Source organism: Micromonospora sp. CPCC 205558, assembly GCF_036902955.1.
GTDB lineage: Bacteria > Actinomycetota > Actinomycetes > Mycobacteriales > Micromonosporaceae > Micromonospora.
Genome location: NZ_JBAKHR010000001.1, coordinates 230687 through 288357, shown reverse-complemented (window position 1 = coordinate 288357; position 57671 = coordinate 230687). Strand labels below are relative to the sequence as shown.

Annotated in this window: 49 protein-coding genes (1 of these 49 cut by a window edge); 20 read left to right on the top strand and 29 right to left on the bottom strand. The window is 70.8% G+C overall.

The features are described 5' to 3' along the window. Both V6U86_RS01205 and V6U86_RS01200 read left to right on the top strand, forming a co-directional pair. Nucleotides 1-730: the 3' portion of a hypothetical protein gene (locus V6U86_RS01205; RefSeq protein ID WP_334497403.1), read on the top strand. The gene continues 335 nt to the left of window position 1, outside the view; only the last 730 of its 1065 coding nucleotides appear in the window; its start codon lies off the left edge, out of view; the stop codon is at nt 728-730. A 134-nt stretch (nt 731-864) separates the two neighbouring features. Then, nucleotides 865-1053, top strand: a complete 189-nt coding sequence (locus tag V6U86_RS01200; protein ID WP_030487016.1) for a thiazolylpeptide-type bacteriocin — start codon at nt 865-867, stop codon at nt 1051-1053. A 154-nt stretch (nt 1054-1207) separates the two neighbouring features. Here V6U86_RS01200 and V6U86_RS01195 read toward each other — a convergent pair whose 3' ends face one another. The 11 genes from V6U86_RS01195 to V6U86_RS01145 all read right to left on the bottom strand — a co-directional run bounded on the left by V6U86_RS01195 (nt 1208) and on the right by V6U86_RS01145 (nt 19080). Then, on the bottom strand, nt 1208-3181 hold the full coding sequence (locus V6U86_RS01195; protein ID WP_334497402.1) for a TOMM precursor leader peptide-binding protein: 1974 nt from the start codon (nt 3179-3181) through the stop codon (nt 1208-1210). Beyond that, nucleotides 3178-3933, bottom strand: coding sequence for an ABC transporter permease (locus V6U86_RS01190; RefSeq protein WP_334497399.1), 756 nt, complete (start codon nt 3931-3933; stop codon nt 3178-3180). The genes V6U86_RS01195 and V6U86_RS01190 overlap by 4 nt, the downstream gene beginning before the upstream one ends. After that, nucleotides 3930-4898, bottom strand: coding sequence for an ABC transporter ATP-binding protein (locus V6U86_RS01185; RefSeq protein ID WP_334497397.1), 969 nt, complete (start codon nt 4896-4898; stop codon nt 3930-3932). The genes V6U86_RS01190 and V6U86_RS01185 overlap by 4 nt, the downstream gene beginning before the upstream one ends. Then, on the bottom strand, nt 4895-6130 hold the full coding sequence (locus tag V6U86_RS01180; protein ID WP_334497395.1) for a hypothetical protein: 1236 nt from the start codon (nt 6128-6130) through the stop codon (nt 4895-4897). Before V6U86_RS01180 ends, V6U86_RS01185 begins: the two co-directional genes overlap by 4 nt. Beyond that, on the bottom strand, nt 6127-7185 hold the full coding sequence (locus V6U86_RS01175; protein ID WP_334497393.1) for a thiopeptide-type bacteriocin biosynthesis protein: 1059 nt from the start codon (nt 7183-7185) through the stop codon (nt 6127-6129). The genes V6U86_RS01180 and V6U86_RS01175 overlap by 4 nt, the downstream gene beginning before the upstream one ends. Further along, nucleotides 7182-9962 (bottom strand): lantibiotic dehydratase, encoded by a 2781-nt coding sequence (locus tag V6U86_RS01170; RefSeq protein ID WP_334497391.1) that lies wholly within the window; start codon nt 9960-9962, stop codon nt 7182-7184. Before V6U86_RS01170 ends, V6U86_RS01175 begins: the two co-directional genes overlap by 4 nt. A 25-nt stretch (nt 9963-9987) precedes the next feature. Then, complete coding sequence (locus V6U86_RS01165; protein ID WP_334497389.1) at nt 9988-11568, bottom strand: SagB family peptide dehydrogenase; 1581 nt, start codon at nt 11566-11568, stop codon at nt 9988-9990. A gap of 36 nt (nt 11569-11604) precedes the next feature. After that, entirely contained in the window at nt 11605-13521 is a 1917-nt protein-coding gene (locus tag V6U86_RS01160; protein WP_334497387.1) for a TOMM precursor leader peptide-binding protein, read from the bottom strand. Beyond that, nucleotides 13511-15691 (bottom strand): TOMM precursor leader peptide-binding protein, encoded by a 2181-nt coding sequence (locus V6U86_RS01155; protein WP_334497385.1) that lies wholly within the window; start codon nt 15689-15691, stop codon nt 13511-13513. The genes V6U86_RS01160 and V6U86_RS01155 overlap by 11 nt, the downstream gene beginning before the upstream one ends. A 64-nt stretch (nt 15692-15755) precedes the next feature. Further along, the gene (locus V6U86_RS01150) at nt 15756-17507 is read right to left on the bottom strand and encodes a BTAD domain-containing putative transcriptional regulator (RefSeq protein WP_334497383.1); all 1752 of its coding nucleotides are present in this window, start codon (nt 17505-17507) and stop codon (nt 15756-15758) included. Between the two features lie 310 nt (nt 17508-17817). After that, nucleotides 17818-19080 (bottom strand): amidohydrolase, encoded by a 1263-nt coding sequence (locus V6U86_RS01145; RefSeq protein WP_334497382.1) that lies wholly within the window; start codon nt 19078-19080, stop codon nt 17818-17820. Between the two features lie 215 nt (nt 19081-19295). Here V6U86_RS01145 and V6U86_RS01140 point away from each other — a divergent pair, with 215 nt between their 5' ends. Further along, nucleotides 19296-20336: a helix-turn-helix transcriptional regulator gene (locus V6U86_RS01140; RefSeq protein WP_334497381.1), complete on the top strand. Its 1041-nt coding sequence runs from the start codon at nt 19296-19298 to the stop codon at nt 20334-20336. Nucleotides 20337-20530: 194 nt separating this feature from the next. On the opposite strand, the gene V6U86_RS01135 is transcribed toward V6U86_RS01140, so the two are convergent. From V6U86_RS01135 to V6U86_RS01115, 5 genes are all read right to left on the bottom strand, one after another. Then, nucleotides 20531-21202, bottom strand: coding sequence for a hypothetical protein (locus tag V6U86_RS01135; protein ID WP_334497379.1), 672 nt, complete (start codon nt 21200-21202; stop codon nt 20531-20533). Nucleotides 21203-21345: 143 nt separating this feature from the next. Next, complete coding sequence (locus V6U86_RS01130) at nt 21346-22818, bottom strand: RICIN domain-containing protein (protein WP_334497377.1); 1473 nt, start codon at nt 22816-22818, stop codon at nt 21346-21348. Nucleotides 22819-22851: 33 nt separating this feature from the next. After that, nucleotides 22852-24291, bottom strand: a complete 1440-nt coding sequence (locus V6U86_RS01125; protein ID WP_334497375.1) for a glycoside hydrolase family 43 protein — start codon at nt 24289-24291, stop codon at nt 22852-22854. A 34-nt stretch (nt 24292-24325) separates the two neighbouring features. Next, nucleotides 24326-25756, bottom strand: coding sequence for a family 43 glycosylhydrolase (locus V6U86_RS01120; RefSeq protein WP_334497373.1), 1431 nt, complete (start codon nt 25754-25756; stop codon nt 24326-24328). A 204-nt stretch (nt 25757-25960) separates the two neighbouring features. Next, complete coding sequence (locus tag V6U86_RS01115; RefSeq protein WP_334497371.1) at nt 25961-26545, bottom strand: NADAR family protein; 585 nt, start codon at nt 26543-26545, stop codon at nt 25961-25963. 95 nt (nt 26546-26640) lie between these two features. On the opposite strand from V6U86_RS01115, the gene V6U86_RS01110 reads away from it, so the two are divergent. Next, nucleotides 26641-27231 (top strand): GNAT family N-acetyltransferase, encoded by a 591-nt coding sequence (locus V6U86_RS01110; protein WP_334497370.1) that lies wholly within the window; start codon nt 26641-26643, stop codon nt 27229-27231. Nucleotides 27232-27248: 17 nt separating this feature from the next. On the opposite strand, the gene V6U86_RS01105 is transcribed toward V6U86_RS01110, so the two are convergent. After that, entirely contained in the window at nt 27249-27860 is a 612-nt protein-coding gene (locus V6U86_RS01105) for a mycothiol-dependent nitroreductase Rv2466c family protein (protein WP_334497854.1), read from the bottom strand. A 54-nt stretch (nt 27861-27914) separates the two neighbouring features. Between V6U86_RS01105 and V6U86_RS01100 the strand changes: the two genes are divergently transcribed. After that, on the top strand, nt 27915-28439 hold the full coding sequence (locus V6U86_RS01100; protein WP_334497368.1) for a MarR family winged helix-turn-helix transcriptional regulator: 525 nt from the start codon (nt 27915-27917) through the stop codon (nt 28437-28439). Between the two features lie 44 nt (nt 28440-28483). Then, nucleotides 28484-29014 carry a GNAT family N-acetyltransferase gene (locus V6U86_RS01095; protein ID WP_334497366.1) on the top strand — a complete coding sequence of 177 codons (531 nt, stop codon included), beginning with the start codon at nt 28484-28486 and terminating at the stop codon, nt 29012-29014. A 147-nt stretch (nt 29015-29161) separates the two neighbouring features. Here V6U86_RS01095 and V6U86_RS01090 read toward each other — a convergent pair whose 3' ends face one another. Further along, nucleotides 29162-30178: a sensor histidine kinase gene (locus tag V6U86_RS01090; RefSeq protein WP_334497364.1), complete on the bottom strand. Its 1017-nt coding sequence runs from the start codon at nt 30176-30178 to the stop codon at nt 29162-29164. Further along, complete coding sequence (locus V6U86_RS01085) at nt 30171-30866, bottom strand: response regulator transcription factor (protein WP_334497362.1); 696 nt, start codon at nt 30864-30866, stop codon at nt 30171-30173. Before V6U86_RS01085 ends, V6U86_RS01090 begins: the two co-directional genes overlap by 8 nt. A gap of 160 nt (nt 30867-31026) precedes the next feature. Between V6U86_RS01085 and V6U86_RS01080 the strand changes: the two genes are divergently transcribed. Continuing rightward, nucleotides 31027-32106 (top strand): NAD-dependent epimerase/dehydratase family protein, encoded by a 1080-nt coding sequence (locus V6U86_RS01080; RefSeq protein WP_334497360.1) that lies wholly within the window; start codon nt 31027-31029, stop codon nt 32104-32106. Here the strand turns inward: V6U86_RS01080 and V6U86_RS01075 are convergent. Continuing rightward, complete coding sequence (locus V6U86_RS01075) at nt 32078-33442, bottom strand: hypothetical protein (protein ID WP_334497358.1); 1365 nt, start codon at nt 33440-33442, stop codon at nt 32078-32080. The genes V6U86_RS01080 and V6U86_RS01075 overlap by 29 nt on opposite strands. Nucleotides 33443-33589: 147 nt before the next feature. Here V6U86_RS01075 and V6U86_RS01070 point away from each other — a divergent pair, with 147 nt between their 5' ends. The 9 genes from V6U86_RS01070 (at nt 33590) to V6U86_RS01030 (ending at nt 41661) form a co-directional block, all read left to right on the top strand. Next, the gene (locus tag V6U86_RS01070; protein WP_334497356.1) at nt 33590-34267 is read left to right on the top strand and encodes a glycosyltransferase family 2 protein; all 678 of its coding nucleotides are present in this window, start codon (nt 33590-33592) and stop codon (nt 34265-34267) included. After that, nucleotides 34264-34944: a TIGR04282 family arsenosugar biosynthesis glycosyltransferase gene (locus V6U86_RS01065; RefSeq protein WP_334497354.1), complete on the top strand. Its 681-nt coding sequence runs from the start codon at nt 34264-34266 to the stop codon at nt 34942-34944. The genes V6U86_RS01070 and V6U86_RS01065 overlap by 4 nt, the downstream gene beginning before the upstream one ends. Next, nucleotides 34941-35651, top strand: a complete 711-nt coding sequence (locus tag V6U86_RS01060) for a class I SAM-dependent methyltransferase (RefSeq protein ID WP_442934861.1) — start codon at nt 34941-34943, stop codon at nt 35649-35651. Before V6U86_RS01065 ends, V6U86_RS01060 begins: the two co-directional genes overlap by 4 nt. Further along, nucleotides 35648-36799 (top strand): molybdopterin-dependent oxidoreductase, encoded by a 1152-nt coding sequence (locus V6U86_RS01055; RefSeq protein WP_334497352.1) that lies wholly within the window; start codon nt 35648-35650, stop codon nt 36797-36799. Before V6U86_RS01060 ends, V6U86_RS01055 begins: the two co-directional genes overlap by 4 nt. Continuing rightward, nucleotides 36796-37221 carry a hypothetical protein gene (locus V6U86_RS01050; protein ID WP_334497350.1) on the top strand — a complete coding sequence of 142 codons (426 nt, stop codon included), beginning with the start codon at nt 36796-36798 and terminating at the stop codon, nt 37219-37221. The genes V6U86_RS01055 and V6U86_RS01050 overlap by 4 nt, the downstream gene beginning before the upstream one ends. Nucleotides 37222-37279: 58 nt before the next feature. Beyond that, nucleotides 37280-38104, top strand: a complete 825-nt coding sequence (locus V6U86_RS01045) for an S-methyl-5'-thioadenosine phosphorylase (RefSeq protein ID WP_334497851.1) — start codon at nt 37280-37282, stop codon at nt 38102-38104. A gap of 57 nt (nt 38105-38161) precedes the next feature. Then, nucleotides 38162-38731: a DM13 domain-containing protein gene (locus V6U86_RS01040; RefSeq protein WP_334497348.1), complete on the top strand. Its 570-nt coding sequence runs from the start codon at nt 38162-38164 to the stop codon at nt 38729-38731. A 204-nt stretch (nt 38732-38935) separates the two neighbouring features. Beyond that, nucleotides 38936-40285, top strand: coding sequence for a ricin-type beta-trefoil lectin domain protein (locus tag V6U86_RS01035; RefSeq protein ID WP_334497346.1), 1350 nt, complete (start codon nt 38936-38938; stop codon nt 40283-40285). A gap of 38 nt (nt 40286-40323) precedes the next feature. Continuing rightward, complete coding sequence (locus V6U86_RS01030; protein WP_334497344.1) at nt 40324-41661, top strand: ricin-type beta-trefoil lectin domain protein; 1338 nt, start codon at nt 40324-40326, stop codon at nt 41659-41661. A gap of 440 nt (nt 41662-42101) precedes the next feature. Here the strand turns inward: V6U86_RS01030 and V6U86_RS01025 are convergent, their stop codons facing one another. The 5 genes from V6U86_RS01025 to V6U86_RS01005 all read right to left on the bottom strand — a co-directional run bounded on the left by V6U86_RS01025 (nt 42102) and on the right by V6U86_RS01005 (nt 46943). Beyond that, nucleotides 42102-43751 (bottom strand): thiamine pyrophosphate-binding protein, encoded by a 1650-nt coding sequence (locus V6U86_RS01025; protein WP_334497342.1) that lies wholly within the window; start codon nt 43749-43751, stop codon nt 42102-42104. 12 nt (nt 43752-43763) lie between these two features. Next, nucleotides 43764-44525 carry a cyclase family protein gene (locus V6U86_RS01020; protein ID WP_334497340.1) on the bottom strand — a complete coding sequence of 254 codons (762 nt, stop codon included), beginning with the start codon at nt 44523-44525 and terminating at the stop codon, nt 43764-43766. Nucleotides 44526-44662: 137 nt separating this feature from the next. Beyond that, nucleotides 44663-45679 carry an ABC transporter permease subunit gene (locus V6U86_RS01015; RefSeq protein ID WP_334497338.1) on the bottom strand — a complete coding sequence of 339 codons (1017 nt, stop codon included), beginning with the start codon at nt 45677-45679 and terminating at the stop codon, nt 44663-44665. Next, on the bottom strand, nt 45676-46557 hold the full coding sequence (locus V6U86_RS01010) for an ABC transporter ATP-binding protein (protein WP_334497336.1): 882 nt from the start codon (nt 46555-46557) through the stop codon (nt 45676-45678). The genes V6U86_RS01015 and V6U86_RS01010 overlap by 4 nt, the downstream gene beginning before the upstream one ends. Next, nucleotides 46554-46943: a GntR family transcriptional regulator gene (locus tag V6U86_RS01005; RefSeq protein ID WP_334497334.1), complete on the bottom strand. Its 390-nt coding sequence runs from the start codon at nt 46941-46943 to the stop codon at nt 46554-46556. The genes V6U86_RS01010 and V6U86_RS01005 overlap by 4 nt, the downstream gene beginning before the upstream one ends. Before the next feature lie 264 nt (nt 46944-47207). Here V6U86_RS01005 and V6U86_RS01000 point away from each other — a divergent pair, with 264 nt between their 5' ends. From V6U86_RS01000 to V6U86_RS00990, 3 genes are all read left to right on the top strand, one after another. Next, nucleotides 47208-48242, top strand: a complete 1035-nt coding sequence (locus V6U86_RS01000; RefSeq protein ID WP_334497332.1) for a hypothetical protein — start codon at nt 47208-47210, stop codon at nt 48240-48242. 202 nt (nt 48243-48444) lie between these two features. Then, nucleotides 48445-49050: a response regulator transcription factor gene (locus V6U86_RS00995; RefSeq protein WP_334497330.1), complete on the top strand. Its 606-nt coding sequence runs from the start codon at nt 48445-48447 to the stop codon at nt 49048-49050. Nucleotides 49051-49171: 121 nt separating this feature from the next. Beyond that, complete coding sequence (locus V6U86_RS00990) at nt 49172-49756, top strand: response regulator transcription factor (protein WP_334497328.1); 585 nt, start codon at nt 49172-49174, stop codon at nt 49754-49756. A 30-nt stretch (nt 49757-49786) separates the two neighbouring features. Here the strand turns inward: V6U86_RS00990 and V6U86_RS00985 are convergent, their stop codons facing one another. The 4 genes from V6U86_RS00985 to lanKC form a co-directional block, all read right to left on the bottom strand. Further along, nucleotides 49787-51550, bottom strand: a complete 1764-nt coding sequence (locus tag V6U86_RS00985; RefSeq protein ID WP_334497326.1) for an ATP-binding cassette domain-containing protein — start codon at nt 51548-51550, stop codon at nt 49787-49789. After that, nucleotides 51547-53274 (bottom strand): ABC transporter ATP-binding protein, encoded by a 1728-nt coding sequence (locus V6U86_RS00980; RefSeq protein ID WP_334497324.1) that lies wholly within the window; start codon nt 53272-53274, stop codon nt 51547-51549. The genes V6U86_RS00985 and V6U86_RS00980 overlap by 4 nt, the downstream gene beginning before the upstream one ends. A 72-nt stretch (nt 53275-53346) precedes the next feature. After that, on the bottom strand, nt 53347-53466 hold the full coding sequence (locus V6U86_RS00975) for a SapB/AmfS family lanthipeptide (RefSeq protein ID WP_013734295.1): 120 nt from the start codon (nt 53464-53466) through the stop codon (nt 53347-53349). Nucleotides 53467-53471: 5 nt separating this feature from the next. Next, nucleotides 53472-56063: a class III lanthionine synthetase LanKC gene (lanKC, locus tag V6U86_RS00970; protein WP_334497305.1), complete on the bottom strand. Its 2592-nt coding sequence runs from the start codon at nt 56061-56063 to the stop codon at nt 53472-53474. A 259-nt stretch (nt 56064-56322) separates the two neighbouring features. On the opposite strand from lanKC, the gene V6U86_RS00965 reads away from it, so the two are divergent. After that, complete coding sequence (locus V6U86_RS00965) at nt 56323-57543, top strand: PP2C family protein-serine/threonine phosphatase (RefSeq protein WP_334497303.1); 1221 nt, start codon at nt 56323-56325, stop codon at nt 57541-57543. Nucleotides 57544-57671 lie beyond the last annotated feature (128 nt).

The window sequence follows — 57671 nt, the reverse complement described above, 5'->3', positions numbered from 1 at the left end:
AGCCACTCACGTACCGGGTGACGCCCTCGCGATACTGGCGCCGTGGGCCGGACTGCTCGCTCCCGAACCGCTCACGGCACCCGATTCGACGCGAGTCTCCGCAGCTGCGGTGCGGACGTCCGACGCCGCGCAGCCACACTGGGGGCTGGGCTGGGCGACCCGTACGGACCTGGCGCTGCGGCACGCGGTTCTGGACAGCCTGCGGTCGATGTCGTCGGAGGCGGTCCCGACATCCGACCGCGCGGTGGTCGGGGCCTCGGGCTCGACGGAGTGGACGTGGCTCCTCGACGGCTCGCTCAATCTCCTGAGCGCGTACAGCCGCGATGCCCAACGGCACTCCCTGCCGGACACCGGCTTCGACGTCATCACCCGCCATGTTCCGCGATTCAGCGGGCCGCTGCGGCTCGCCGCGGTCGTCCGCCGGTCGTCCAGTGCCGCCGTGGCGGCAGCCTGGGGTCGCCAGACCGAGGAGGCGATCGACTACGCCCTCACTGCGGCTCGTACCCGGGACCTCCTGCTTCCGGCTACCGCCCGAGCGGCCGTCACGAGCCCGCCGGAGACCGCCTCCCTGATCAGCGCCCTGTCCCCGGCCGATGTCCGTCGACTGCTACACGACATCCACGTCGCCGTCTTCGGTCGGTCCGGCCGGCGGGTGCTGGGCATCCGGGTCGCCGCCGACGCGTTGCTCGGCCCGCAGAACCTGGCCTGGGGGCCGGTGTGGCTCGGTTGAGTTGGTGACGTGTGATGTCAGTGGAGTGACAGTGAGACGTGGGTCGATCGGCTACCAGCGGGCGATGGAATGGTCTCAGTCACCACGGCGGGCCGGACCGAGAGGGACAGCCCAGACAACGCTGAGGAGTAGCAATGAACATCGACGACAAGACCAACCTGGCCGACCTGGCGAACGAGATCCTCGAACTCGAGTCGGAAACCTTCGAGATCTCGGACTACGCGGACGCGAGCGGCGTCCTGCTCGCCGTGGCCGCCTCGTGCAGCACGAGCTCCACCAGTACCTGCTCCAGCACCACCAGCACCACCTCCTGCTCGGCCTGATCCTCCCCCGAAGACCTGCTCTCTCCCGAACGGCCCGCTTGGACGAAGACGTCCATGCGGGCCGTTCGGCATGTCGCCCCGGCGAAGGGCGGCACGAACAACGTGGCGCCCCGCCGGAGATGGACCGGCGGGGCGCCACGCGTCGTCACCAGGTTCAGGGGAACGGGTGCGGGACCGTTCGAAGGTCGTGGTCGGTCAGGTCGCTGTCGCGCAGGCCGGCCCGTCGGGGCGCCCAGCGCAGCCGAGGCATCTGCAGGGCCCGTTGCCTGGTCCAGCCGAAGTCGATCGGCAGCAGGCCGGGGACGATCGTCGACACCGTGTGCAGGCCCATGCGGCGTTGTTCCGGTGTGGTCTGGTCGACCACGATCACGTCGAAGCCGGCATGTTCCAGTTCGCGTTGGCAGGTACGGAGGTCGAGCAGGAGGTCTCGGGAGTCCGGGTCGCCTGGCGGCCGGATGTCCTGGATCGAGCAGTGGCTGACCGGTTCGAGGTAGCTGCGGGCGTGCTCCGTCATCCGTGGCAGGCCGAAGAGTTGGGGGTGGTCGCCGAGGTTGGCGCAGAGGCTGTAGTCGTCCGCCATGGCGTCGAGCGCGTCCCAGCGGTCGTCGACCTGGCGGGACAGGTGGGGTATGTAGGTGAGCACCTCCGACAACGCAGCCTCGACGGCTGTCTCCGGGTTGAGGCTGGCGCCGGCGGCGAAGGAGAGGGCGCCAGCGCCGCCGTCCCGACGGACCGCGAGGCCGGTGACGACGGGTACGGCCAGGTCGACGCGGCTGTCGAAGGCGTGGACGTCGTAGCCGCGGAAGGCCGCCCGGTCCACCATGGCGCGGACGGCGGGGCTGCGGCACGAGTCGAGGTCGATCTCGGTGACCCCGAGGTTGCCGTACCAGTTGAGCAGGAACGCGTCGCGCTCGATGAGTTCGAGCAGGCCGAAGAGGATGGCCTCCTCCAGGCAACTACCGATCGCGCAGCCGTTGGATGATTCGTAGACGAAATTGTCGGCGGCCTGCCCGGAGGCGTAGTACGTGAGCCGCGCCGGCACGAGCACGGGCCGGTTGTCGCGGAGCGAGTAACCCCACACCCACGGTATCGGTCGGTCCGGGTCGAACGGCTCGACCATCGGATCGGTCCGGTACGTCTGCGCCGAGTACTGCCCGCAGCTGCGCGGGTCGAGCGCGGTGTCCCCGAGGTCGGTGTACGCGGCGACGACCGGCTCGGCCCGGCGTCGCTGGTGGGTGCCGGCGTACCGTTCGAGCCCCTCCAGATACGCGAGGTCCTTGCTGGTGCGGAAGGAGTTGGCCTGCCCGCTCCAGCTGAAGTTGACGAGCCCGGCGTACCCGCGGATGAAGACGCTGCCGGTGACCGCGGAGGTGGTGGGTGAGGTGACGTCGAGCCAGGTGCCGGCACCGAGGCTGCCGCAGACCGGGTTGGCCATCGCCCCGGTCGTGAGCGGGTACGACGTTGTCGAGGTGAGCCGGTAGCTGCCCGGGTCCGGCTTGGGGCGGGACACCAGGTCGAGGGTGGCCAGTTGCGGGGTGGCTTCTTCGATCGGCGCGCAGTTGAGGCAGAGCGGATCGGTGAGCAGTGGGAACGTCAGGACGTGCAGCGTCTGGAGGTCGATCCGGGTGACCTGCGGCAGACTGAGGTCCGCGGTCGTGTGCCAGCCTCCGGCGGCCCGCCGACCGACCTTCCCGGACCAGCCGAGGACGGTCGCCTGGTACACCGACCAGACGGCGTCCACGACGTAGTCCGGGACGACCGGCCAGACGCCGGCCGGGACGACGGTCTGACCGTGTTCGAGGGCTTCCCGTTCGGATCTGGTCCGCAACCGCTGCCACCGCATCGCGAGGCACTGGCCGCAGGCGTGGGCGTCGGCCGCGCCGCCCCAGGGGCCGATGAGCACGGCCTGGGCGGTGAGATGCACGTCCGCGGCGCCGCGTACCGGCGCGAGCCGGGTGGCGGGTGCACCGAACACGTCGACCGCGCCGACGGTCTGCACCGCCGGTGCGGGGCGGTGCGGCGCGTCCCCGACGTCGCGTCGGAACCGGTCGGTGAGCGCCTCCTGCAGGGCCAGCCGGGCGAACTCCATCGGGACGGGGTGGGTGTCGGCTCGCGTCGTCGTGCTCACGAGTTGTTGCTCCAGCGAAAGGTCCTCACCGCGAGGAAGCCGAAGACGAGCGTGAACCCGGCCAGGGCGGCGCTGCTCAGACCGATGGTCGCAAGGTCGCCGCCGCCGGTGAGGGCGGTCGAGATGCCGTCGTTCATGTAGCGCAGCGGCAGGGCTAGGGAGATGTTCTGCAGCCACCCGGGCATGAGGTCGATCGGCAGGAACGAGCCCGACAGGAACGCCATCGGCACCATGATCGAGTTGGCGATGGCAGCGACGGCCTCGGGGGTGTTGGCGCGGGATCCGACGATGACGCCCATGGAGAGGAACGCCGTGACGCCGAGCAACAGCACAGGCAGGGCGAGCGGCCAACTGCCGGCGAGGGTGAGGCCGAACACCGGCAGCAGGGCCACGCCGACGAAGAGCACCGCCTGCACCAGGCCGATCACCAGCGCACCGGTGTAGCGCGAGGCGAGCACCGTGGTCAGCGGTGTGGGCGTCATCCGGATCAGGCGCAGGATGTCGTCGTTGCGCCACTGCATGAGCGTGAACGCGATGCCGAAGAGGGCGGCGTTGCCGACGCCCCAGGAGAGTACGCCGGGCGCGATGTAGTCGATGTAGTTTCGCCCGGAGCCCTCCACCTCCTGCCCCGCGAAGATCAGGCCGAAGACCACCAGGAACAGCAGCGGGAAGGCGAACGTGAAGAACACGGTGGTCTTGTCGCGTACGGATGCCTTGTAGTTGGCCGTGCTCAGCGCGGCGAATGCGGTCATGAGCGCGTCTCCGATCCAGTGAGTTCCAGGTAGACGTCCTCGAGGGTGGCGGTGCGGGTCTGCACCTCGTCGAGGCCGATGAGGTCGCCGACGGCCGCCAGGGTGGCGCCGGCAGCGGTGGTCTCCAGCACCACGGAACCGCCCTCGACGGTGACCCGGATGACGCCGGGAAGAGCCCCGGCCTGGTCGGTGGAGAGTTGGCCGACCGGCACCATGACGCGGGTGGGCACGTGCGCCGCGCCGACGAGCCGGTGTGGGGTGTCGAGCGCGATGACGGAGCCGGAGACGACGATGGCGACGCGGTCGCAGAGCGCCTCGGCCTCGTCGAGATGGTGGGTGGTGTAGACGATCGTGCGGCCCTGCTCCTTCAGGCCGCGCAGCACCTGCCACAGGTCGCGGCGAGCCTGCGTGTCGAGCGCCGCGGTGGGCTCGTCGAGGAAGACGAGTTCCGGCTCGTGGATGAGAGCGCCGGCAATGGCGAGCCGCTGCCGCTGACCGCCGGAGAGATCCCCGACCCGCTTGTCCGCCTCCCCGGTCAGCCCGACCAGCTTCAGTGCGGGGCCGGCCGCCGTGGCCGGCAGTCCGTACAGGGCGGCCACCGTCGCAAGGTGCTCGCGGGCCGTCAGCCGGGCGAAGAACGCGCTCTTCTGCGTCTGCAACCCGAGGCGGGGCAGCAGTGTCACGTTGCGGGGCCACGGGGGTGTGCCCAGCACCTGGATCGTGCCGGCGTCCGCCTGGCGCAGGCCCTCCATGATCTCGATCAGGGTCGTCTTGCCGGCGCCGTTGGGGCCGAGGATGCCGAAGAACTCTCCGCGTCGGATGGTCAGCGAGATGCCGTCGACGGCCTGCACGTCGCCGTACCGCTTCCGGACGCCGTCCAACACGACGGCCGACTCGACGACCGACTCCACGGTGGGTTCCTGACTGCTCAGTGTCGAACGTTCGATGGCGTGCGTCGTGGTCATTTCTGGACCTCTCCTCTACGGCCGGCGGCCGGCTTGCGGGTCGCCGTGAACGACGTGCGGGGCACCACGAAGAACATCCCGACCAGCACGGCGAGCCCGGCCGAGATGGCCCCGGCGACGGGCCCGAAGTGGGCGGTGGCAGCACGTTCCGCGGTCAGCGCGACGACCGTCACGATGCACACGACCAGGGCCGCCGCGCCCAGGGCGTACCCGGAATAGGCGATCCGGGCGGCCCGGGGGTATCCCCCCAGACCCGGTCCGCGGCCGACCAGCGCGGCCAGCGCCCGGCCGGCGAAGCGCCGGCTGCCGCTCGCGTAACGCAGCATGCCCAGTGAGTGGGCGAGCATCTTGTAGCCGTCCATCGGCGGCAGCGGCAGCAGGAACAGCGCGGCCTGGGCGAGCCCCAGCAACAGGAACGCGCCGAGCAGCGCCCGGGCCGGCTCCCCCGCCGGCAGCAACAGCCAGGACGGCAGCACCGGCAGCAGCAGCAACAGGTTCACCAGGATGCCGGCCGACGCGGTCGTCACCCGCTGACGGCGGGTCCGCAGGAACAGATAGTCGTCGACCCGGCAGTACATGACGACCATCGGCAGCTGCCAGCGGATCCCGATCTCACCGACCGTACCGCCGAAGTGGTGCGCCACCACGCCGTGCCCGAGTTCGTGCAGACCCATGGTGACCCACAGCGCGGTGGCGACCGCCATCAGCGCAAACGGGTCGTCGAGCACCCGGACGGTGTCGGCGACCAGGGCCGGCGCCTGCCACACCACACCGACCAGCGTCAGCAGGATCGCCGCAATCGCGGGGACGAGGAACCAGCCACGGAACGTGAACCCGAAGAGGCGGTGCAGCCGGGCCGTGGTGGCGGTGGCGTCGCTGACCAGCCGTCGCGAGCCGCCGAGGTAATTGCGCCGGGTCACCGCCGGTGGATCGGCCGTCGGCACCGGGCATCCGTCGATGAGGCCCCGGGCGGCCAGCAGCCCGATGAGCTGCTGCCAGGCGGCCGGGCCGAGCGAACGACCGAACATCCGGCCGTACGCCTCAGCGATCTCCTCGCGTGACGTCACCCCGTCGAGCCGACCAAGGACGAAGTGCTCCTTCACCCCGATCTCGAACGTCTTACCGGCGACGGGATCCCGGACCAGATGGACCGGCGTTCCGTCGCGCAGGTAACGCCCGCTGACCTGAATGTCGGCGCGCACCGCCACCCCGGCGGCGACGGCGGTGCTCATGCCCCCTCGCCATGCTCGCGCAGCGCCCGGCCCAGCATGTACGACAGGTACGCCTCATCGGTGATCGTGACATGCAACCGGTTGTTGGTCATGTGCATGTACGGCGACAGCAGCAGTGGCAGGGCGGTCTGCGGGTCCGTAAGGATCTCGTCGCGGGTGTCGTCCCAGGACCGGAACACGAGCTGCCCACGCTCGGCCAGCTCGGCCGCCCGGCGGCGCAGCTCAAGGCAGTGTTCCGCCCAGCCGCGCAGCAGCCCGGGAAGGTCTCGGCCTCCGGTCGCCCGCAGTGACTGCCGGATCTCCGCGAAACGCCGGCCGATCTCGGCACCCATCGCGGCGTACTGCTGCTGGTACTCCTCGTCGCCGGCGTAGTTGGTGTCCGAGAACGCGGTGCGCCAGAACTTGTGGTACCGGTTCAGATAGTCGACGAGGTCGTCGGTATCGGGCAGGAAGCACGCCGACATCACCATCATCAGCTGCGCCGACGTGCCGAGCAGCACGGTGCGCAGATGCAGGTTCTTCGTACGGATGGCGTCGACGACCATCTCGCTCGAGTGCGCGAAGTGCCACTCCGCGAGCTCGATCCCGGCCTCGCCGCCGTACTTGCCGTACTCCGGCTCGTACGGTTCGTAGCTGTAGGTGTTGTTCTCCCGCAGGTTCATCCGGCCGTCGCCACGCAGGTAGCTGGATTTCTGGTCAGGGGAGAACTCCATATCGAACAGGGAGTTGTAGAAGTCCTCCAGGAATCCGGCGTCCACCTGGTACAGCGCCGGCCGGACCCGCAGGTACTCGGTGATGGCCGCCTCCGCCCGCCGCTTCACCTCGGCGGTGGCCGCCACGGTCACCGGCTTGAGCCGCAGCCGTACGTGTGGTCCCTCAAGCCAGTAGTTGATGAAGAAGTGGCCGGCGATCAGCCCGTCGGCCTGGAGTCCGCCGATCAGCGGGCGCACGCACTGCACGAGCAGCGGCTGCGGGTTGGCCGCGTAGTAGATGTGGATGGCCTGCCACTCGCCGGTGGCCGCGTCCGTCACGGGGTCGATGAGGGTCTGCGTCATGGCTGCCCGTCCTGTCGCGTCGCGGGGGGAAGGATCGAAGAGGAACGGAGGGTCTCGACGGCCAGCTCGGCGACGTGCTCGCCGCGGCTCGACCGCACGTGCAGCGCGTCTTCGTCGGGGAGCATCTCCCGGAACACCACCCGCGCTCCCGGGCTCTGCAGCAGTCCGTCGAGGGCGTACAGGGAGAGGTAACTGGCGAAGTCCACGTACTGCGGCTTGCCGCTGCGCGACCGGCCGTCCCCGGCGGTCTCGGTGACCGTGGCGAACGTGCGGTCCGGCAGGCCGTGCGTCCGGCGCCAGCGCTGCCACGCCAGGAACCAGTCCCCGTCGGCGACCTGCGGCGACAGCCGAGGCAGGTCCTGGCCGGCGACGGTCCAGGCCCGGCGGCTCAACACCAGGTCGCGATGGCGCACCCGTGGCCGGTACCGCACCCCGTCGCGCGGTTCCCCTTCGGGCACCCCGCCCCACAGGTTGATCGGCGCCAGCGACGACGGCGACAGCAGCAGCAGGGTCCGGGGGATCTCCGGAAGGGCCAGCGGCACCAGGTAGCCGAGGTAGACCGGGATGACCTCACGGCCCAGCCGGTGTGACCGCAGCACCAGGCGTGCCTCGGCCACGTCGTGCTCCAGGTAGAGGTCGTCGAGGTGGAGTTGGTCCTCGGCCGGCACGGAGCTGGTCTCGCCCGGACAGACGATCTGGTAGCGGGTCAGCCGCCCGTGCAGGTTGAGGTTGGTGACCACCGCACCACCGGTGATCTCCGCGAGGACCGCCCCGTCCGGTTCGATCTCCCCCGCCTGCCGCAGCAGCTGTTGCGCCAGCCCGTCCGGCTCCAGCTCGTCCGGCGGCGCGTCGAAGCAGTGGGTGAAGCGGCTGAACGGGAAGAACAAGCCACCGTACGACTGGTTGAGGACCGCGACCGGATCACCGGGCCGGTCGGCGAGCTGGACGAAGTGGCTCTGCGGGGCGAAACGGGTGGTCACCGGGGTCAGGTGCGCGGCGACCGCGGCGACCGTCTCGTCGTCGAGCCGAACCTCCCCCGCGTCCGCCGTCCCGGCCCACACCGCGCGCATCCGGACGACCAGCTCGCGACGGGCGTCGTCGAGGGCCGTGATGCCGGGCAGTCGCAGCCAGTTCACCTCCGGGACGTACTCGCCGTCCTGGAACGCCTTCGGACGCCCGTTGAACGTCAGGTACTGGTCGAAGAAGTCCTCGTGGAAATCGTGCACCAACTTCAACAGGTCATCGCAGTGCCCGCCTTCGCCGTACCGGGCCAGGAAGTACCCGGTGAACGTGATGCGCTGGGGCAGGGTCACGTCGAACGCCGGCAGGATCCGTTCCACCGACCGCAGCGAGTCCGCGAGCAGCCCGGACCACGCCTGCCGGTCGAGCACCAGATCGTCCACGCCGGCCCGGACGTCCTCGTAGAGCAGGGTCCGGGGCAGCGTCGCCTCCTCGTCACCGAGGCTGGTCTGCAGCTGGTGCAGACTGGCGCGCAGCCGCCCGAGCAGCTCCCGGCGTTCGGCGTGGCCCGCGAGCGCGTACCGGTCGACACACGAGATCGGGTCGGCCAGCCCGTCGGCCAGCTCGTCCGCCCAGGGGCGCTCGATCGCCCGCAGGGCCTCCTGGAAACCGCGCAACGGGTCACGGCGGTGCACGTCCGTCTGCAGGCAGGGGAACTGGATCATGCCGAGTTGCAGGAGCGCGGCGAGGTACCTGTCGCACTCGTCGGCGGTCGCCCGTTCGGTGGCCCCGAGCCACTCGGTGAGCTGCCCGAACGTGACGCCCGGGGTGCGCTCCATCATCCGCAGCATGCGTTCGAGAACACCCGTACGTTGCAGGAAGTAGAGCCGGTCGGAGGCCGCGTCGAACGTCACCGCGGCGTTGTCGTCACCCGTGGTGACCCAGCGGCGGACGAACCGTACGCGGTCCTCGTCGTTGCGCCATCCGGTGGCTGCCTGCACCGGCAGGTCCGCGCGACGCCGTGGGTCGGCCAGGACGAGTTCGGCGAGCCGGCCCAGCACGACCACGTTCAGCCGGGGATGACTGGACCAGTCGTCGGCCACGGCCACCCGGTGCCCGGCGTCGGCGGCATCCGCGAGCCGACCCACCCCGACCGCTGTGAACGTGCTGAACGGGCTCGGCTTGCACGCGGTCCGGTACAGGTAGGACAGCACCGAGCGGGTGATCCGCCGTTCCTTCTTGCCGGGTCGGTCGGCGCGGCCAGCGATGAACGCGTCGAGCTGCGAATCCAGCGACGGCGAGGCGAGCAGCACACCTCGGCGCAGCCGGTCCTCGGCGGCCAACTCGCGCAGCCTCGCTGTCGTGCCGGACACCTCCGCACCGACGACCCGCTCACCCTCGGCGCGCAGGTCGTCCAGCCTGCGCCGGGCCGCCAGCCAGCCGCTGAGCCGCTCGGCGGTGGCGGCATCCAGCCCGGCCAGCAGGGTGACGGCGGCATCGGCGTCCTGGGGCAGCCGGTTGTTGAACACCTGTCGGCGTAACCGCAGCAGCTGCCGGCGGACGAGGTCGTCGTCGTTGTCGTTGACCATGTCGTGCAGCAGGTCGCTGAGGTGGCTCGCCGCCTGGGCCAACGACTCCTCCGCACGCAGCATCTCCTCGGCCCAACGGCAGCTGTCCGGGCAGCGAAGGGCGCCGACGGTGACGAGGGGCAGGCCCGCGACCCGGGCCATCAGTCGGGGTTGCAGGGTCCAGCGGTTTCCCGTCGGTCTGCCGGCGGTAGCAGCCGGTTGGAGATCGGGTTCGGTGGTCAGGGTCATCACGGACTCCGTTCGACTCGTTTGATCAGGCGATGTCATAGCGAAAGTCCGCGGGACGGGCCCGTTCGTGGCCGAGCAGCATGATCAGCAGGGGCGCCTCGCCGGTGCCCTCGAGGTCGAGCTCCTCGATGAAGGAGATGTTGTCGAAGCCGAGGGCCACGCCGGCGCCGACGTCCAGCGCCGACGCGGCGGTGTAGAAGTTCTGGGCGACGGCACCGATCGTGGCGTTGACCAGGCGGTATCCGCGATCCCCAACGGCATCGAGCACCGCGGTGGTGCGCACGGTCGGCACGATCACCACGCCCGCCTGCTCAAGGTTGTAGTTGGACAGGAAGTAGTTGCGCTGGAGGAACGGCCCGGGCCGGCCCGCCTTGACCAGGTACAGGGCGTGCCCGTCCGGGTCGTACTCGTACGCGCCGGGAGGCACACCGTCGACGTGGTTGACGAAGGCGTAGAGCTTCGTCAGGTGGGCCGTTCCGGCGCCGCTGGCCGCGTCGGTGAAGGGTGCCCGGGCGCTGGCGGCCAGCCCGGTGCCGAGCTGCGCCGCGGTCAGTGGCACCGTCGCGTCGAAACGGCCGAAGCTGCTGCGCCGACGGCGTAGTGCGGTGCGAACCGGGACGTCGAGCGCGAGCGGGGGCGGCAGCGCGACCCGCGCGCGGCCCGGCCGTGGCGGATGGGCGGCGGCGGCCACCAGCTGCCCGGGTGCGGGCGCCAGGGTCGCGCCCTGCACCGTTCCCGCGTGGATCTTGGTCATCGTGTCGAAGGTCAGGACGGTCTTCGACCGCTCCTGGTCACGGTGGCGGACCGACACCCGCCCCGTCGCGCCACCGGGCCGTCGGGCCGAGTCCCAGGCCAGCGGCACGACGGCGAAGATCCCCTCGTCCTCGTTCGGCACGCCCAGCAGCTCCGCGATCCGCGGCTCGTCGAACCAGAGCTCCGGCTCCACGACCCGACCACGGGCACCGGCCCACAGCCGCCAGGTCTGCACGATCGTGCCGATGTCCATCGTGATCGCGTGGAACGAGAAGCTGTTGTACTTGAAGGCGTTCTGCCAGTACTTGACGCTGAGCACGAGGAACTGGTCGTCGTCCCGGCCCGCGCGGGCGCCGAGCGCCTCCCGGATGACCGGCGTGACGTCGCCGGTGAGCAAACGCTGCATCGCGTGGTGCTTCGTCGAATAGTGGTAGACACCCGGCGGCATCGGGCCACTCGGCCCACAGACCCAGTAGACGCTGACCGGGTAGAGACCACCGCCCGACGCGGTGCCACGGTTCCAGTTCGCCGTGGTGTACGTCGGCAACGCGCGCAGGTCGGTGTTGGCCTGGACGCCGAGGCGACGGCCGACCAGCCCGTACGAGTCGTGCAGCATCGCGCCGAGGAACGGCAGGTCGAAGGTGCGGGTCGCGTCCCGCTCCGGGCCGTCGAGCCCGTCCTGGACGGTGGCGTCCCCCGGTGGGCTGCTGTCGTACAGGGGGAAGGTCTCGACGCCGGGGAAGTACTTCCCCTTGCGCGGCTGGTCGGGCCAGTTCGGAACGAAATCCTTCGGCTCCATCAGGATACGACCGCGGTGCAGGATGGCGGTCGCGTAGTCATATGCGTAACCCATGTTGGTCCTTGTCTCCTGGCGTGGTGGCTCGCGCACTCACGGGAACGGATGCGGGACGAGATGCAGGTCCGCGACCTCCAGGTCGTGATCCCGCAGGCCGGCGGCGGCCAGCGCGGCCCGCATGCGCGGCAGGTACGGCGCCCGCTGCCGGGCCCAGCCGAAGTCGATCGGTAGGAGCCCCGGCGCCAGGACGCTCACCGTGTGCAGGCCCAGATCCCGCTGCTCAGGCAACGTCTGGTCGACCACCACGACGTCGAAACCCTGCGCGGCGACGTCGGCCACGCAGCGTCGCAGGTCCACGGCGAGGTCGTCGGAGAGCAACTCGGCGCGGTCGGCGACCGGGTAGACCTCAGCCATGGTCCTCGGCTCCCGAGCGGCCACGAAGAACGCCGCGTGCTCGGCCATCTCGGGCAGGCCGTACACGAGCGGGTGGTCGTGCAGCGCCTGGACGTTGGCGAAGTCGGCGACCATCGTCCGGTACCGCGCCTCCTCCCGCTCCGTGCGGGTGCCCAGGTTGACCGAATCGGTGGCGATCTCGCAGAGGGCCGCCGCCATCGCCGTCTCCGGGTCGAGGCTCGCACCGGCCCCGAAGCAGATGGCACCCAGGCCACCACCGATGCGGGTCGCCACCCCGACGACGACCGGGATGCCGAAGGTGATCCGGGCGTCGAAGAACCGCGCCCGGTATCCGCACATCTCCAGTCGGTCGACCATCCACCGGGTCTCGACGCGGGCACTCGTCCGCGGGTCGATCTCCGGCAGCGTGACCCGGCCGTACCAGGAGAGCAGGAACGCGTCGCGCTCGACGACCTCCATCAGGCCGTGGTAGATCGCCTCCTCGGCGCTGCCGCCCGACGCGCAGCCGTTCGAACTCTCCTGCACGAACCGGTTCTCCAACCCCGGCGCGTGGTAGTAGGCCAGGATCTCCGGCACCAGCACCGGCCGGTCGTCGCGCAGCGAGTGACCCCAGACCCACGGAATCGGCCGATCCGGCGCGAACGGTGTCACCCGGGGGTTCGCCGCGTAGAACGCATCGGAGTAGAGACCGCAGACCCGCGGGTCGACCGCCACGTCGCCGAGTTCGTCGTACGACGCCGACACCACCGTCCGTTTGGCCTTGGCCCGCATGCCGGCGATCCGTTCGAGCCCTTCCAGGACGCCGATCCGCGCGCTGCGGGCGTAGCTGTCGGCGTGCCCACCCCAGTACGTCTCCCGCAGGTAGCTGCCCGAACGCAGCAGGAATCCGCCGCTGACCGCCGAGGTGGACGGCGACACCGGGTCGTAGGCGACCAGGGGGCCGACCGGCCCGCACAACGGGTTCACGAACGCCTCCACCGTGAACGGGTAGTCGTCGACGGGTCGCAGCCGAAACGAGTCGGGCGCTGACTTGCGGGTGGTCCCGACGGGCGGGCGCGCGGCCTCCGGTGTGTCCGGCACGCTGCGGCCGCAGCACGGGCACTCGGCGTCCGGCACCACCGGGAAGCGGCGCACGGCCAGCACGGCGAGGTCGACCACGTACACCGACGCGTACCCGTCGCGGGCCGTCGTCGGGTCGGCCGCGCGGTCGACATGCGCCTCGACCAGCGCCACGATGGCAGCGCCGCTGAAGTCCGACCGGAATGGTGACGGCCCGGCCTGCCGGGTCGGGCCGCCCAGCTCCAGCGCGTCTCGCAGGGAGCGCTGCCGAACCGCCTGCCACCGCCGAGCGAGACAGCGGGGGCACGCCGAGTGGGCGGCATCCCCTTGGAACGGCCCGATCAGGGCGTACTGGCCGTACAGGTGCACGGTCACCGACGCCGCTTCCGGGCCGTCCGACACGGCCAGTTCATCCCGTACGCCCAGCGGGGCGACCGCGACCGTCAGGTCCCCGCCGAGTCGCCTGCGCAGCCACTGCTCGAGTTCGGCGCAGTCCCGCGCCCAGTGCTCCGGGGAGCTGACAAGGTCAGGCCGCATGGGGAGAACCGCCGGTCAGCACGATCCGGGCCGTGTGGAGGCCGCCGGCGAGCAGATCCGGCGGGGTGGTGCGGATCAGCAGCACATCGCCACCGGCGTTGCGGACCCCGTCGAGCAGGTCGTCCCACGTGACGTCCGGTACGTCGGCCGGGACGCCGGTCACCGCGAGCACGGCCGGGTCGAAGTCGGCGACGAGATCGTCTCCCGGGTCGACGTCGGCGTCGCGCTCCCGGCCCAGTTGCACCCGGCCGAGCAGGTCTCGCACCGCTGTCACCACAGCGGCGTTCCAGGTCAGCTCACTCCCGGCTGCCCAGATGACGCCGCCGGTGCGGGGGTCGGTGGCGTGGGCGATCGCCACGGGCGAGGTGCCGAACCGTCCGCCGCGCAGGTTCAGCACGGTGACGTCCATCCCGGCGTTCGCCGCGGACCGGCGCAGGAAGACGATCTCCGGGTTCTCGATGTCGGACAACCGCGCCGGGGCCACCTCGGCGTCGCCGCGGAGCGCGTCGATGATCCGGGTGTACGCGACGGCCGACAGCAGGCCCCGCGCGGCGGCCTCGGCGGGGGATGTCCCCGCCCCGGCACCCGCCGAGGTGGCGATGACCGGCCGGTGGGCGTTGTACTCCCCGAACGGCCGGACCGCGGCGGCCGGCACTCCGACGTCCTCCTTCGTGAGCAGCGACGTCGCCGTCACGACCGGCCCGGTCGCGGGTGCCGTACCACTGCACGTGACGATCTCGGCAACCGTCACCGTCCGGTCCGGCGTGGCCTGTTCGGCGGGGAGCGGGACACCATGGTCCACGTAGCTGACCGCGGCCGTCCGCAGAGCTGCGAGCCGGGCGCCGGCCAGGGTGTGCAGGTCGAACGTCGCCACCTCCCGGGTACGCCCAGGGCCGGGCGAGAACCGCAGGGTGCTCACCTTCAACGGGGTCTGGGTCCACTGCTCGTCGCTGAACTCGGCGAAGACGCCGACGTTGGGCTGGATCAGAACTTCGCGGCTGGTCAGTTCGGCCAGCAGCTCCGACGCCTCGACCTGCGCCTCGACGACCCGCGTCTGCCCGATGCCGAGGTCCGTCGTGACCGGCTCGTCGAGCACCGCGTCCCCGGAACAGAATCGGCAGGCCGGGTGTGGCAGCAACGGCTCGGTGACCACGTCGAGCGACTCGAGGTCCTGGATGATGACCCGGCCGGTCGTCTCCGCCGGCAGAGCGCCGGTCAGGCTCCGGAAAACCTCGTACCCGAGCAGGTTCCCGATCATCGCGGCGAGCGGCCGGCCCACGGCGGCGTCCCGGCGGGCCGTGGCAAGTGACACGCCCTGCCACAGGTCGGCGGCGGCCGTCGGGTCGCCGTTGGCGGCGAGGCGCAGTGCGGCGCACAGCCAGCAGCCGGTGCTGCCGGCCGTCATGTGCGGGCCGATCACCGCGCGCCTGCCGAACGTCCACGCGGTGAGCAGGTGACGCCCGGCCGGCACCCGCTCGCTCAGCAGGTCCAACGTCTGTCGGGCGCCGGCGGACCCGCCGGTCACGACGACGACGTCGTACTCCGCGAGGTCGTCCCAGGTGTAGCGGGGGCCGGCGGCCGGGACGACCTCGATGTCGACCGGGCAGCCCTCGTCGGTGAGCACCCGCGCCTCGGCCCGCACCTCGGCGAACCGGTTGTCGGGGTGGTCCAGGCTCGGCATGACGCCGATGCCCGCCGAACCGTTGCGCACCAGACTCAGGACGCACCAGCGTGCCACCAGGTCGTCGCCCAGGACCGCCACCCGGGCATCGCGGAAGGTCATGAAGCGGGCATCCGCGCTGTCGGCGTAGTGATCCACGTAGGCGATCTGCGGCGCGAACCGCCCGGTGACCGCCAGCTGTCCCTCGCCGGCGGCAGGGCTTGCCACCGGCACGTCGCGGGCGAAGCCACGCTCGTACAGCGTCCCGACCAGGTTGGCGACCATGGCCCGCTGCTCCGCGCCGAGCGCCGCGCCGAGGTCCGCGACCTGGTGGTCGCCGGTGAGGTAGGGGACGATCAGGGTGGCCAGCCGGTAGGCGCTCCGGCCGCTCAACTGGAAGCCGCCGAGGGAGTTGTGGAACAGGACGCCGTCCGGCGTCTGGGTGTAGAGAACGTCCCGGCGGATGCGCGGTCGGGTCTGGGCGATGTCGTCGAAGGTCGCTGCGGCCATAGCGGAAGCACCTCTGTTTCTTGTGGATGACGGCAGACGCCGCCGGGATGGGGTGGACCGGCGGTCACGCCGCGAGCGCGGTGCTCCGTTCGCCGTAACCGTCGACGGCGAAGGCCCGGACCAGTTCGTGCATCGTGTAGGTGCCGGAGCCGCCCTCAAGGGCGCCGGCGTCGGCCAGCAGGTCGAGGATCTGACCGGTGGCGGCAACGGGCCGGTCGAGGACGCCGGCGAGGTCGGCGAGGGTCATGGATTCCGGGTACGAACATCGGGCGATCCGGACCAGCGCGTCGCTGAGCCGGGGATCGAGCTCGTCGAGCCAGGCCCCGAAGGTCCCGGTGATCGACATCCGCGGGTCGTCGATGAGGGACATCCGGGCAAAGCGGTCGCCCCGCAGCCAGGTGACACAGTCGGCGATCCGGGTGCGCGGGCGAACCTGCAATCGAGCCGCCATGATCCGCAGCGCCAGTGGGAAGTTGCCGCAGAGCGCCGCCAACTGACGCACCGCTGCGGGTTCGGCTGCGGCCCGATCCGGTCCGAGCAGGACCGAGAGGAGTTCGAAGGCCTCGTCGTCGGTGAACGGGTCGAGCCGGTGCACCCGGCCGCCGTGCGTGGCCACCAGCCCGGTGAGGCTCATCCGGCTGGTGATGAGCACGGAGTGTCCACCGTCGAGCGCCAGGACTCCGCGGATCTGCTCGGCGTCGAGCACGTCGTCCAGGATGAGCAGGGCCGGCTCTGTCGCCCCGGCAACCTGGAGCCGCACCAGCTCGGCGGTCAGCTCCACGGGCGTGCGGGCCGTACCGTCGGGCCGGCGCATTCGGAGCGTGGCGTGGCCCGCGATGGATCTGACCCGGAGCCGGTCCGCGACGTGCAGCGCCAGCGCCGTCTTGCCGATGCCTGGCGCACCGGTCAGCACTACCGTCCGCGGGCCCGGCCGATCGTCACCGAGCCACCCGGCGAGCAGCGCGACATCCGCCGCCCGCCCGGTGAAGTCGCTCGTCGCCATCGGTGGGGGTGACTCATCCGTCCTCGCCGCGCCACCGGTGGTGATCGGGACATCGTTGGCCGCGCCGACGGGCGTCAACTCGTCACCGCGCAGAATCGCGGCCTCCAGCCGTTGCAGCGACGGTCCCGGGTCCAGGCCCAACTCGTCGAGGAGGTACGTCTTGACGTTGCGGTACTCGACCAGCGCCTCGGGTTGCCGGCCGGTGCGGTACAGCGCCTCGATGAGCTGCTCCGCGAAGCGCTCGTGCCCCGGGTGCGACCGGGCGGCTCGCCACAGGTCGGGCAGTACCTCCCGGCAGCGGCCGAGCATCAACTTGAGGTCGTGCACCCGTTCGGACGCCCGCAGCCACTCCTCCGTCAGCCGCGGCGCCTCGTCGCGGCACAGCGCGTCGGACGGCACGTTGGCCAGCAGCGCGCCGCGCCACAGCCCCAGACCCTCCGTCAGGAGGTGCAGCTCGGGCTCGGGATCCGTCTCGTTCTCGGCCCTGCCCACCAGGTGGCGGAACCGCAGCAGGTCGAGCGTCTCGGCGTCCGCGACAATGCGGTAGCCGCCTGGAACGGACTCGATCACGTTGCCGGCGATGCCGTGCTTGGCGAAGAGTCGCCGCAGACGAAGGACGCAGGTCTGCAGCGCGGCCTTGGCCGACGCCGGCTGTTGCTCGCCCCAGATCGCGCCGAGCAACGAGTTGATCGACACCACCGCGTTCGGGCGCAGCAGCAGGGCCGCCAGCAGAGTGGTCGGCTTGGATGGCGGGAGCACGGCGACGTCGCGTCCGTTGGTCAGGTTCAGCGTGCCCAGGATTTGAAAACTCATGCGCCGGAAATGCGCTGCGCCCACAGTTTCAACATTTGCGAGACTCGTCATTGCGTCGTCCTGCTCAACAGAGACACACCGTTTCTCCCCCCACTCGACACCGATGACCATTGCGGGATGATTTCGACCGCGCTCCCCTCTTGCGGGACCAGCGCTTTCGCTCTGCGGTGCTGTCTACAAGTTTGTTGAGTTGGCAATAGGAGGGTCAAGGAACGGTCGGCGGTAAGAAGCTGCATGGCAGCTTTCCCACAAATGCATCGCCGCCTCGTCGCTGGATCGCCGCTGGTGGCGGGCAGTCGGCCATTCGCGGTCACCGCCTCAGGTGGGCGAGCGCGGCGTGCGTCATCGCCGAGATGCCGGTCGGCAGGGCCAGCGCTACGTGCGGGGCGAATGTCGGAGAGTGGTTGGCGGGCACCGGGACCGTCGCCGCCGTCGACCATTGGCGAGGGCTCGTCACGCCCAGCAGCCAGTAGACCGTGGGTATGCCCGACTGGCCGTGCACATCACTGCCGTCATCACCGAAGAACGGGAAGTCCTCGGTCGCCATCGCACGTGGCCAGGACGCGATCCGCGCGGCGCCGAAGGCGGCCTCGTGCGCCGCGCGTACCACGGCGGTGGCCTCGGCATCCGGCAGGTTCACCGGCGAAGAGGAGACCGAACGGATCTCGGGCTCGCGGTCCGCCCCGGACGCGGCGCACTCGGCCCTGACCATCCGGGTGACCGCCGCGACCACCCGGTCCAGGGTGGCGGTGGCGAACGCGCGGATCGTCAACCCGATGACGGCCTCGGCGGGAATGACGTTGCCCGTCTCGCCGGCCCGCAGCGAGCCGACGGTGAGTACGACCTGCTCAGCCGGGTCGACCTCCCGGGACACGACCGTCTGTAGGCGGAGCACGACGGCCGCGGCGATGACCACGGGGTCGATGGCGAGGTGCGGCGTCGCCGCGTGACCGCCTCGACCGAGGATCGTGATCTCAAGGGAGACGCTGCCGGCCATCACCGGTCCGGCACCGAACGCCAGCATCCCCGCCGGAAAGGGCGCGCTGTGCTGAGCGAGGACGACGTCGGGTCGACCGGTCAGGTCGTACAGGCCCGCCGCCAGCATGGCGCGGGCCCCCTCCAGGGTCTCCTCAGCGGGTTGCCCGACGATGGCGAGTGTCCCACTCCATTCCTCGCGATCGGCAGCCAGCACGTGAGCGGCCCCGGCCAGACAGGCGAGGTGCAGGTCGTGCCCGCAGGCGTGCATCACCGGCACCTCCCGGCCGGCGGGACCGACGACCACCTTCACGCTCGCGTACGGCAGGTCGGTCTCCTCCTTGACCGGCAGCGCGTCGAGTTCGGCGCGGAGAAGGACGGTCGGGCCGACGCCGTTACGCAGGACGCCCACCACACCGTGACCCCCGACCCCGGTGGACACCCGATAGCCGGCACGGCGCAGCCGCTCGGCGAACCTGCCCGCCGTCCGCGCTTCCGCCCCGGACAGCTCGGGATGGGCATGCAGGTCGATGTAGAGGGCGGCCGCCTCCCGTAGGGCCGCGCTCGGGCCGGACCGGGGCGCAGAGGCTGATTTCATCCAGAAGTCCTTCTAGGGCCGGTGATTCTCCGGAGAGATCACCGAAAGAAGGGTGACCTCCTGCTGCTCCGCACGGAAAGATTTCCCCAAGCGGGTCGCGCCATCGGCGGATAAGCGGAATTGCGCTGGTCGAACGGATCTTGCATCCCCGCACGGCGACTGCTAACTTTCGAACATTTCAATATGTTGAGCTGTCGGGGTGGTGAGGTGACCCGGTGAAGGCTGAGGACCACCGACAGGGAAACCGGCCAGAGGGCACAATCACTGTTGAAGCGGCCCATCTCTACCAATGGATTCTGCAACGCGGCCAGGTATCCAGTGGGGAGCTGGAGGACGCCACAGCCGTCCTTGGGCAGACCCCTGACGAGCTGGCCGAGGCCCTGGCTTCGCTGCTGACCCTGCGGCTGCTGCGGCACGCGCCCGAGGAGCCCGACGTGCTGGTGGCGAACAGCCCGGACGCGGCCGTCGCGGAGCTCGTGGGCCCCCTGGAGTTCGAGGTACGGCAGCGCCAGCGCCGGATGGAGGCACTGGAGGCGACCCTGCTGGCCTTCAACCCGATCTACTTCAACACCCGCCAGGTCCGCAATCGGCGGGAAGCCATCGACATCATCGACGAGGTGGACCGGGTACGCGCCACGCTCGCGGGGATCGCCCGACGGTGCTCGGTCGAGGTCTTCAGCGCCCATCCCGGGGTGCTATCGGACGGCGCCATCGAGGAGTCCCTGCCGAAGGACCTCGAGATGTTGGCACGCGGGATTCGAATAAGAACAGTCCACCAACATCCGGTGCGTGTCCATCCGCGCATGCGCCCCTTCCTCAAAGAGCTCGTCGATGCGGGCTGCGATGTGCGCACCCGGGAAGAGATCACCGACCGGATAATCATCTTCGACCGTGAGATTGCGGTCATTCCGAACATGCTCGCGAGCGGGGCGGTCGTCCTACGGGAGCCTTCCGTGGTGGATTACCTGTACCGCTCGCTGGAGCAGGTCTGGGCCTCGGCCCTGCCCTTCGACGACGAGACCACGCCAAACGGCGGCTACGGGGTGGCTGGCGACGACCTCAAACGGGCACTGCTGCACCTGTTGGCGGCCGGCCGGAAAGACGAGTTCATCGCCCGCAAGCTGAGCATCTCGGTGCGCACCTGCCGGCGGCACATCGCGGAGATCATGCATGACCTGGGCGCGGAGAGCCGGTTCCAGGCCGGGGTGCTCGCCCGGCAGCGCGGGCTGTTGGACGACCTCACCGAGGCGGGGTGAGGACGGGTCGCGCCAGTCAGTCCCAACCGGTGGAGTTCCCGCCGCTGAGGATCCGCATCTCGCTCCCCCTTCCGGTGGCGATCATTGCCGGTGGTGTCACCTGGCATACCCAAAATTCTGCGCGGGCCAGGCGGCGGCGAACAGCCGCAGGAAGCTGCGTGACATGTTGTTCCGTGTCCTGGATGGGTCTTCCCTCAGTCGAGCACCGACTCGCCGCCCGGGTAGGCGAACGACGCGCGTGGTGAGTAGAAGCCCCAGACGATGGTCAGCGGGTCGGCCGGACGCAGCGCGTACACCGGGTGGTCGGGTTCGAGGAACTCCAGCGACTCGACCTCGAACGGGTCGACCGGCTCCGCCACGAACGGGTAGTTGCCGCTGAGCAGCCTGCCGTCGAGCCGGGTGAGGTAGCGCAACTGGCCCCGGTTGACGGCGTCGCCGGTGCGCCCGACGCGGGCCGTCGTCCTGATCACGGGTACGCCGTCGGCCTCGGTGGTGGCGATCAGCCGACGCCCGCGTACCTCGATGGTGGTTCTTCCCGGGGTCGCCGGCACGCCCCGGGCGGCGGCGTACGCCCGGACGTCGGGGCTGGAGTTGAAGTAGTGCGTCCACCAGCGGCCGGGCGTGACCCCGTCGGGAGCGTCGACTCCGGCGAGGTCCGGCCCGATGTACGTCAGGGAGTACGCACCGAAGCCGGAGGTCTGCGCGGCGTCGTCGACGACGTACTGGTTCATGAAGACCTGGTGGTTCGGTGCCGGCGTGAGCCCGTCGGGGACCAGGGCGGCCACCGCGTCGGGGTCGGCCGGTAGCCAACCGAAGTAGATCATTCTGCTGTTCACGACGAGCTGCGGAGCGACGATTTCGGTCACGAGGGGTCCTTCCGCTGGGCAGCGATACGTAGTCGCGACGCTACGGAGCCGCCCGACGCCCAGACAACGACGGATTGCCGACATGCGAGCCGTCGCCGGCTCCGGCCGGCCACCGTGGCTCGAACGTCACGTCGAGACGCTCGTCAGACGGTGGTGCGGGACCACTGTTGGTTGGTGCCGGTGTTGCACGAATACTGCTTGAGGACCACCCCGTCCGCGGTCGAGGCGGCTGGAACGTCCACGCACTTGTTGCTGTGTCGTGCCCGCAGTTGGAAGTAGCTGCCGTTGGTGACCATCTGGAACTGTTGGTTGGTGCCGGTGCCGCAGGTGTACTGGATGAGTTCGGCGCCGTCGGCTGTCGACGCGCTCACCACGTCGAGGCACTTTCCGCTGTGCCGGCTGACGATGCGCCAGTAGCCGCTGCCGGCGTCCTGGAACTGCCACTGCTGCCACGCGCTGCCGGCGTACGTGTACTGGCCTACGCGGGCACCGTTGTCGGTGTTCGGTTGCTGGACGTCCATGGCCTTGCCGCTGTGGCGCACATTGATCCGGTAGAACGATCCCGTCGACGGTGGGGGCGTCGTCGGGCCGTCCCCGACGGTGTCGCCCCACGCGTACCGGATCCGGTCGGCCCCGGAGGTGTTGCGGACGGTCAGGTTGAGGTCGGTGCCGCTGCCGCTGAGGGCGAACATCGAGTACCAGTCGTAGCCGATGGTGCCCGGCTTGCCGCCGAGAGCCGGCCAGTAGGTGCCGCCCATCTGGTTGTCGCGCATGACCTGGGCCATGGCGCGGATGTGGCGCACGAAGTTGTCGGTGCTGCCCGCGTCGGCGTAGTTGCGGCCGTCGTTCATCGGCGCGCCGAACTCGGTCGCGACAGCGCGGGAGGCGCAGTTGCCGAGGCGGGTCTGGATGTGGCTGCGGAAGGCGTCGTAGGTCATCGCGCCGTAGAAGAAGGCGTAGTGGTGGAAGGAGAGCAGCGTCGAGGTGAAGCGGCTGTCGTTGCAGACGTCGCGCAGGTCCTGGCTGAAGCCGGTGCCGCCGATCAGCACCCGGCCGGGCACCGCCGAGTAGTGGTAGCTGAGCCAGTTCGCCGCCACGTTGCGCCACTCCGCCGAGCTGTATCCGTGCGGCTCGTTCATCGGCTCGAAGTAGACGTTGGTGTTCGAGCCGTACGTGTTCGTCACCGTGGACCACATCGCGTTCCACGCGGCGAGGTTCGTGATCCTGCCGCCGGAGGCTGCGCCGTCCTCCCAGTAGGCGAGGATCACCTTGAAGCCGCGAGCGGTGGCGGCGTCGATGGCGCCTCGGTACGCCTCCCACCACGCCGTCCCCACCGTGTGGGTGTTGATCGGCAGGCGGACGGTGTTGACCCCCATGGTGGACGCCAGGTCGTCGTAGAGGGCGTTGGCCTTGGCCCGCACCGTCGCGTTGCTGTCGGACGAGCTCAGGCCCTGCACGACCAGCGGCCCGGTGCTGAAGTTGTCACCCAGGACCGCCCAGTTCATGCCTCGGAACTGGTTGGTGGCCGCAGTGGCCGGCGACGACGCGACGACAACGCCAGCCAGCACGGTCAGCGCTGCCACCAGGGCGGACAACGCCCGTCGATGTGGTGCCACAGTCGGAACTCCTTGGACGGGGGGGGACCAGGGTCAGCTGGTCACGCGGAAGGTGGCGTCGGCGCGGCTCTGCGCGTCGGTGACCGGGTCGAGCCGCAGCAGGTAGGCGTAGTGCCGCAGGTAGCGGTCCGGGTGGCTGTAGGACTGGAACGACGTCCACGAGGAGTTGGCCAGGCCGGCGACCTGCCGGAAGGTGGCGTCGGCGGCGAAGGTGGCGGTGCCGTCGTTGGCTTCCAGCCGGAAGTCGAACCCGTAGTGGCGCAGGTAGTAACCCGGATAGTTGACCGACTGGATGGAGACCGTGCCGGAGCCGACCAGGCCGGGCACCAGCCGCCACTGGCCGTCCTGGGCAGGGCTGACGTTCGGGTCGATGCGGACGTCGTAGTCGTAGTGCCGCACGTACCGGTCCTGGTAGTTGTACGACTGGATCCGGTTGACCGCGGTGGCGGGCCAGCGGGCGAGCACCCGGTTCTGTTCGGCGGCGGTCAGGTTGAGGATCGAACCGTGCCGCTTCTTGGTGCCGCCCATGCCGTACGAGCCGGACGCCGGCAGTCGGTAGCTGCCCGGGCTCGACGGGTCGGTGGTCAGAACCGGCAGGTAGCCGCGTCCGCTGGCGTACTGGTCGAGGTAGAGGACCCACTCGTTGCGGTTGTTGAACTTCATCCACATCGGGCCTTCGACCTGGGAGCCGGTCAGCCCGATGCCGGAGAGGTTCCCGAGGGTGGTCCAGGTGCCGAGAATGGAGTTGCTGCCTTCGATGGCGATCTGGCCGTCCCGGGAGGCCCGGACGTAGCGGTAGGCGCCCACGCCGGCCGGAGCCTCGACGATCTGGGTGTCGATGATCTCCTGGTTTCCCGGACGGTTGATGTAGACCTGCGGCGTGGTGACGCTGCGGAAGTTCGCCGTGCGCGCGTAGTAGATGCGGTGCTTGGTCGCGCCGTTGAGCGGGACGTTCGTCGCCCAGTAGAGGACGTAGTCGCCGGTGGCCGGATTCCAGATCGCCTCCGGCGCCCAGGCGTTGCGTCCGTCCGGAATCGCGCCGGCGACGTTCAGCAGCCACGGCGCCGACCAGTTGACCAGGTCGGTGGACTCCCACACGACGAGGTTGCGGCTGCCGTTGTTGATCGCGGTAGACCAGTCCTGGCCGCAGCCGATGCACAGATCGGTGGCGATGATCCAGTACCGGTCACCGGCGGGCGAGCGGACCAGGGCGGGGTCGCGGACGCCGCGGGTGCCGACGGTGGATCGCAGCACGAGCCCGCCGTTGTTGAGATCCGTCCAACGCAGACCGTCCGTGCTGTGGGCGAGGTAGATCTGCTGGTCTGTCGAGGACTCACCGGTGAAGTGCGCCATCAGGTAGCCGACGGTCGGGTCGAGCGCGGCTGCCTCCTTTGGTGTCGCCGCCGACCAGGTGGTGAACAGCAGACACGCGGCGACCATGACCGCGCCGAGCCGGGCGAGGACTCTCGACATGGGTCTTTCTCCTTCGCGGGGGCTCAACAGTCAGCTAGAGGGTTGGTACGACGGGGCGGATGGTGCCGTCGGTGTTGAACTCCATCCGGTCGATGGCGGTCTCGCGGTTGGTGCCGTTGCCGGCCGGCACTGCGAAGCGGTGGTAGGCGATGTACCAGCTGTCGCTGCCGGGTGCCCGGACGACGGAGTGGTGACCGGTGCCCTTGATGCCGACGTCGAGGCGCTTCTGCAGCACCACCCCGCGCCTGGTCCACGGCCCGAGGGGTGTGGAGCCGGTGGCGTACGCGACCCGGTAGTCCTCGCTGCGCGTGTCGTTCTCCGACCACATGAAGTAGTAGAGCCCGTTGCGCTTGAACACGAATGGCGCCTCGTTGTAGCCGGAGGGGGTGATGACCCGCGCCTGCTCGGCGTCGAAGGAGACCATGTCGGGGTTCAACCGCACCGCCCGCGCGGTGCCCTGACCCCAGTACAGGTAGGACTGCCCGTCGTCGTCGGTGAACACCATGGGGTCGATCGCCTGCCCACCGGAGAACTGGTCGCCCCGGACGAGTGGTCGGCCCAGCGCGTCGCGGAACGGGCCGGTGGGGCTGTCGGCTACCGCCACGCCCAGTTGTTTGGTCGTGTTGCCGCTGGCCGCACCGCCGCTGAAGTACAGGTAGTAGCGGCCGTTGGCGCTGGCCACCGCCGGCGCCCAGGCCGAGTTGTCGGCCCAGGACACGTCCGGGCCGTGGTCGAGGATCACACCGTGGTCGGTCCAGTTGACCAGGTCGGTGGAGGAGAACGCCTTGTAGTAGGTGCCGGCCCAGCTCGCGTAGCCGTCGGTGGTCGGGTACAGGTAGTAGCGGCCGTTGAACACGGCGAGATGCGGGTCGGCGAAGAGGCCCGGGATCACCGGGCCCCTGGTGGTCCTGGGTGCCCAGGGCGCGACGAGGCGGAAGGAGCTGTCCGCCCGGAACGCGGCGGTGTCCTGGTAGGCGTCGAGCCAGAGGGCGAAGTCGCGGTGCCGGATCCGCCGGGTCGGATAGTTGTACGAGGCCAGCGTCACCGATCCGCTGACCGAGCCGTCCACCGCGCAGAAGGTGGCGTCGGCGCGGAACGTCGGGTCGCCGGTGTTCGGGTCGACCCGGAGCCGGTAGTCGCGATGCCGCAGGAACATGCCTGTCCTGGTCTGGAACGAGTAGCAGGTCGGCGACGCCAGACCGTTGACCACCGTGAAGGTGGCGTCGAGCTTGGTCTGGTTGGTGCTGGTGGAGCTCACCGGGTCGAGCTGGCCGAGATAGTCGATGTGCCGTACGAACCGTCCGGCTTGGTTGACCGCCTCCAGCGAGACGGCGCCGGTCGGCAGGGCGGCGGCGTGAGCTGGCACGTCGGTCACCACCAGGGCAGCTGCCGCGGCCACGGCGGAGAGCGCGAGGAGAGACCGTAGACGCGTCGTCGATGCTTCCGACAGCGATGCCGCCGCCATCCCGGCTCCCTTCGGAGATCATCTATGTGAGCGTTCACATCAGACTGCCGTCGGACTCGGTTCCAGGTAACTCTGACGAGGGATGACGTTGGCCGCACGGGAGAGCTGCCGGTGCGTCACGATGCTGGGCGCGATGTGTTCGGTTCGTTACGTTCGCGTTGCGGACAAGTGTTAGCGATCGCATCGACCAGTGTCAAGAATCGATTATTGTCGTTCCGCATCGTGCGGAGGTTGATCCCGGAGCGCCTCACGCACCTGCATGAGCGCGAATCCGAGCAGGTTGAGACCCCGCCAACGGCCCGGGTCGCCAGCAGCCGGATCGTCACGGTTCAGGCCGATACCCCAGATCCGGTCGAGCGGGCTGGCCTCCACCAGGACCCGCTCCCCGGTAGCGAGCAAAAATGCCCGGAGCGCCGGATGCTGGTCGAACTTCGCGAGGTTGCCGGCCACCACGATGGCAAACCGGTGTTCGCTCCAGGTCTGCTGATCGAAACCCGCGACGCGTCCGCCCAGCGCCTTGGCGGCGTTCGGATGCGGCGCGGCGAGGATCTGCTCCGCCATCGCGCGGTCACCGAACAGGGTGGCCTTGCGCCACATCATGTAGTGCTCGGCAGTGGCGAAACGTCGTTCGTCGACGGTGAACGACGCCGGCCACCACTGGCTCAGGCAACCTGGGCCGACACCCCCGTCACGCTCGGGCTGATGCCCCCAGAAGAACAGAAACTCGACCCGACGCCCCTGCGCCTGCACAGCGGCCAACTCCGCGACACTCCGTACCGATGCCAGCATGATGGCGAGTGTGCAGCACCGGCGCTCCGCGTACCCCACCGCCTAGCGACCGGAAACCGGTTGCCCGTCGTCAGTGTCGCGTCGAAAATCGGTCGATGCCCAGTGACCAGGCGACCCCCGACTTCTCGATCAAGCCCACGCTCACCGGCGAGCGGGTGATCCTGCGTCCGTTCGTCGACGACGACCTGGACACCTTCCGGGCGGCGGTGGCCGACCCTGAGGTGGCCCGGCTGACCGGCAGCCCGGCCGACGACGCTCCCGACGAGGAGCGGATGCGTTCCTGGTACGGCAGCCGCAACGCCCAGACCGACCGACTCGACCTGGCGGTCGTGGACCGCGCCACCGGGGCCTGCGTCGGCGAGGTGGTCCTGAACGACTGGGACCCGGTCAACCGGAACTGCAATTTTCGGACCCTGTTGGCCGCCGCCGGCCGCGACCGTGGCCTGGGCACCGAGGCGGTACGCCTGGTCGTCGGCCACGGTTTCGAGCGGCTCGGCCTGCACCGCATCTCGCTGGAGGTGTTCGCGTTCAACCCCCGGGCCCGCCGGGTGTACGAGAAGGTCGGCTTCGTCGCCGAGGGTGTGCTGCGGCAGGTCCTGCGCGACGGCGACGACTGGGTTGACGCCACCGTGATGTCGATCCTCGCGCCCGAGTGGGCCGCGCACCGGGGGCATCCCGAGCGCTGAGGCGGGTAGCGGTCAAGCTACGCGAAGCTGAGGCCGTCGGAGCGGGCCCGCTTGAGTTCGGAGAATGCCTGGCAGCCGGCGAGCAGGCGTGCGCCGTCGAAGACGCGGACGGCCTCCTCCCCTCGCGGGATCGAGCTCAGGACGGGGCCGAAGAAGGCAACGTCGTCGACGACGACCGTCGGGGTGCCGAGGTCCTCGCCCACCAGTTGTTGTGCGCGGGCGGTGCTCGCCCGCATCTGCGGGTCGACGTCGCTCCGGTGCGCGGCGTCGGCCAGGTCGGCGGGGAGGCCGGCCTCGGCCAGGGCCAGCGGGACGACGGTGTCGAAGTTCTTGTCGCCGGCGTCGTGGATCCGGCGGCCGAGCGCCGGGTACAGCCGTGTGAGGGCGGCGGAGCCGTGTTGTTCGGCTGCCGCCACGCACACCCTGGCCGGCCCCCACGCCCGGTCGTTGAATTCGCGGTACCAGGGCTCCAGGTCGCGATGCTCGTTGATCACCGCGAGGCTCATCACCTCGAACCGCAGGCTGAGCGGCCGCATCTTCGCGACCTCCATGAGCCAGCGGGAGGTGATCCAGGCGAAGGGGCAGGACGGGTCCACGTACGACGTGACCACCGGAGCGGACGTTGGCATCAAGTTGTCTTCCACGGAAGACAACTTATCTTCCCTGGAAGGTAAGATGCAACAGTGGATGACGACCGGATCGCCGACATCGTTGCTCAGTGGGGCCGTGAGCGACCGGACCTCGACCCCAGCCCATTGCTGATCATCGGTCGCATTCAGCAGTTGGCCGCCGTACTCGATGCGGCCCTGCGACCGCCGTTCGCCGCAGCCGACCTCGGCAACGGCGACTTCGACGTGCTCGCGGCGCTGCGCCGCGAGGGTGAGCCATACACGCTCACGGCGGGCCAGTTGAGCCAGCGGATGCTCGTCACCACCGGGGCGGTGACCAAGCGGGTGGACCGACTGATCGCCCGCGGCCTCGTGTCCCGCTCGGTCTCCACAGCCGACGCGCGCGGCAGAGTGGTCGGGCTGACTCCGGCCGGAGTGGCGCTGACCGACCGGCTCATCGAGGAACATCTGGCCAACGAGGCGGCCATCCTTCGCGACCTCAGCGACAGCGACCGCAGAACCCTTGGGCGCCTGCTGGCGGCGATGAATCGGACGCTGGGCTCCGGGAGTGGAACCGGGGGCGGGGGTCAGGCTGGATGACGCCCTCGACCGTGACCGGCCAACCGTCGGACTACCATTCCGCCATGGACGACACCACCGGCGGCGTACGCATCCGACGCGGTGATCCGGGCGACGCACCCGCCGTGCTGGGCATGCTCGACTCCGCGGTGGTCTGGATGAATGCTCGCGGCAACACCGAACAGTGGGGCACGGCGCCGTTCTCGGAGAAGCCCGAGAGGGTCGAGCAGGTCGACCGGTACCTGACCGAGCACCTCCCGTACATCGCGGAAGTGAACGGCACGCCGGCCGCGGCCCTGGTGCTGGACTCCGGGCCCGACCCGCGGGCACCGATCACGCCCGCCCAAGAATCCGAGCGGTTCGTCCGTCTCCTGGTCTCCGACCGACGGTTCGCCGGCCAGAAACTCGGCGCGGCACTGTTGGCACACGCCGTGGACGAAACCCGGCGGGCCGGCGTGCGGTTGCTCCGGGTCGACTGCTGGGCGGGCGGCGGTGGCGAGTTGGTGGCGTACTACGAGCGCCACGGGTTCACTCGCACCGAAACCTTCCTGGCCGGAACCTGGCCGGGGCAGGTGCTGGCCCAGCGGGTCGACTGACCCACGCTCGTGGGTCATAGCCGACACTGGATGCGTGATCGGTGACCGATGGGGTGTGACCACCAGCGAGACGTTGCGGACGTATCTCTGTCGAGGAAAGCCGCGTAGCCCTCGGCGTCGCAGGACTGCCGTTGAGAGCGGTTCGCCTCAGGCGCTGGCCAGCCGAACGATGAACTGGCAGCCGTCAACGGTGTTGCGCACCTCGACCCGGCCGCCGTGCGCCTCCACCAGGCCACGAACGATGGCCAGGCCGAGCCCTCCGGATGCCCCACCGTCGCCAGGCCCGGGCGTGCGGGCCGGTTCACCACGGAACGCGATGTCGAACAGCCGGGGAAGATCTGCCGAGGGGATGCCGCCACAGGTGTCGGCGACCGACAGCCAGGCGTGGTCGTCCTCACGGCCGGCTTCGATGCGTACGGTGCCGTCGTCCGGGGTGTAGCGGACCGCGTTGAGCAGCAGATTGGCCACGACCCGAGCCAGCTCTGGTTCGCTCGCGGCAACCGTCGGCCACCCCGACTCGCTGGCAACCAGCTTGATTCGGCGAGCGTCGGCCAACGGGGTGGTGCTGGCCAGCGCGTCCGAGACCACTTCTCCGAGCGGCACCGCCGTCAACGACAACCGCAACGCGCCCGCGTTGATCCGGGACAGCTCGAACAGGTCGTCGACGAGTCGGGTCATCCGGTCGGTCTCGACGCGGATACGTCGGTGGTACTCGTCGACCGTGTCCGGATCGCGAACCACCCGGTCCTCCAGCGCCTCCGCCATCGCCCTCAGCCCGGCGAGCGGGGTACGCAGGTCGTGCGAGACCCAGGCGACCAGGTCGCGTCGGCCCTTCTCCAGTTGCCGTTCCCGCTCCCGGGCCTGGTCGCGCCAGACCGCGGCGCGGGCCAGTCGACGGCCGAAGTGCCCGCCGACGGCGAGGCTGACCACCGCCGCCGCCGCGACGGTGATCAGGACCACCTCCAGGTCGTGTGCGGAGAGGAACATGGCTTCCGCGACCGCCATCACCCCGACAGCGACGGCGACCACTGTGGTGGCGAGCAGCACGCTGAGGTGCACGGTGATCGAGCTGCGTCGGAGTGCGCGCAGCAGCACCGCCCCGGCGAACCCGATGCCGAGTGCCGCGCCGAGGGCGAGCGCGAAGATCAGGAGTACGTCACGCATTGGCCGGCTCGTAGCGGTAGCCGACGCCCCAGACGGTCACGATCCGCCGCGGGTCGGCCGGGTTGGTCTCGATCTTCTCCCGCAGTCGGCGTACGTGCACGGTCACGGTCGAGTGGTCCCCGAAGTTCCAGCCCCAGACCTGGTCCAGAAGCTCGGCCCGGCCGAACACCCGGGAGGGATGCCGCATGAGGTGGACGAGCAGGTCAAATTCCCGCAGCGTCAGAGCCAGATCGGTACCGCCGAGGCGGGCGGTTCGGGAGGTCGTGTGCACCGCCAGATTGCCGTCGGTGAGCGCCTCCGGCCGCTCGGATGGCGTCCCACCGCCGGCGCGACGAAGCACCGAACGGACCCGCAGCACCAACTCCCGGGGAGAGAAGGGCTTGGTCAGGTAGTCGTCGGCGCCGAGCTGAAGCCCGAGGATCCGGTCGGACTCGTCACCGCGAGCGGTCAGCATGACGATCGGTACGCCGTCCGGCCGTACCCGCAACGCCCGGCACACCTCCAGGCCGTTGATCCGGGGCAGCATCAGGTCGAGCACGACCAGGTGGGGCGCCTCGCGTTCCACCGCCGCCAGCGCCGCCGCGCCGTCGGCCGCGAGGCTCACCTGGAAGCCGTCGTTCTCGAGGTAACGACGAATGACGTCGCTCACGGTCTGATCGTCGTCGACCACCAGCACGCGCTGTGTCACGAACCATCCCCGTTCCGACCGGTCAGCGTCTCCCCTCGGATGTCCATCGGCCCAGCGTAGCCACGCACCGCCGCCGGCCCGCGCCGGCAAACCTTGCGAGGTTCTTACGGCTGGGCGTGCGAACCCGAGCGGGCCCACCCGAGGTCATACGGTGACCGGAATGCGGATACTTGTCACCGGTGCTGCCGGATTCATCGGTTCACACGTCGCCGACCTGCTCGCCGAAGGCGGGCACGAGGTGGTGGCCGTGGACGCGCTCCTGCCCGAGGCGCACGGTGCGACGGCACCGCCCTGGAGCGAGCGGCACGACCTCGTGGCCGGGGACGTCCGCGACGCCGAGCTGCTGACCCGGCTACTGACCGGAGTCGACGCGGTCTGCCACCAGGCAGCCATGGTCGGCCACGGCATCGACCCGGCCGACGCCCCCCGGTACGCCGCGCACAACGACCTCGGCACGGCCACCCTCCTCGCGGCGATGCACGCCACCGGGGTACGCCGGTTGGTGCTGGCCAGCTCGATGGTGGTCTACGGCGAGGGCCGCTACCACTGCCCTACCCACGGGATCGTCCGGCCTGTCGGCCGCCGGGCCGTCGACCTGGCCGAGGGCCGCTACGAGCCGACCTGCCCTCGGTGCGACCAGGCGCTCTCCCCCGGTCTCGTGCCCGAGGACGCGCCGCTGGAGCCGCACAGCACGTACGCCGCCACCAAGCTGGCCCAGGAACACCTTGCCGGCGCCTGGGCCCGGCAGACCGGCGGATCGGTCTGGGCCCTGCGCTACCACAACGTCTACGGTCCGAGAATGCCACGTGACACTCCGTATTCCGGGGTCGCATCGATCTTCCGGTCGGAACTGGCCGCCGGCCGGCCGCCCCGGGTCCTGGAGGACGGCCGGCAACGGCGCGACTTCGTGCACGTGACCGACGTGGCAACGGCCAACCTGCTGGCCCTGATGACGCCGGCACCGGATCCTCTGACTCCGGTGAACGTCTGCTCGGGTGAGCCGCACACCGTCGGCGAGTTGGCCCACGAACTGGCGTCGGCGATGGCCGGCCCATCGCCGGTCACGGTCGGGGGTGGGCGGACGGCGGACGTACGGCACGTCGTGGCCGATCCGGCCCGCGCCACCCGGCTGCTTGGTTTCACCGCCCGAATCGGCTTCGCCGCTGGCATCGCGGACTTCACGACCGCGGTGATGCGGGATCCGGTATCGGTCAGGACACCGTCCACAGTAGGTGGTTGACGGCGAGGGCCGTGACAGCCTGGGCCGCCAACCACCACCGTCGGTGGCCGGCGGGCAGGTGCGCGGTGGCGACCAGCAGCCAGACCGCGAACGGTAGCCAGATCCGCTCGACCTCGGCCTTGCTGAGCCCGGACAGGTCCGCCGCGAGCACGGCCGCCGTCGCCGCGATGGGCAGCCATATTGTGGGTCCGGCACTGGCGATCCGCTGTCGGACGGTGGTCGCGAACGGTGGGCGTGGTGACCGGATCGACACGGCGGCCACCGCCCGTCGCAGCGCCGGCCCGACCACCGGGCCGGCCGAGAGCAGCAGAGCGGCGAGATTCGCCCAGACCCAGTAACCGTACGGGCGTTCCGCCGCCCAGCCCTGGTAGTAACGACGTGCCACCAGGTGGTAGCCGTCCAGCCACCAGAAGCCACCGATGGTGAACACGGCGACGACGGCCGCGACCGCCGTCGCCGCGACCAGGAGCACGCCGAGGCGGTCCCGCGCCCGGAGCAACACCACGGTCAACGCGAGCAACCCGACCAGGACGAACCCGTACGACAGGTAGAGCGCGAAGCCGAGTAGCAACCCGCCAAGCGTGGCCGATGCTCGGCCACCCACCACCAGCAGCGCCAGCCCGGCCGCGACCACCGCGGTGAAGATCCCGTCCGCGGACGCGCCCACCCAGACCGCCCCCGGGAAGAGCACCAGGAACGGCCACACCGCCCGGGCCGCGTCCTCGACGCCGAGCGCCCGCAACGTCACCGGAACCGTCACCGAGACCGTGGCTCCGAGCAACACGCAGGCGAGCCCGGCGGCGGTCCCGCCACCCAGGCCGATCCGCTCCAGCCAGACGAAGAACAGCAACGCTCCCGGTGGATGACCGGCGGTGTGGGTGGACCACGAATTGGGTTGGAAGTCGAGGATCCGGTCGGCGAAGCCGGACAGCATGACGCCGACATCGGTCACCCGGGGCACCTCGTGCAGATACTCGGCCTGCACGGTGAGCCGCTCGGTCAACCCCGCGGACCAGCCGTCCACCAGGGCCAACGACAGCGTCCAGAGCACCGCGGCGAGATAGCCGACGACCAACAGCCGCGGCCACGACGTGTCGGCTCCCCAGCGTGTGCCGCGCCAGACGAACAGCGCCGCGACGAGAAGCGCGGCGGGGGTGCCGGGCCCCAGGTGGGGCTGCCAACCGGCGTAGAGCGGCGCCGCGTCGGCGTGGAGCCGCACACCCTGATGGTTGAGCAGCGCGCCGACGGAGACGGCAACGGCGAGCAGTGCCACCTCGGCACCGAGGACGATCAGGTCGGCGGACCGGGGGCGTCCCGGCCGGATCATCATGGTCATGGTGACGGCCGACGGTACGACCTGTGACCAGGCAACCGACAGTCAGACGGTGAGACGTCAGAGAGTCGTAAGATTCGTTGCCTGGTAAGCGATTCGTAAGGACACACAGCGCTCCGGACGGTCCGTGGCGGGCCTAGCGTCGCCGGTATGCACACAACGATCGACGTGGTGCTGCCATGTCTGGACGAGGCGGCCGCACTGCCTGCCGTACTGGGCGGGCTGCCGCCCGGCTACCGCGCCATCGTGGTCGACAACGGCTCCACCGACGGTTCGCCTGTCGTCGCGGCCGAGCACGGCGCCCGGGTCGTCCACGAGCCGCGACGCGGATACGGCGCGGCCGTACACGCCGGCCTGCTGGCGGCGGAGACGGATCTGGTCTGCGTGCTCGACGCGGACGGCTCGTTCGATCCAGCCGAGCTGCCCAAACTCGTCGCGACGGTGCTCGACGGCCGGGCTGACCTCGCCGTCGGGCGGCGTCGGCCGATCTCGGCGGACGCCTGGCCCTGGCATGCCCGCGCCGGGAACGCGCTGGTCGCCGCGCTGCTACGGCGTCGCGGTGTGCCGGTGTACGACATCAGCCCGATCCGGGTGGCCCGCCGGACGGCGCTGCTGGGACTCGGTGTCCGCGACCGCGCGTTCGGCTACCCCCTGGAGCTGCTGCTGCGCGCGGCCGAGTCGGGCTGGCGGATCATCGAGCTGGACGTCGGGTACGCGCCCCGGGCTGCCGGCACGAGATCGAAGGTCTCCGGGTCGGTCCGGGGCACGTGGCGAGCGACCCGGGACTTCGCCGGGGTGCTGCGCGCGGACGCCGGCGGTGCCCGGTGAACGTCCTGCTCGTGGTCGCGAAGGCACCGGTTGCCGGGCTGGCCAAGACGCGCCTCTGCCCGCCCGCTGACCCGACCCAGGCGGCCCGGGTCGCGGCGGCGTCGCTGCTGGACACCCTCGCGGCGGTGCGCGCCACCGCGTCGACCATTCCCGTGCTGGCCCACGCGGGTCGGTTCGCCGATGCCGAGTACGGCGCGGAGTTGACCGCAGCCTTGGCGGGTTGGCACCTGCTTCCGCAGCGCGGCGACGCGTTCGCCGACCGTCTCGCGAATGCCCACGCCGACACTGCCGCGGCATATCCCGGCCGACCGGTGCTGCAGATCGGCATGGACACACCGCAGATCCGGCCAGCCCTGCTCACCACCGCGCTGGAACGGCTCGCCCAGCACGAGGCGGTGTTCGGGCCGGCGCTCGACGGCGGCTGGTGGGCACTCGGGCTACGCGATCCGTCGTACGCGAACGTGTTGCGCGAGGTGCCCATGTCGACCGACGACACCGGTCGCCGCACCCTCGCCGCTCTGCGCAAGCGCGGCCTGCACCCGTCGGTCCTGCCCGTTCAGCGTGATGTCGACGACTGGCCGGCAGCGCTGGCGGTCGCGGCCGACCTACCCGGCAGCCGGTTCGCAGGTGCCGTCGAAGCGGTGGGCGGTCAGTTGGTGAACGGACGCGCCAGGTGAATTCGACGATCAGTCTCGACGGTTTCGATGTGGTGCTGGGCAGAATCGACGGGTGGCCCGCCGACCGTGCGTGCGGTACGCCGGGCGCCCCGGTGCCTGCGGTTCAACCCGACCACTGGCTGGTGCACACCGACGGGCGACGTGACCTGTTGCCGGTGCGGCGCTGGCACGGCCCACCCGAGCCGGCAGTTGAGTCCGTCGCCGCCCGCTGCACCGGGCCCACCATCGACCTCGGCTGCGGCCCTGGCCGGCTGACCAGGGCACTCGCCCAGCGAGGCCTCGTCGCACTGGGCGTCGACATCTCCGCCGAGGCGGTACGGCTGACCCAGGGCCGGGGTGTCATCGCCCTGCGACGCGACGTCTTCGAACCACTACCCGGCGAGGGGAGGTGGGCACACGCCCTGCTCATCGACGGCAACATCGGCATCGGTGGTGACCCGGTCCGACTGCTGCGCCGCTGCGGCGCCCTGATCGCGGCCGACGGAACGCTCCTGGTCGAGGTGGAACCGCCGGGGGCCGGGCTGTGGCGGGGCCAGGCGTACGTCCTGTCCCGATCGTCAGGTGAACAGGAACTGCGAGGGCCGGCGTTTCGCTGGGCGCGGGTCGGGGCGGAGGCGGTGGCCCCTACCGCCGCCGCTGCCGGCCTGCGGGTCGCAGACCGTTTCCGGGTCGGTCCACGCTGGTTCGCCGAGCTGGCCCGCTCATGATCCGCCGGCCGCGCGTCCCCGCCCCCGAGGACTTCACCGCACCCTCGCACTCTCCGCTGGTCGCCGCTCGGCTCGGCCTCTGGCTCGGGGTGGCGTTCGGGCTGTGCTTCGGCACCGGACTGCTCAGCCACTACATCCAGCACCCACCGGGCTGGTTCACCTGGCCGACCCGACCGGTCGACCTCTACCGAATCACCCAGGGCGTCCACGTGCTCTCCGGTGTCGCGGCAATCCCGTTGCTGCTGGCCAAGCTGTGGAGCGTCTACCCCCGGCTGTTCGTCCGCCCGCCGCTGCGCCAGCCGATCCGGCTGCCCGCCCACGCCCTCGAACGGATCTCCGTCCTGGTACTGGTCTGCGCCGCATTCTTCGAGCTGGTCACGGGTCTGTTCAACGTCGCCCAGTCGTACCCGTGGGGATTCTTCTTCCCGACGGCGCACTACGCGGTCGCCTGGCTGGTGGCGGGCGCGGTGCTGCTGCACGTCGCGGTGAAGCTCCCGATCGCCCGCGCGGCGCTGCACACGCCACTGCGGCGCAGGAGAGCGGCGGCGCGCGACGATCGAGACTCGTCCGAGCGACGCGCCTTTCTGCGCACGTCGGCGGGCGTCGCCGGCCTCGCCGTGCTGGCCACCGCCGGGGTCACCGTGCCGTGGCTACGTCGGGTGTCGCCGTTGGCGTGGCGTTCCGCCGCCGGGCCGCAGGGCATACCGATCAACCGTACGGCGGCTGCCGCGCGCATCGTCGTTCCACCGGACTGGCGACTGGAGATCGTCTGGCCGGGCGGGCGACACACGATGTCCCTGGCCGAACTGGCGGCCCTGCCACAACGTACGGCGGAACTCCCGATCGCCTGCGTCGAGGGCTGGAGCGCGTCGGCCCACTGGACCGGCGTGCCCGTCGTCCAGTTGCTCCGATGGGCCGGCGCACCGACCGGCCGACCGGTTCGGTTCACCTCACTGGAAACCGACGGCCTGTACGCGGCAAGCACACTGCCGGCGGCTCATGCCACCGACCCGCTGACCCTGCTCGCCCTGCGGATCAACGGCGAGCAACTGTCGGCCGACCACGGTTACCCCTGCCGACTCATCGCGGCGAGCCGGCCCGGCGTCCTCCAGACCAAGTGGGTGGCCCGGCTGGAGGTGTTGCGGTGAGAGCCGTCCGGCTGCTGCTGTTCGTGGTCGGTGCCGCGGCCACGGCGTACGGCGGCTGGCTGCTCCTTCCCCAGCTCGCCACCACCCTGCCGTGGCTGATCGGCGGCCCGGTGCTGCACGACGTCCTGGTGGCACCGCTGGTCGGCCTGGCCGGGCTGACGCTGGGCCGACTGGTGACAGACCGCTTACGCCGGGCCTGGATCGCCGCGGGTCTCCTGGCCAGCGTCACGTTGCTGCTGATCGCGGTGCCGCTGCTGTGGCGACCGCCCTCGGCGCCTCCGAACCCCGGCCTACCGGACCGCGACTATCCGCTGGGGCTCGCTGTCGGGCTGGCTGTCGTCTGGGCCGTGATCGTGATCGTGCTGGTCGTCGCCACCACGGTCAAGCGGGGCGTCACGGACCGACGAACCGACCGTCCCTGAGTCGCCCTACGCGTTCTCTACTCATCGCCCAGGAGGGGTACCCATGTCAGCAGGAGAGATCAGCCCGCCCGATCGCGCGCCGATCGGCGTCATCGGCGGATCAGGTTTCTACGAGTTCCTCGACGACGTCACCGAGGTCACCGTCGACACACCGTACGGACCGCCCAGCGACGCGCTGTCCGTCGGGAGTCTGGCCGGGCGACCGGTGGTGTTCCTGCCCCGTCACGGACGCCGACACACCCTCCCTCCACACCGCATCAACTACCGGGCCAACCTGTGGGCGCTGCGGGCACTCGGCGTCCGGCAGGTACTCGCACCGGGCGCCGTGGGCGGCCTGCGACCGGACCTGGGCCCCGGGACCCTCGTGGTGCCGGACCAACTGGTCGACCGGACCAACGGCCGGGATCAGACCTACTACGACGGACGGCCACGCGCGGACGGGCAACTGCCCCCGGTCGTCCACGCGCCCTTCGCCGACCCCTACTGTCCGATAGGACGCGACACGGTCCTCGACGCCGCCCGATCGGCCGGTTGGCAGCCGGTCGACGGCGGAACCATGGTCGTCATCGAAGGTCCCCGGTTCTCCACCCGTGCCGAATCACAGTGGTACGGCCGGGAGGGCTGGTCCGTCGTCGGCATGACCGGCCACCCGGAGGCGGTGCTGGCACGCGAACTGGCACTGTGTTACACCGCGCTGTCACTGGTGACGGACCTCGACTCGGGCGTCGAGGTCGGTCACGGGGTGACCCAGCAGGAGGTGTTCACCGTCTTCGCCCGGAACCTCGACCGGCTGCGCGTCCTGCTCGGCGACGCGGTGAGGACGTTGCCCGCGGACCAGCGAGCCTGCCCCTGCGGCGAGGCTCTGGCAGGTACGCCGTCGTAAGAGTTCCGAAAGGTTCGCGACCCGTTCGACAACAACCTGCGGCCGTACGCTGCGGGGGTGGGGAAACGGATGTTCCGGTCGCCGGTGGCCCGGGCCGGTGTCGCTGCCGCTGTCGTCGTGGTGATTCTGGCCCTCTACTGGTTCCAGCCGTGGAGGCTGTTCACCGACACCTACGTCGACGATGCGCTTCCCCGGGTGGCGGCGACCTCGGCCACCCCGACCCCGACGGCTCCGACGCCGGCTCCCGCGGCCTCGGCAGCCACCCCGGCGGCGAACGAGATCCTGACCGCCGGCGAGTTCGTCACCCACGAGCACCGGACGACCGGCAGCGCCGAGATTCACCGGCTCGCCGATGGGCGCCACCAGCTGGTCATTCGAGAGTTGAACACGTCGAACGGCCCGGACCTGCGGGTGTGGCTCACCGACCAACCGGTCATCCGTGGCACGGCCGGCTGGCGGGTGTTCGACGATGGCGACTGGGTCGAGTTGGCAAGGCTCAAGGGCAACAAGGGCAACCAGGTGTACGACCTGCCAGCGTCGGTTGATCCACGCGAGTTCCGAAGCGTCGCCATCTGGTGCAAGCGATTCGCGGTCTCCTTCGGCGCGGCCGAGCTCACGATCGCCTGACCGGGGTCACCCGGGCCGCAACCTGCCGGACATGGCATTGACATCTTTCACTGCCCAATCTAGCGTCGATGCGAATCGATTCGACGCCGAGCCTGGTGCCCCCGGCACCGCCCGGCGATCGGACCTGCATGGCGTGTCGTTGCGGTGCGCGGGTGGCCGTGGGCCCCTTTCAACCAGTTGGTGCCGAGTGGCGGGAGCCCCTTCATGACAAGACGTAGAACCATCCTTGGATTGCTCGCGACGGCTGCGGCTGTCGTCGTGACCGTGAGCGCGGCGGCACTGGCCGGTGGCCTGAGCAGCGCCGCATCGGCCGCTGACATGTCAGCGGCCGCCGCGACCGCCGGATGCGGCAAGGCGCCCACGTTGACCAGCGGTCAACGATCCATCCAGAGCAGCGGTCAGAACCGTAGTTTCATCCTGAGGATTCCGGACAACTACGACAGGAACCACGCCTACCGGTTGATCTTCGGATTCCACTGGAACGGCGGCACCGCCAACGACGTCGACGGCGGCGGGTCCGACGGGGCGGCCTGGTCCTACTACGGGCTGCGGCAACAGGCCAACAACAGCACCATTTTCGTCGCCCCGCAGGGCAACGGCAACGGCTGGGCCAACCCCGGCGGCCAGGACGTCACCTTCGTGGACAACATGATCAGCCTGATCGAGGCGGATCTGTGTGTCGACACCACGCAGCGCTTCGCGCTCGGGTTCAGCTACGGCGGCGGTATGAGTTACTCGCTGGCCTGTTCCCGACCAGGTGTCTTCCGCGCCGTCGCGGTCTACTCCGGTGGGCAGCTCAGCGGGTGCAGCGGCGGCACCCAGCCGGTCGCGTACATGGGGATCCACGGCATCGGCGACTCGGTGCTCAACGTCTCCGCCGGACGGTCCCTGCGTGACACGTTCGTGCGCAACAACGGGTGCACCGCGCAGAGCCCGCCCGAGCCGAGGGCGGGCAGCCTGACGCACATCACCACCACCTACTCCGGCTGCCGTTCCGGCTATCCGGTGGTCTGGGCCGCCTTCGACGGCGGGCACACCCCCGGCCCGGTGGACGGTGGCGGGGACAGCGGCGCGAGGACCTGGACCAAGGGCGAGGTGTGGAGGTTCTTCACCCAGTTCGGTAGCACCGATCCCACGACGCCGCCGACGACCACCCCGCCACCGAGCGGCCCGTCGGCCCTGCGCAACACGTCCTCCGGACGGTGCCTGGACGTCAACGGCGCCTCCCAGGCCAACGGCGCGGCAGCGATCATCTGGGACTGCCACGGCCAGAGCAACCAGTCATGGACCTCGACCGCCGCCCAGGAGTTGCGCGTCTTCGGCGGCAAATGCCTCGACGTCAACGGCGCCGGCACCGCGAACGGCAGCTCGGTGATCATTTGGGACTGCAACGGCCAGTCCAACCAGAAGTGGCGGCTCAATGCCGACGGCTCGATCACCGGAGTCGGTTCGGGCCGGTGCCTGGACACGGTCGGCAACGGCACGGCCAACGGCACCCGCATCCAGATCTGGGACTGCACCGGCGCGGCCAACCAACGGTGGAGCCGAAGCTGAGCGCGGCGAGGGTCATTCACGCACAAGGAGGCTCAGCTGTGCCACTTCGCAGACACTCCACCCCCTGGCTGGGGGCGGCCATGGCGGTCATGGTTCTGGTCGCCGTCGGAATGTACGTCGTCACGACCGTCGCACCCGCGTCCGCGGCCACCACTGCCGGCTGCGGCAAGGCGCCCGGGCTGAACAGCGGCACGCACACCATCCAGAGCGGCGGGAAGAGCCGCAGCTTCATCCTTCGGTTGCCTGACAACTACAACAACACCTATGCCCACCGGCTGGCCTTCGGGTTCCACTGGTTGGGCGGCACCGCCAGTCAGGTCGCGTCGGGCGGAACCGACGGGGCAGCGTGGGCCTACTACGGCATGCTCTCGCAGGCGAACAACAGCACGATCTTCGTCGCCCCGCAGGGCCTCAACAACGGTTGGGGCAACTCCAACGGTGAGGACGTGACCTTCACCGACGACATGATCCGCGTGATCGACAACGCCCTCTGCGTCGACACCACACAACGTTTCTCGGTCGGGTTCAGCTACGGCGGCGCGATGAGCTACTCGCTGGCGTGTTCCCGGCCGACGGTGTTCCGCGCGGTCGCCGCAATCGCGGCCCCGGGGGCGATCAGCGGATGCAGCGGCGGCACCCAGCCCGTTGCCTACCTGGGCATTCACGGTATCAACGACAACATCCCCAGCGGACGATCGCTGCGCGACAGGTTCGTCCGAAACAACGGCTGCGCCGCGCAGAACCCGCCGGAGCCGAGGGCCGGCAGCCTGACCCACATCACCACCGCGTACTCCTGCCAGCCCGGATATCCGGTGCTCTGGGCCGCGTTCGACGGTGGCCACCAGCAAGGCCCGGTGGACGGGTGCGCCGGCTGTGAGAGCGGCGCGCGGAGCTGGGTCAAGCAGGAGGTGTGGCGGTTCTTCACCCAGTTCGGCTCCGACGTGCCGCCCACCACTCCCCCGCCAACGACCCCGCCGGCCGGGCAGCAGAACGTGCTGATCGCCGGTGGCCAGTCCGGCAGGTGCATCGACATCCCCAACTCCAGCACCAGCAACGGCGCCCGCCCACAACTGTGGGACTGTCACGGTGGCACCAACCAGCGCTGGACCCACACCGCCAACCGCACCCTGACCGTCTACGGCAACAAGTGCCTGGACGCCAGCGGAGCGGGCAGCAGCAACGGCACCGCGGTGATCATTTGGGACTGCAACGGCCAGTCCAACCAACAGTGGAATGTGAACTCCAACGGCACCATCACCGGAGCCCAATCGGGGCTGTGCCTCGACGCCGTCGGTTCCGGCACCGCCAATGGCACGCAACTTCACCTCTGGGCCTGCCACGGCGGCGCCAACCAGCAGTGGAGCGCGCGCAACTAGGGCCCGTTTCGTAGGGACTGGCCCTAGTACCTCACGCTGCGTCGCAGACGCGCCGCTCGGGACCTGTCCCGGGCGGCGCGTCTGCCGTCAGGCGGTGAGGGCGGCAGAAACCGAACGCCCGGACGGGTAGCACCACAGACACGGCCGCACGCCCCCGGACGGCTACTCCTCCGGCACGCGCGGGCCGACCTCGCCCCGCCTGAGGTGTTCCGCGTTGCGGTCGGCCTCGCTGTCGGCGTTCGCAGCACCGGAGCGTGGATCCGTCGTTCGACGCCCCTCGGCGTCCTGATACACCGCGCCGGTTTCGAGGGCTCTCTCCTGCTGGCTCTGCTCAGGCGATGTCATGAATTCCCATCTACCCTGCGGCTCGACCAACAAACGGCCCCCGGCGACCTGCCGGGCTCGCGCGCCGCGGGACGGACCTTGCGCGGACAAACACCTCAGTGGCCGCGGAACGCCTCCTCCAACCACCACGATCCGCGCGCCGCGCTGACCTTGGCGTCGATCACCAACGGTCGGGTACGGGGACCGGCGAGCCAGTGGCGTACCGGTCCGAGATCATCGACGGTCCGGACGGTCAACCCGTCGCAACCGTAACCACGGGCGATCGCGGCCAGGTCGGTCTCGGGGAAGGTGACCGTCTGCAACGGGTGCCCGTCCGGGCCGAAGTGGTGCACCTCGGCCCCGTACGCCGCGTCGTCGTAGATCACCACGAGCAGGGGTAGCGCCAGCCGGACGGCGGTGAGCAACTCGGTCGCGGACATGACGAAGCCACCGTCGCCGACCGCGGCGACGGTGAGCCGGTCCGGTCGGGCGACCGCCGCGCCGAGCGCACTGGCCAGACCGAGCCCGACCGACTGGAACGCCTGGGTGAAACAGAACCCGGCCACGTCCGGCACGTCGAGCCACATCGACGGGTAACCCATGAAGTTGCCCGAGTCGACCACCACCGTGCGGTCGGGCGGCAGCAGGTCGTCCAGGGCGGCCGAGAGGGTCCTCGGGTCGATCGTCGCCGGGGTGCCGGGCCGCGCCGACGCACCCTCGTCCCGGTACGGGACCGTCCGCCACCGGCCGTGGTCGCGAATCCGCTGTGCCAGCTCCGGCGTACGCCACCCGCCGTCCACAGACGCCGTGGAGTGGTCGCCCAGTCGACCGAGGACCGCCTCGGCGACCGCCGCCACCTCACCGGCCACCGCCAGGTCCACCGGGCGGTTCACCCCGAACGCGGCCGGGTCGCGGTCCACCTGAACGACGACGGCGGAGGGCGGGATCAGTTCGCCGTGCCGGGTGGTCCACATGTTCAGCGTGCTGCCCCAGGCGACGACCAGGTCCGCCGCGCCGATCAGCTCGGCGGCGAGCGGGGTGGCGAAGCCGCCGGCCACGTCGAGGTACCACGGGTTACCGGCGAACAGTCCTTTCGCCGCGGCCGAGACCGCGAGCAGCGCGCCGCACGCGTCGGCGAGCTGGGTCAGCGGGTCGCGGGCCGCCCGGGCGCCCCGACCCGCGATGAAGACCGGGCGGCGTGCGGCCTGGATCGCGGCCAGCAACGGCTCGACCTGCGGGGCTGCGATCGGGGTCGGCGCGACCGTGGGAACCGGGCCGGACCACGGTTCGGTCCCGGTGTGTTGCACCTCCAACGGCAGGCCCAGCACCACTGTCGCGCCCCGCTCGGCGGCCCGGTACGCCGCGCCCGCGTCCTCGGCCGCGTGCGTCGCGCGTACCCGATGGAAGTCGGCCCCGACCGCGGCGGCGAGTGCCGGCAGGTCGATGAAGAAGTTCGACCGCGGCACGGTCGCCTCCGGGGCCAGGACCACCAGCGGGGTACGGCTCTTCGCGGCTTCGGTGAGGCCGGTCAACGCGTTGGTGACACCGGGGCCCTGGTGCACCGAGAGCAGACCCACCGTCTGACAGGTGCGGGCGTACCCGTCGGCCATGCTCGCCGCACCGCCCTCGTGGGCCGCCGCCACGAACCGGGCGCCGGCCGCGACAAGCGCGTTCGTGACGTGGAAGTTGCCGCTGCCGACCACCCCGAAGACGTGCCGCGCGCCGTGTTCGTAGAGAACCCGCCCGACCACCTCGGCTACCCGCATCGGTGGCCCGGTCTACCGTTCGACCAGCGCGAGGACCCGGCACGGGCTCCCGGAGCCGGAGACGATCGGCAGCGGGCCGGCGATCACCACCGCGCCGGTCGTCGGCAACTGCCCCAGGTTGCGGAGCTGGGTCAGGCCGTACTTGTCCTGGCCGAGTAGGAACGAGTGGCACGGGAACGGCGGGTCGAACGAATGCGCGGCGCCCGCGTCGGTCCCGACCGTCTCCACTCCGACGCCCTGGATGGGCGACTCCTCGGCCAGCCAGCGGGCGCACTCGACGGAGATGCCCGGGGTACGCCCGCCGTTGGCGTACCGCTGCGGGTCGTCGCCGTACGCGTCCCAGCCGGTGCGGTAGAGCAGCCAGCCACCGGTGGGCAGGGCCCCGTGTTCCGCCTCCCACGCCTTGACGTGCTCGACCTCGAGCAGGAAGTCAGGGTTGTCGGCGGCATCGGCGGAACGGTCGATCACCACCGCCGGGGCGATCAACTGACTCACCGGGACCTGTGACACGTCGGCGCCCTGTTGACCGCTGACCCAGTGCACCGGGGCGTCGAAGTGGGTGCCGGTGTGCTCGCCGGTGGAGAAGTTGTTCCAGTACCAGGCTGGACCGCGGTCGTCGTACCGGCTGATCTCGCTGAGCTGGAACGGCCAGGTCTGGCCGAACTGCTCGGGCAGACCCAGGATCGGGGTCTGGTCCGAGAGCGGAGCGGTGAGGTCGACAACCTGGATCCGGCCGCTGGAAAGAGCGGCGACAAACTCCTGCAGCACCGTCATGCGGCGACGGTACACCCGCTCTCGCTCCATGATGGAGCATCGACCTACACCGCCTGGCGTGTTGCCGTCGGATGAGCGGCAGCGCCCGGCGACAGACCGGTGAGGGCAGACGATCGGCTGCCCCCGCCGGCTGCCGTTCACGCCAGTCCGCGGCGAACCCACCAGAGGGAGAGCAGGGACAGCCCGACGGTCAACGCGATCAGCACGCCGAACTCCCGCCATTGCAGGGCCCAGAACTTCGAGCCGGGCACGTAGGTCACCTTCAGGCTGAGGTTCTGCTTCTCCAGCCATCTCGGGCAGGTCTCACGGTGGCGGGCCGCAGTCGGGCCGCACTGGGTCATGTCGGCCGGCCCACTGAATTCCGTTCCAGTCGAGGTGATCGCGGTGCTCGACATGACCCAGTCACCCCGGCGGTCCGGCTCGACGTGGAGTGTCATCTGCCCGGTGTCGGTGCTCATCGAGATCCCGTACCTCCCGTCCACATCTAGCGGGCCGACCGTGGTGAGCGGCTGGGCCAACCAGGGGCGCACCACGAACGGCGCGGCGAGCTGGAGGCCGACCACCACCAGCAGGGTCACCGCCATCGCGGCGAGGGTCCGCCGCAGCAGCAGCCCGGTGGCGACACCCACCACGAAGGCCAGCGTCGCGTAGCCGACCGGCACGATCCCCCGGGCCGCGAACACCAACGGGTTCATCCGGTCTGCCGAGGCCCCGTCGATGGGCTGCGCCCACCGGGTCAGCACCAGGCTGAGCAGGCCGGCGCCGAGCGCGGCGGCAGCGCCGCCGACCGCCAGCTTGACCAGCAGCCAGCGGCTCCGGCTGACGGACTGGCTGAAGACCATGCGGTACGTGCCGGACTCCAACTCCCGGGCCACCAGCGGCGCACCCCAGAAGATGCCCACCAGGGCGGGCAGCAGGTACAGGGCCCCGATGGCGGCGATGTGGAACTCACTCGCCCACCCCGGCTGCAACGCCTGGAGAAACGCCTCGCCGGCGGAACGGCAGGCGTCGCCCTGACAGCCGGTGTACCCGGTCTGACTGGCCAGCTCGGTCACCTCCGCCCAGGTCAGCGCCAGGCCGCCCAGGAGCGCCAGCACCAGGGCGGCGGTGGCCAGGGCCGGGGTCCGGAACTGCCGCCAGGTCATCCAGATCATCGCTGTCCCTCCAGAACCCGGTCCGGCCCGTCGCTGGTGGCTTCGCTCATGTACGCCAACACGATGTCCTCCAGGTCCAGCCGGTCGACCTGCCAGGACGGGTCGGCGATCGGCGCGGTGCTGCGCACCACGAGCGTGGTCTGCGCGTCGGTGTGGCTCTGCTCGATCAAGGCACGCCCGGCGCCCAGGTCGGCGGTGTCGCGTCGACGCCCGACCAGGCGGTGGTGGGTGGCAAGCAGGTCGTCCACATCGCCGGCCACCCGCACCTGCGAGGCGACCAGCACGATCAGGTGGTCGCAGACCCGTTCCAGGTCGGCAACGAGGTGCGATGACATCACGATGCTCATGCCCTGCTCGGCGGTCAACTCCATCAGCCCCTGCAGGAAGTTGCGCCGGGCGAGCGGGTCGAGTGCCGCCACCGGCTCGTCGAGCAGCAGCAGACTGGGCCGCTTCGCTGCGGCGACGGTCAGGGCGAGCTGGGCGCGCTGGCCGCCGGAGAGCTTGCCCGCCTTCTGCGCCGGGTCCAGGCCGACCTGGGCGATCCGCCGCTCGGCGAGCGCGGCGTCCCAGGACGGGTTGAGGTGCGCGCCCATCCGTAGGTGGTCCGCGACGGTCAGGCCGGTGTAGACCGGGGTGTCCTGTGCGACGAACCCCACCCTTGGCGACCCGCTGACCGGCCGCACGCCGAGCACCTCGATCCGCCCCGCGGTCGGATCGAGCAGCCCACAGGCCAGTTGCAGCAGGGTGGACTTGCCGGCGCCGTTCGGCCCGACCAGGCCCACGACGTGCCCGGCGGGAATGTCCAGATTGCAGTCCTTCAGGGTGGAGCGTCGCCCGTACCGCTTGGTCAGGCGGTCCGCGATCAGGGCACTAGTCATGCTCGGGCCTCCGAAAAAGCCCGAAAGCTGCTGAGGAAGAGCGCCTCGATGCTCTCGTCGTCGAGGCCCGCCTCCCGAGCCTCGGTCAGCCAGCGTGTCAGGTCCTGCCGCAGCGGCTCGTGCTTGCTCAGCGAGTCGCCACCCAGGCTGCGGGTGACGAACGTGCCCAGCCCTGGCCGGGCCATGACCAGGCCCTCGTACTCCAACTCGCGGTACGCCTTGGAGACCGTGTTCGGGTTGATCGCGACCCGGGCCACCACCTCCTTGACGGTGGGCAACTTGTCGCCCTCGTTCAGGACCCCGAGCCGGAGCGCGTGCCGTACTTGTCGGATGAGCTGCATGTACGGCGCAACCCCGGACCGTGAGTCCAGGTGAAACTCGATCATCTCGCCACCCCGTTCTACTAGGTACCTAGCACAATAGGGCATGGCTTGCGCCGATCGCTAGCGAATGACGTCACTTCGCATCGAGCGAGGGCGGGCCCGCCAGATCCGTGGCCGGAGCCAGCACGCGCTCCCCCGACCACCCCCGAATCCACATCAGACAGAGCCTGGTCGCATCCTGACGACGAGCGCACACCTCACCGGATGCGACTCCGTGAGGGCACCGCTACTATGGGTCAGCAATCCAGAAGAAGGGATCGTGCCCGCGTGCAAAGTCCCGTCAACGGAACCGCGCCGACATCCGCGCCCGGCCGATCCGCGCCGTTTGCCGCCGACCGGTTGCGCAGGCTCGCCCGGCGGATCGTGCTGATCGCGGTCGCCGTCGGGGCCGGCTTCGTGGTGGCCGCCCTGTTTCAGGGCCCCGCTGCCGCCGACGGGATCCGCGGCGGGTCCGATGCTGAGCCGCGTCGCGAGATCGGCGGGCTGGTCGAGCCGGTCCTGCGGCTCACGGTCGCGCAGCGCCCCAGCCAGGACGCCTCGCCCGCGGCCGCGCCGCTGCCCCGGGTCGACGCATCCGCCCCAGCCGGCGCGTCCGAGCCCGAAAGGCTCCGGCCGGCCTCCCTGGCACGCGCGGCACACCGCACCGACCGGTCGCGGCCGGCCGCTGAATCACCGCGACAGTCAGCCACCGCCGTCCCCGACCCACCCGTGGCACACCGACCAGGCGATTCGCCGGTGGTGGGCCTGATCACCGCCCCACTGCCGTACGTCGTCGACCTCGTGAACACAGTGCCGATCCGGCCCGCCGTCACGGCGGTCCTGCATGTCGTCGATGCCGTGCTACCACCGGTTCTCGGCGCGGTGATCGTTCCGGCGGCTACACCTCCACTGCCCGTTCCCCCAGTGCGTGCGCCGACCGCCGTGCCGGTGACCGCCCCGGCTCCCGTACCGACAGGTCCGATGCCACCGGCGGCTCCGGCGCTGGCTCCCGTACCCGCCGCGACGCCGCCGATCCCGGCCGCGCCATCGCCGATCTTCGTCGTCGGCCCCGCGCGTCCCACGGCTCCGGCGGCGCACCTCGCCGTACCCCCGGAACCGGTGGTCGCGGAGCAGGCGTTTTCGGGCCGACCCGTCGCGCCCGTCGATCAGGACGCCGCCGGTGTCGACGATCGATCGAAGCCCGGGCCGGGGCTGGTCTGGCCGGTGGACCGGCAGTCGCACCTCAGCGCCGCACAGCCCTGCGATCTCGTGCCGCTCCTGGTCGAGAGCCGCACTCCGGCTGCGATCGCCCGCCCGGGCTGAGCGCGGGTCGACCGACCCCGGTGGCAGGCCCGCACGGCCTGCTCCACCCGTCGGCCGGTCGATCAGTGCCCGCGCCCGTCCACCGCGACGGCGCCGCGGGCCGGTGCCTGCCCGTCTGTCGCGCACGACCGCCCTGACCAACCCGTGGACGCTCCGGGATCGATGGCCGTCGTGACGCGCACCTGAGATCGGAGAAGACGTGGTGATCCACGTTGTTGTCGCCGAGGACATGGGTCTGCTTCGCGGGGCGCTCTGCGCCGCGCTGTCACGAGAGGAGGACATGGAGGTGGTCGCCGACGTCGAGGGTGTCGGCGAGCTGTTGACGGTGGTCCGGCGGTGCCGGCCGCAGGTGGTGGTGCTGGCACTGACGCCGGAGCTGCCCGACCCGGTGGAGGTGGTCGCCCGGATCGACGTCGAGGCGCCGGACGCCGCCGTGCTGGCGATGAGCCCTCGGTGGAGCCCCGCCCTGGTGGAGGCGGCGTTGGCAGCCGGCGCGCGCGGCCTCGTCGGGAAGGACAGCCCGCTGGCCGAGTTGGTGCGGGCGATCCGCGCGCTCGCGGCCGGGGAGCGCGCGATCGACCCGGCTGCGGCGGTGGCGGTGCTGAGCCCTCCGGAGATGCCGCTGACGCCGCGGGAGATGGACGTGCTGCGGATGGCGGCCGAGGGTCTGCCCCTGAAGGAGATCGCCGTCCGTCTTTACCTGGCACACGGGACGGTCCGCAATCACCTGTCGGTGATTCTGCGCAAGACCGGGGCTCGCAATCGGTTGGAGGCGGTGTCGCGCGCGCGGCGTAACGGCTGGCTGTAGCCGTCGGGTGCGGGTCGGGCGGAGATGTCCGGGCCCGCACCCGTCGCCGTGCGGACCCGTCGGATGCGTGTTTGAATATTGACGTTGAGTGATCTTCAATCGGAGTACGGGAAGGTTCATCGTGATCCGTACCCTGCTCGCCTTGGACGGGGCCCTGGTTCTGGGCGCGCTGTCGTTCGTCCTCGCCGCCCAGGAGGACATCCGTGTCGTGGCGGAGGTGGATCGCGGCGACGAGGTCTCCGCAGCCGTCCACGCCCAACGCCCCGACGTGATGGTGGCCGACCTCGATTTCGTCGAGGGAATCGATTCCGGCCGCCTCGGCCTGTGCCCCGTCCTGGTGCTGGCTCACCCGCATCGGGCGCGGCGACTGCGAGGCATGCTCTGCCCGACCAGGGCGGTCGGCATCCTACGCAGTGACGCCGCCCCCCAGCGGATCATCGACGGGATCCGCCGGCTCGCCCGCCGGGAGCCTGTGCTCGACGCGGACCTCGTCGTCGCGGCGCTGCGCTCGGACAGCCCGCTGACCAGCCGCGAGACGGAGGTGTTGAGGCTGACGGCCGCGGGGGCGCCGGTCGCGGAGGTGGCGGTGTCGCTCGGGCTCACCCGCGGCACCGTGCGTAACCATCTCGGTCGGATCGCCCGCAAGGTGGGCGCCCGCACCCGGGTGGAGGCCGTGCGGATGGCCGGCGAGGCGGGGTGGATCTGACCGGCACAGCCGGCACGGATCCCCGGGGTTTCAGCCCGGCCGGGCCGACGCCGCACGGGACGGCACCACCGAGTCGTCCCAGCAGCCGACGAGCGCCCGGTAGGTGACCGAGCGGGCCAACAACTGGTCGTGCGTCCCCACCACGGGCTCGTCGCCGTCGAGGACCAGCACCCGATCGGCTCGCAGCGCGGAACTGATCCGGTGCGCGATCACCACGAGGCTGCCGGGCCGCCGGGCGAAAGCCGCCTCGACCGTCGCCTCCAGCACCGGGTCCAGGTGACAGGTCGCCTCGTCGAGGAGCACCAGCGGGGCGGGTGCCAGCCAGGCCCGGACGGCCGCGATGAGCTGCCGTTCGCCGGCGGAGAGCAGGGCCGGCGCGACCAGGGCGCCCAGGCCACCCAGCCGGGTCGCCAGAGGACGCGCGCCGAGTTCGTCGAGCGCGACCTCCAGCGTGTGTTCGTCGGCGTCCGCCCGGAGGTAGCGGAGGTTGTCGGCGAGACTGCCGGTGAAGACGTACGCCTCCTGAGGCACCAGCACGCGCATCCGGGCGAGTGCGGCCGGATCGACCTCGGCGACCGTCGCGCCGGACAGGCGGACCGTGCCTGCCTGCGGTGGCACCAGACCGGCCATCAACGCGGCCAGCGTGGATTTGCCCGCACCGCTCGGGCCCACCACGGCGAGATGGTCCCGGTCGGCAAGTGTCAGCGAGAAGTTCTGCAGCACGGGCCGGGCGCGCGGGCCGTAGCCGAAGGTCAGTCCCCGGACCTCGACGGCTGGGGAGCGTCCGGCAGGACCGGTGGGCGGCCGACCGGCGGGGGTCGACGGGCCCTGGTCGTCGGAGACCGGACAGGCGCGCAGGATGTTCTCCAGGGTGACCGCGTAGCGGAGCCCTCCGCCGCCGAGGCCCTGCACCAGGGTGTGCAGGGCGGGTTGCAGCCCGGTGGAGACGTAGATCAGCGCGCCCAGCACCGCGCCGGCGGTGAGCCCACGCTCGACCAGCCAGGGGGCGGTCACCATCAGCACCAGCAGTGGCAGCCAGCCGCCGATGCCGAGGCTGAGACTGCGGATCGCCGCCATCCGGGCGAGCCTGCGTTCGGCGGCGGCCTGCGCCGACACCCAACGTGCCACGTCGGCCGTCACGCGGGTCTGTGCGCCGCAGGCCAGCACGTCCCGGTGACCGGCCAGCGCGGTCGCCGCCGACTGGCCGAGCTGCTCACCGGCGCGGACGTAGGCGCGCTGGTGGGTGACCATCGCCGGCAGCGCGGCGACGAACACGACCAGACCGGCGAGCAGCGGCGCGGCGGCCAGCGCCGCCGCCACCGGTGCCAGGGCGAGCAGGCCGAGCAGGGCCGCGCCGGCGGAGAAGAGGAAACCGCGGGTCACCATCAGCAGACCGGCGAAGGTGTCGCGGACGATCTCCATCTGGTGGGTCAGCCGGGTCACGGCGGCGCTGTCCGGGCGGCCATCCGCCCGGGTGGCGTCGTGTAACGCACCCTGGACCACCTGAGCGGCCACCTCGTCGCGGAACGGCTCGACCACGGCGCCGAGGCTCCGGTACGTTCGCCCGGTGGCCACCGCGCCGACCAGCACGGCCACGGCGAGGACCCCCAACCAGGCCAGGCCGGTGACGAGACGTCCGGCCAGAAAGCCGTCGTCGACGGCGCGGGCGACCAGGTAGCCGGCGAGCAGCGCGGGCAGCGACTCGACAAGCGACCAGCCGCCGAGCCCGGCGAGTTCCCGCCGGCGGGCCCGCAGCGCCCGCCAGGTCACCCGGCGTACGCCGGAACGGCTCACGACCCACCGCCGGCCGGCTGGAAGACAGCACGGTAGTCCGGGTCGGCCCAGAGTCGTCGGTGCGGCGCCAGGCCGCGCAGCCGACCGCCGTCCAGCCAGGCGACGAGGTCGGCCGCCGCGGCCGCCGCGGTCCGGTGGGTGACGACCAGTCGGGTACGCTCCCCAGCCCGCCCGACCACCGCTTCGGTGATCCGGTGTTCGGTCGCGGTGTCGAGGCTGGACGTCGCGTCGTCCAGGATGAGCAGCCGCTCGGCGGCGAACGCGCGGGCCAGGCCGAGGCGTTGGGTCTCGCCGCCGGAGAGCGGTGTGTCCACCAGCGGAGTGCGGTAACCGCCGGGCAGACGTTCGATCACGTCGGCGACCGCCGCCATGCGGGCCGCCCGCAACACTGCCGGCGTGGCCGGGTTCCGATCGGCTGGCGGCGCTGCCGAGTCGACCGGCAGCGCCAGGCCGATCGCGTCGTGGACGGTCGCGCCGATCAGCACCGGCCGGTCGAAGGCGTAACCGACGGCTCGGCGCAACGCGGTCTCGTCGAGGTCCCGCAGCGGCACACCGTCCAGGCGCACCTCTCCGCGGTCGGGGTCGTACAGCCGTCCCGCCACGGCCGCCAGGGTCGACTTGCCGGCACCGGAGGCGCCGACGACGGCCACGGTGGCGCCGGCAGGAACGTCCAGGTCGATGCCGTCCAGGATGGGTCGGCCGTCGTCGGCGTGCACGCACACCCCCCGTAGTCGCAGGGCGCCACCACCGGGTGGAAGCCGTCGATCGCCCGCCGGCGTGGCGGGCTGTGTCAGCAGTTCGGCGACCCGGTGTGCTCCCGCGCGACTGCGGACCAGGTGGTTCAGGGTGGCGAGCACCGCGCCGAGGCCGGCGCCCATGGCGGCGTACCGGACGGCGGCGACCAGTTCACCCGGCGTGAGCCAGCCTGTGGTCAGGGCGTACCCGCCGACCGCGATGACGCTCAGGTTCAGCAGGGGCGCCACGGCCGAGGTGCGGGCACTCGCCCGGGCCAGCAGTTCCCAGGTGCGCCGGCCGTGCAGATTCAGCTCCGGCAGGGCGGCCAGCACCCGGGCCTCCTCACGACGGGTGGTGCCGGCGGCGGCGATGGTGCGGGCACCGGTCAGCGACTCCAGCAGCCGCCCGGCGATGGTGCCGAGCACCCGTTGGTACCCGGCGGTCGCGGCCGAGGCGTCGGCCACGAAGGCGCGCATGAGGACGGCGAGCAGGCCGAGACCGGCGAGCAGGGTGACCCCGAGGACCGGTTCCATGATGGCGAGCGCGACGACGCTGCCGAGCGGCGGAAGCACCGCCACGATGGCCAGGACGACAGCGTTGCCGGCCTGTCCCGCGTCGGCGGTCTGGCCGACCAACCGGCCGACGAGGTCACCCACCGGGTGCCGGCGGGTGGCGCGGACGTCCAAGCCGAACAGGTGACGCAGCAGGCGCCGGCGCAGCCCCGCGGTGGCGCGGGCCGCGCCGAACCCGCTGGCCAGGTCCGTCAGCGTGTCGACGCAGATGAGGACGACGACCAGGCCGCAGGCGGACACCGCCCACCAGCCGGAACCGCCGCCGAGAGCGGCGTCGACGGCGCGGCCGAGGGCCGCGGGTAGCAACAGTTCGGCGGCCGCGCCGAGCAGCGCGACCGCGGCGAGTCCGGCGGTCCAGCCGCCGCCCGCCAGGACCGTCTGCCGGAGCAGCCTGTCCCCCATGGCGAACGTCGGCATCGGTCCTCCCGTTGGTACACGGTTGCCCTGGGTGGGCACGTCTACCCACCCAGGGCCCCACGTGTGCGTGGATCAGTTGCAGGTCGTGACGGAGAGCGAGCTGTCGCCGCAGAGCAGCAGGCTCGCCCGGCTACCGCCACCCGTGCGGTCGGCCGGAGCCATCTCCAGGCCCTGGAGGTCCAGAAGCGCCATGTCGTTCACCTCCCTTCCATCCGTTCGCCGATCAGGTCACCCTCGCTGTGGCGAGGGAGTCTCTGCGCGCCCGGCAGGGGCGCGAGAAAGGGCAGCACCGGCGGCTGGTCGTGCCGCGCGCTGGCCAGCGCGTACAGCACGCCGGCGGTGCCGGTGCCGAAGTCCATGGACAGCCGCAGCAACTGCTCGCCGGGGAACGCGGTCCCCTCCCGGTACGGCAGCGCGTGCCAGGCCAGCCGATCCAGCTGCGCGCCGAGCTCGCGGCGGTCGACCTCGTCGGTCGAGGCGGCGAGGTAGGCGATGATGCCGGCCCGGCCGGCGAAGAGCCCGGACTGTGCGTAGAACGGTGAGCGTGCCGCGCGGCGGATCCCCGCGCTCGCCTCGGCGAATTGGTCGTCGGCCCGGTGGCGTAGGTACTGGTCGAGGACCAGACCGATGCCGACACTGCCGTGTGCCAGGTAGGGCATGGTGCGCCAACCCTCGTTGACCTCCAGTGCACCGTCCGGGCGCAGCACACACCGACGCAGATCCTGACGCAGTGCCGTGGCGGCGTGCCCCAGCAGCTCGTCGTCTCCGCTGAGCTCGTAGAGCCGCAACAGCATCAGCGCCGGTCCGGTCCGGCCCCGCAGCAGCCCGGCGTACGGGTTACGCCCGCCGCTGATGTCCGGGCCCGGGTCGTCGGCGAGCCGCCCGATCACCTGGTCGGCGGCCCGCCACGCGGCGGCGTGCAACGAGGCCTCCCCGGTGCGCGCGGCCAGCTCGGCCAGGTTGAGCGCTATCCCCGACAATCCGCTGGCCAGGCTGTGGTCGAGTCCGTCCAGGGGTTCGCGCAGGCAGATGTCGAGAACGTCCAGCGCGTCCTGCCGGCGTCCGAGGTGATCGAGTGCGTAGGCGACACCGTGCAGCCCGTCGTAGAAGCCACAGCGGGTGCCGGACGGGGGCGCTGTCGCGTGTCGCACCAGCCAGTCTTCGTGCTCGGGCCACCGTCCGGCGCCGCTCTTGTGGAGCGCGTACAGCACTCCCGCCGCCCCGTGGGCGAGGTTGAGGCCGCCACTACGGAACTGTTCGATGTCACCGGGAAAGAGCCGGTCGTCGCGTTCGGGAGTGGCGCTGGCCACGATCGCCGTCGTCAGCTGGTTACGCGTGGTGGGCCAGTCGTCCGCGCCGTTTCGGGGGGCCGTGGTGACCGGCGAGTCGCCGGTGATCTCCTCGACCGCCGGGTCGAGGAACGACCTCGGCACCGGGAAGTTCGCGGCGATGATGTCGGCCAGGTGAGTGACCTTCGCCGGGGCGAGCCGGACCAGCTGGGTCAGGGGTAGGAACAGCGCCAACCGCAGGCACGCCAGGGCGTACCGGTCGACCGCCGGCCCGGTCCGGTCCCTCGGTGCCGCGAAGCCCTGGTTGCGCAGCCCGGGTCGGCGGTGCCCGGCGATCGGGGCGGCCACCTCGAAGTCGACCAGGGCAACCTGGTCGTCCGGCCGGATCATGATGTTGAAAAGGTGCAGGTCTCCGTAGACCAGGCCGCGCTCGTGGATCGCCGTCACGACGGATTCGACCTGCTCGTAGGTCTGGCGGGCCCATCGGGCGTACGCTGCCCGGTCGCCGTCCGTCGCGTCGGCGTCGATCAGCGGGTACCGGTCGACAAGCACCTTGTTCAGCGGTCGACCTTCGATGAACTCGAGCGCGAGGAACCGGTGCTCACCGAGGGTGAAATCGTCGTGTACCCGCGGCACCTGTGGCAGGTCGGCGAGTTGCCGGAGGGCCTGCGCCTCACGGGTCAGCCGGGCGACGGCGTCGGTACCGTCGGCGTCCAGGCCGGCGTGCGGCCGGGCCTCCTTCAGCACCACCTCGGTGTCGGTACGCAGGTCCCTGCCCACGTACAGTCCGCCGCCGTTCGAGAAGTGGATCACTCGCTCGATCCGGTACGGCACCTCGTTGGTGCTGGTGTCGTTGCGGGCGGTCAGGTGCGGGCCGAGGAAGTCGGGCAGGGTGACCCAGGACGGTACGTGAAAGACGGGTTCACGGCGGTCCGGCACCAGCGTGCCGGAGTCGTCCTCGATCGCCGGTACCACCTGGCCGTCGGGAGAGTGGCAGTAGCGGGCGGCGAAGCCGCCGTAGCGCACGTGGACCGGGCCGGCGCCGTAGCGGAGATCACTGAGGATGTACGGTCCCGGCTCGCCGGTGAGCAGCTCGTCGAGCTCCTTGCAGGTCAGTTCCAGCTCCGCGTCGTCGCGGGGGTAGACGGTGATGAACTTGCCGCTGGCGGCCCGGGCGGCGTACTTGGAGTTGCGCAGCAGCAGCGTGCGCGGCCCGCGCAGGAACTTGAAGGACAGGCCGCGAGGGACGCAGTAGTTCCAGACCGCGTCCAGCACCCGCTCGGCGTTCGCCAGACCTGCCGACACATGGATCTTCCAGCCCTGCTGCGGCAGCGAACCGCCGTCGGGCGCGTAGATCAACCAGTCGTCGAGCGGTTCGCGGCGCCAGCCGGCCGGCACCGGCCGGTCGGCGGCCGGGAAGACGGGCTGCGCGACGGCGCTGCCGAGCGAGTCGTAGAACAGCCGATCCGCGGCGCAGTAGCTGTCGTAACGTTCGTCCACCGTCCCGCCGCCCCTCGAACTCGGCCGGCTCTTGTTCCGGCGTCGAATCGAGTCTTATCGACAGGCATCGCTGGCTCCAGTGCGCTTAGTCACGACGTTCGATGCGGGGCGCACAGGTACTCATGACATTAGTCAGGCCCGCACGACCGCGGTCAGGTCGGCTCAGGACATGGGCGGCGTGCCCCACGTCGGCGGCGCGACACTGTTGATCTCGCTGCTGGCGCGCTGACGGTGGCGAGTCGGCGTCTAGGCTTCCTGGGTGGCCGATGCTGAGCTGGTGACGAATGACGAGCGGCTGCGTCGTATCGAGGCGATCACCGACGCCACCCTGTCGGGGCTGAACATCGCCGAGTTGCTCGACGAGCTGCTCGAGCGGGTCCGGGACCTACTCAAGGTCGACACCGCCACCATCCTGCTACTGGACGACCACACCGGCGAGCTCGTCGCGACAGCGGCCAAGGGCCTGGAGGAGGAGGTACGCCGCGGTTTCCGCATTCGGGTCGGGCGCGGCTTCGCCGGCCGGGTGGCGGCGACACGTGCGCCGGTCACGATCTACGACGTTGGGCCCGACGACGTGGCCAACCCCATCCTGCTCGCCAAGGGCATCCGTGTCCTACTGGGCGTGCCCATGCTCCTCAACGGCAATCTCATCGGCGTACTCCACGTCGGCTCCCTGACCCTGCGGCGGTTCGGTCCCGACGACGTGCAGCTGTTGCAGCTCGTTGCCGATCGCGCCAGCCTCGCAGGTCAGGCCCGAGCGCAGGTCCTCGACCGGCAGGCGGCGCTGGCTCTGCAACACAGCCTGCTTCCAGGCCGGCTACCCGAGGTCCCCGGCCTGGACCTGGCCGCCCGGTACATACCCGGCCACGACCTGGGCATCGGCGGCGACTGGTACGACGTGTTCACGTTGCCCTCGGGGTGGCTGGGCGCGGTCATCGGCGACGTCTCCGGCCACGGGCTGCCATCTGCCGTCGTCATGGGGCGCATCCGCAGCGCGCTACGCGCCTATGCCCTCGATTCCGACGACCCCGCCCAGGCACTGACCTCCCTCGACCGCAAGATCCACCATTTCGAGGCGGGCACCCTCACCACCGCCGTCTACGCCCTGATCACGCCCGACCGCACGCGGGTGCACCTCTCCTCCGCAGGCCATCTTCCGCCGCTGCTGGCTGTCCCCGGCCGTCCGACCCAGCCCGTCAGCCTGACGGTGGACCGCCCACTCGGTGTGGGCCGACCAGTGAGCAGTCGCCGCACCACCGTGCTGGACCTACCGCCGGGCGCGGCGCTCGTCTTCTACACCGACGGGCTGGTCGAACGCCGCAGCGAACTGATCGACACCGGGATCGAGCGGCTCGCCGAGGCCGTGCAGTCCGGGCCGGCCGAGGCGTTGTGCGACCACATCATGGCCACCACGGCGGTGGAACACCCGAACGACGACATTGCCCTACTGGTCATCCGCCATCGACCGCCATCGAGCTAATGCCGCTTGGGCAGCTTGTCACCCGATGGACCTGCCGACAGGCCGACCTTTAGTTGCTCCTGTGCGTGCGAAGGCATCCGGACCGTGGCGCCTTGATCCGTAACAGGTCCGAAACTACCGGTTGAAAA

What these genes read in the sequence shown, in the direction of transcription:
- V6U86_RS01200 (WP_030487016.1), top strand. Translation starts at nt 865, where the DNA reads ATGAACATCGACGACAAGACCAACCTGGCCGACCTGGCGAACGAGATC.
- V6U86_RS01190 (WP_334497399.1), bottom strand. Translation starts at nt 3,933, where the DNA reads ATGACCGCATTCGCCGCGCTGAGCACGGCCAACTACAAGGCATCCGTA.
- V6U86_RS01185 (WP_334497397.1), bottom strand. Translation starts at nt 4,898, where the DNA reads ATGACCACGACGCACGCCATCGAACGTTCGACACTGAGCAGTCAGGAA.
- V6U86_RS01180 (WP_334497395.1), bottom strand. Translation starts at nt 6,130, where the DNA reads ATGAGCACCGCCGTCGCCGCCGGGGTGGCGGTGCGCGCCGACATTCAG.
- V6U86_RS01175 (WP_334497393.1), bottom strand. Translation starts at nt 7,185, where the DNA reads ATGACGCAGACCCTCATCGACCCCGTGACGGACGCGGCCACCGGCGAG.
- V6U86_RS01170 (WP_334497391.1), bottom strand. Translation starts at nt 9,962, where the DNA reads ATGACCCTGACCACCGAACCCGATCTCCAACCGGCTGCTACCGCCGGC.
- V6U86_RS01165 (WP_334497389.1), bottom strand. Translation starts at nt 11,568, where the DNA reads ATGGGTTACGCATATGACTACGCGACCGCCATCCTGCACCGCGGTCGT.
- V6U86_RS01160 (WP_334497387.1), bottom strand. Translation starts at nt 13,521, where the DNA reads ATGCGGCCTGACCTTGTCAGCTCCCCGGAGCACTGGGCGCGGGACTGC.
- V6U86_RS01155 (WP_334497385.1), bottom strand. Translation starts at nt 15,691, where the DNA reads ATGGCCGCAGCGACCTTCGACGACATCGCCCAGACCCGACCGCGCATC.
- V6U86_RS01150 (WP_334497383.1), bottom strand. Translation starts at nt 17,507, where the DNA reads ATGAGTTTTCAAATCCTGGGCACGCTGAACCTGACCAACGGACGCGAC.
- V6U86_RS01145 (WP_334497382.1), bottom strand. Translation starts at nt 19,080, where the DNA reads ATGAAATCAGCCTCTGCGCCCCGGTCCGGCCCGAGCGCGGCCCTACGG.
- V6U86_RS01125 (WP_334497375.1), bottom strand. Translation starts at nt 24,291, where the DNA reads ATGTCGAGAGTCCTCGCCCGGCTCGGCGCGGTCATGGTCGCCGCGTGT.
- V6U86_RS01120 (WP_334497373.1), bottom strand. Translation starts at nt 25,756, where the DNA reads ATGGCGGCGGCATCGCTGTCGGAAGCATCGACGACGCGTCTACGGTCT.
- V6U86_RS01115 (WP_334497371.1), bottom strand. Translation starts at nt 26,545, where the DNA reads ATGCTGGCATCGGTACGGAGTGTCGCGGAGTTGGCCGCTGTGCAGGCG.
- V6U86_RS01110 (WP_334497370.1), top strand. Translation starts at nt 26,641, where the DNA reads ATGCCCAGTGACCAGGCGACCCCCGACTTCTCGATCAAGCCCACGCTC.
- V6U86_RS01105 (WP_334497854.1), bottom strand. Translation starts at nt 27,860, where the DNA reads ATGCCAACGTCCGCTCCGGTGGTCACGTCGTACGTGGACCCGTCCTGC.
- V6U86_RS01095 (WP_334497366.1), top strand. Translation starts at nt 28,484, where the DNA reads ATGGACGACACCACCGGCGGCGTACGCATCCGACGCGGTGATCCGGGC.
- V6U86_RS01090 (WP_334497364.1), bottom strand. Translation starts at nt 30,178, where the DNA reads ATGCGTGACGTACTCCTGATCTTCGCGCTCGCCCTCGGCGCGGCACTC.
- V6U86_RS01080 (WP_334497360.1), top strand. Translation starts at nt 31,027, where the DNA reads ATGCGGATACTTGTCACCGGTGCTGCCGGATTCATCGGTTCACACGTC.
- V6U86_RS01075 (WP_334497358.1), bottom strand. Translation starts at nt 33,442, where the DNA reads ATGACCATGATGATCCGGCCGGGACGCCCCCGGTCCGCCGACCTGATC.
- V6U86_RS01070 (WP_334497356.1), top strand. Translation starts at nt 33,590, where the DNA reads ATGCACACAACGATCGACGTGGTGCTGCCATGTCTGGACGAGGCGGCC.
- V6U86_RS01055 (WP_334497352.1), top strand. Translation starts at nt 35,648, where the DNA reads ATGATCCGCCGGCCGCGCGTCCCCGCCCCCGAGGACTTCACCGCACCC.
- V6U86_RS01035 (WP_334497346.1), top strand. Translation starts at nt 38,936, where the DNA reads ATGACAAGACGTAGAACCATCCTTGGATTGCTCGCGACGGCTGCGGCT.
- V6U86_RS01025 (WP_334497342.1), bottom strand. Translation starts at nt 43,751, where the DNA reads ATGCGGGTAGCCGAGGTGGTCGGGCGGGTTCTCTACGAACACGGCGCG.
- V6U86_RS01020 (WP_334497340.1), bottom strand. Translation starts at nt 44,525, where the DNA reads ATGACGGTGCTGCAGGAGTTTGTCGCCGCTCTTTCCAGCGGCCGGATC.
- V6U86_RS01015 (WP_334497338.1), bottom strand. Translation starts at nt 45,679, where the DNA reads ATGATCTGGATGACCTGGCGGCAGTTCCGGACCCCGGCCCTGGCCACC.
- V6U86_RS01010 (WP_334497336.1), bottom strand. Translation starts at nt 46,557, where the DNA reads ATGACTAGTGCCCTGATCGCGGACCGCCTGACCAAGCGGTACGGGCGA.
- V6U86_RS01005 (WP_334497334.1), bottom strand. Translation starts at nt 46,943, where the DNA reads ATGATCGAGTTTCACCTGGACTCACGGTCCGGGGTTGCGCCGTACATG.
- V6U86_RS00980 (WP_334497324.1), bottom strand. Translation starts at nt 53,274, where the DNA reads ATGCCGACGTTCGCCATGGGGGACAGGCTGCTCCGGCAGACGGTCCTG.
- V6U86_RS00975 (WP_013734295.1), bottom strand. Translation starts at nt 53,466, where the DNA reads ATGGCGCTTCTGGACCTCCAGGGCCTGGAGATGGCTCCGGCCGACCGC.